The sequence below is a fragment of the Limnobacter humi genome (genome assembly GCF_024518835.1).
Lineage (GTDB): Bacteria > Pseudomonadota > Gammaproteobacteria > Burkholderiales > Burkholderiaceae_B > Limnobacter > Limnobacter humi.
Genome location: NZ_JANIGO010000001.1, coordinates 456,614 through 514,284 on the forward strand (window position 1 = coordinate 456,614; position 57,671 = coordinate 514,284).

At 57.7% G+C, this 57,671-nt stretch carries 46 protein-coding genes (2 of these 46 running past the window's edge); 17 read left to right on the forward strand and 29 right to left on the reverse strand.

Features of this window, described 5'->3' with window-relative positions; genetic code table 11:
• The 4 genes in view from NQT62_RS02215 to NQT62_RS02230 are tightly spaced (at most 36 nt apart) and all read right to left on the reverse strand, a layout consistent with a single transcriptional unit that may run on beyond the window.
• Positions 1-1,004: the 5' portion of an acetyl-CoA C-acyltransferase gene (locus NQT62_RS02215; protein WP_256762931.1), read on the reverse strand. 196 nt of this gene lie to the left of the window's left edge; 1,004 of the gene's 1,200 nt are visible here — the first part of the coding sequence; the start codon lies at positions 1,002-1,004; the stop codon falls past the left edge of the window.
• A 36-nt stretch (positions 1,005-1,040) separates the two neighbouring features.
• On the reverse strand, positions 1,041-3,446 hold the full coding sequence (locus NQT62_RS02220; RefSeq protein ID WP_256762932.1) for a 3-hydroxyacyl-CoA dehydrogenase/enoyl-CoA hydratase family protein: 2,406 nt from the start codon (positions 3,444-3,446) through the stop codon (positions 1,041-1,043).
• A 36-nt stretch (positions 3,447-3,482) separates the two neighbouring features.
• A complete protein-coding gene (locus tag NQT62_RS02225) occupies positions 3,483-5,273 on the reverse strand; it encodes an acyl-CoA dehydrogenase C-terminal domain-containing protein (protein WP_256762933.1) in 1,791 nt (596 codons plus the stop codon).
• A 22-nt stretch (positions 5,274-5,295) separates the two neighbouring features.
• Positions 5,296-5,919: a TetR/AcrR family transcriptional regulator gene (locus NQT62_RS02230; RefSeq protein ID WP_256762934.1), complete on the reverse strand. Its 624-nt coding sequence runs from the start codon at positions 5,917-5,919 to the stop codon at positions 5,296-5,298.
• 224 nt (positions 5,920-6,143) lie between these two features.
• Between NQT62_RS02230 and NQT62_RS02235 the strand changes: the two genes are divergently transcribed.
• Positions 6,144-6,581: a DoxX family protein gene (locus NQT62_RS02235; RefSeq protein WP_306173510.1), complete on the forward strand. Its 438-nt coding sequence runs from the start codon at positions 6,144-6,146 to the stop codon at positions 6,579-6,581.
• A gap of 99 nt (positions 6,582-6,680) precedes the next feature.
• On the opposite strand, the gene NQT62_RS02240 is transcribed toward NQT62_RS02235, so the two are convergent.
• The gene (locus NQT62_RS02240; RefSeq protein WP_256762935.1) at positions 6,681-6,851 is read right to left on the reverse strand and encodes a hypothetical protein; all 171 of its coding nucleotides are present in this window, start codon (positions 6,849-6,851) and stop codon (positions 6,681-6,683) included.
• On the opposite strand from NQT62_RS02240, the gene NQT62_RS02245 reads away from it, so the two are divergent.
• On the forward strand, positions 6,850-7,209 hold the full coding sequence (locus NQT62_RS02245) for a hypothetical protein (protein ID WP_256762936.1): 360 nt from the start codon (positions 6,850-6,852) through the stop codon (positions 7,207-7,209). The genes NQT62_RS02240 and NQT62_RS02245 overlap by 2 nt on opposite strands.
• 23 nt (positions 7,210-7,232) lie before the next feature.
• Here the strand turns inward: NQT62_RS02245 and pdeM are convergent, their stop codons facing one another.
• A complete protein-coding gene (gene pdeM / locus NQT62_RS02250; protein ID WP_256762937.1) occupies positions 7,233-7,883 on the reverse strand; it encodes a ligase-associated DNA damage response endonuclease PdeM in 651 nt (216 codons plus the stop codon).
• A gap of 120 nt (positions 7,884-8,003) precedes the next feature.
• Between pdeM and NQT62_RS02255 the strand changes: the two genes are divergently transcribed.
• Positions 8,004-8,549 carry a hypothetical protein gene (locus NQT62_RS02255; protein WP_256762938.1) on the forward strand — a complete coding sequence of 182 codons (546 nt, stop codon included), beginning with the start codon at positions 8,004-8,006 and terminating at the stop codon, positions 8,547-8,549.
• Here NQT62_RS02255 and NQT62_RS02260 read toward each other — a convergent pair whose 3' ends face one another.
• The 3 genes from NQT62_RS02260 to ocd are packed head-to-tail and all read right to left on the reverse strand — an operon-like array spanning position 8,550 to position 16,690.
• Positions 8,550-11,201, reverse strand: coding sequence for a ligase-associated DNA damage response DEXH box helicase (locus tag NQT62_RS02260; RefSeq protein WP_256762939.1), 2,652 nt, complete (start codon positions 11,199-11,201; stop codon positions 8,550-8,552). It abuts the gene before it with no gap.
• Positions 11,202-11,234: 33 nt separating this feature from the next.
• Entirely contained in the window at positions 11,235-15,644 is a 4,410-nt protein-coding gene (gene putA / locus NQT62_RS02265) for a bifunctional proline dehydrogenase/L-glutamate gamma-semialdehyde dehydrogenase PutA (RefSeq protein ID WP_256762940.1), read from the reverse strand.
• Positions 15,644-16,690: an ornithine cyclodeaminase gene (ocd, locus tag NQT62_RS02270; RefSeq protein WP_256762941.1), complete on the reverse strand. Its 1,047-nt coding sequence runs from the start codon at positions 16,688-16,690 to the stop codon at positions 15,644-15,646. The genes putA and ocd overlap by 1 nt, the downstream gene beginning before the upstream one ends.
• Positions 16,691-16,831: 141 nt before the next feature.
• Here ocd and NQT62_RS02275 point away from each other — a divergent pair, with 141 nt between their 5' ends.
• Positions 16,832-17,254 (forward strand): Lrp/AsnC family transcriptional regulator, encoded by a 423-nt coding sequence (locus NQT62_RS02275; protein ID WP_256763522.1) that lies wholly within the window; start codon positions 16,832-16,834, stop codon positions 17,252-17,254.
• A gap of 37 nt (positions 17,255-17,291) precedes the next feature.
• Here the strand turns inward: NQT62_RS02275 and mnmH are convergent, their stop codons facing one another.
• The 11 genes from mnmH to NQT62_RS02330 all read right to left on the reverse strand — a co-directional run bounded on the left by mnmH (position 17,292) and on the right by NQT62_RS02330 (position 28,891).
• Positions 17,292-18,380 carry a tRNA 2-selenouridine(34) synthase MnmH gene (gene mnmH, locus NQT62_RS02280; protein ID WP_256762942.1) on the reverse strand — a complete coding sequence of 363 codons (1,089 nt, stop codon included), beginning with the start codon at positions 18,378-18,380 and terminating at the stop codon, positions 17,292-17,294.
• Positions 18,381-18,387: 7 nt separating this feature from the next.
• Positions 18,388-19,290, reverse strand: coding sequence for a DUF429 domain-containing protein (locus NQT62_RS02285; protein WP_256762943.1), 903 nt, complete (start codon positions 19,288-19,290; stop codon positions 18,388-18,390).
• Positions 19,274-20,986, reverse strand: coding sequence for an ATP-dependent DNA ligase (locus NQT62_RS02290; protein ID WP_256762944.1), 1,713 nt, complete (start codon positions 20,984-20,986; stop codon positions 19,274-19,276). Before NQT62_RS02290 ends, NQT62_RS02285 begins: the two co-directional genes overlap by 17 nt.
• Positions 20,983-21,996 carry a ligase-associated DNA damage response exonuclease gene (locus tag NQT62_RS02295; protein WP_256762945.1) on the reverse strand — a complete coding sequence of 338 codons (1,014 nt, stop codon included), beginning with the start codon at positions 21,994-21,996 and terminating at the stop codon, positions 20,983-20,985. The genes NQT62_RS02290 and NQT62_RS02295 overlap by 4 nt, the downstream gene beginning before the upstream one ends.
• Positions 21,997-22,013: 17 nt before the next feature.
• The gene (locus tag NQT62_RS02300; RefSeq protein WP_256762947.1) at positions 22,014-23,384 is read right to left on the reverse strand and encodes a phospholipase D-like domain-containing protein; all 1,371 of its coding nucleotides are present in this window, start codon (positions 23,382-23,384) and stop codon (positions 22,014-22,016) included.
• The gene (locus NQT62_RS02305) at positions 23,381-24,175 is read right to left on the reverse strand and encodes an endonuclease/exonuclease/phosphatase family protein (protein ID WP_256762948.1); all 795 of its coding nucleotides are present in this window, start codon (positions 24,173-24,175) and stop codon (positions 23,381-23,383) included. The genes NQT62_RS02300 and NQT62_RS02305 overlap by 4 nt, the downstream gene beginning before the upstream one ends.
• A 210-nt stretch (positions 24,176-24,385) precedes the next feature.
• Positions 24,386-24,886: a dihydroneopterin triphosphate diphosphatase gene (nudB, locus tag NQT62_RS02310; RefSeq protein ID WP_256762949.1), complete on the reverse strand. Its 501-nt coding sequence runs from the start codon at positions 24,884-24,886 to the stop codon at positions 24,386-24,388.
• A gap of 22 nt (positions 24,887-24,908) precedes the next feature.
• Positions 24,909-26,714 carry an aspartate--tRNA ligase gene (gene aspS, locus NQT62_RS02315; RefSeq protein ID WP_256762950.1) on the reverse strand — a complete coding sequence of 602 codons (1,806 nt, stop codon included), beginning with the start codon at positions 26,712-26,714 and terminating at the stop codon, positions 24,909-24,911.
• Positions 26,715-26,741: 27 nt separating this feature from the next.
• On the reverse strand, positions 26,742-27,344 hold the full coding sequence (locus NQT62_RS02320) for a DUF502 domain-containing protein (RefSeq protein ID WP_256762951.1): 603 nt from the start codon (positions 27,342-27,344) through the stop codon (positions 26,742-26,744).
• The gene (locus NQT62_RS02325; RefSeq protein WP_256762952.1) at positions 27,341-27,616 is read right to left on the reverse strand and encodes an FmdB family zinc ribbon protein; all 276 of its coding nucleotides are present in this window, start codon (positions 27,614-27,616) and stop codon (positions 27,341-27,343) included. The genes NQT62_RS02320 and NQT62_RS02325 overlap by 4 nt, the downstream gene beginning before the upstream one ends.
• A gap of 150 nt (positions 27,617-27,766) precedes the next feature.
• Positions 27,767-28,891 carry a fatty acid desaturase gene (locus NQT62_RS02330; RefSeq protein ID WP_256762953.1) on the reverse strand — a complete coding sequence of 375 codons (1,125 nt, stop codon included), beginning with the start codon at positions 28,889-28,891 and terminating at the stop codon, positions 27,767-27,769.
• A gap of 61 nt (positions 28,892-28,952) precedes the next feature.
• Between NQT62_RS02330 and NQT62_RS02335 the strand changes: the two genes are divergently transcribed.
• A complete protein-coding gene (locus NQT62_RS02335; protein WP_256762954.1) occupies positions 28,953-30,011 on the forward strand; it encodes an AraC family transcriptional regulator in 1,059 nt (352 codons plus the stop codon).
• Between the two features lie 142 nt (positions 30,012-30,153).
• Positions 30,154-32,196 carry an alpha/beta hydrolase gene (locus NQT62_RS02340; RefSeq protein WP_256762955.1) on the forward strand — a complete coding sequence of 681 codons (2,043 nt, stop codon included), beginning with the start codon at positions 30,154-30,156 and terminating at the stop codon, positions 32,194-32,196.
• 32 nt (positions 32,197-32,228) lie between these two features.
• Here NQT62_RS02340 and NQT62_RS02345 read toward each other — a convergent pair whose 3' ends face one another.
• Positions 32,229-32,885 carry a fumarylacetoacetate hydrolase family protein gene (locus NQT62_RS02345; protein WP_256762956.1) on the reverse strand — a complete coding sequence of 219 codons (657 nt, stop codon included), beginning with the start codon at positions 32,883-32,885 and terminating at the stop codon, positions 32,229-32,231.
• A 324-nt stretch (positions 32,886-33,209) separates the two neighbouring features.
• Here NQT62_RS02345 and NQT62_RS02350 point away from each other — a divergent pair, with 324 nt between their 5' ends.
• The 7 genes from NQT62_RS02350 (at position 33,210) to NQT62_RS02380 (ending at position 41,293) form a co-directional block, all read left to right on the forward strand.
• The gene (locus NQT62_RS02350) at positions 33,210-34,187 is read left to right on the forward strand and encodes an acetamidase/formamidase family protein (protein ID WP_256762957.1); all 978 of its coding nucleotides are present in this window, start codon (positions 33,210-33,212) and stop codon (positions 34,185-34,187) included.
• Between the two features lie 26 nt (positions 34,188-34,213).
• Positions 34,214-34,972, forward strand: coding sequence for a metal ABC transporter substrate-binding protein (locus NQT62_RS02355; RefSeq protein ID WP_256762958.1), 759 nt, complete (start codon positions 34,214-34,216; stop codon positions 34,970-34,972).
• Positions 34,969-35,757 carry a metal ABC transporter permease gene (locus NQT62_RS02360; protein WP_256762959.1) on the forward strand — a complete coding sequence of 263 codons (789 nt, stop codon included), beginning with the start codon at positions 34,969-34,971 and terminating at the stop codon, positions 35,755-35,757. Before NQT62_RS02355 ends, NQT62_RS02360 begins: the two co-directional genes overlap by 4 nt.
• A 136-nt stretch (positions 35,758-35,893) precedes the next feature.
• Positions 35,894-36,511, forward strand: a complete 618-nt coding sequence (locus tag NQT62_RS02365) for a response regulator (protein WP_256762960.1) — start codon at positions 35,894-35,896, stop codon at positions 36,509-36,511.
• A complete protein-coding gene (locus tag NQT62_RS02370; RefSeq protein ID WP_256762961.1) occupies positions 36,508-38,262 on the forward strand; it encodes an ATP-binding response regulator in 1,755 nt (584 codons plus the stop codon). The genes NQT62_RS02365 and NQT62_RS02370 overlap by 4 nt, the downstream gene beginning before the upstream one ends.
• Positions 38,263-38,423: 161 nt before the next feature.
• A complete protein-coding gene (locus tag NQT62_RS02375) occupies positions 38,424-39,986 on the forward strand; it encodes a methyl-accepting chemotaxis protein (protein ID WP_256762962.1) in 1,563 nt (520 codons plus the stop codon).
• 92 nt (positions 39,987-40,078) lie between these two features.
• On the forward strand, positions 40,079-41,293 hold the full coding sequence (locus tag NQT62_RS02380; protein ID WP_256762963.1) for an MFS transporter: 1,215 nt from the start codon (positions 40,079-40,081) through the stop codon (positions 41,291-41,293).
• A gap of 323 nt (positions 41,294-41,616) precedes the next feature.
• Here NQT62_RS02380 and NQT62_RS02385 read toward each other — a convergent pair whose 3' ends face one another.
• The 8 genes from NQT62_RS02385 to NQT62_RS02420 form a co-directional block, all read right to left on the reverse strand.
• Positions 41,617-44,715, reverse strand: a complete 3,099-nt coding sequence (locus tag NQT62_RS02385) for a type I restriction endonuclease subunit R (RefSeq protein ID WP_256762964.1) — start codon at positions 44,713-44,715, stop codon at positions 41,617-41,619.
• 20 nt (positions 44,716-44,735) lie between these two features.
• Positions 44,736-45,338, reverse strand: coding sequence for a nucleotidyltransferase family protein (locus tag NQT62_RS02390; protein WP_256762965.1), 603 nt, complete (start codon positions 45,336-45,338; stop codon positions 44,736-44,738).
• Positions 45,338-46,576, reverse strand: coding sequence for an AAA family ATPase (locus NQT62_RS02395; protein WP_256762966.1), 1,239 nt, complete (start codon positions 46,574-46,576; stop codon positions 45,338-45,340). Before NQT62_RS02395 ends, NQT62_RS02390 begins: the two co-directional genes overlap by 1 nt.
• Position 46,577: 1 nt before the next feature.
• Positions 46,578-47,867, reverse strand: coding sequence for a restriction endonuclease subunit S (locus tag NQT62_RS02400; protein ID WP_256762967.1), 1,290 nt, complete (start codon positions 47,865-47,867; stop codon positions 46,578-46,580).
• Entirely contained in the window at positions 47,860-48,900 is a 1,041-nt protein-coding gene (locus NQT62_RS02405) for a virulence RhuM family protein (RefSeq protein ID WP_256762968.1), read from the reverse strand. Before NQT62_RS02405 ends, NQT62_RS02400 begins: the two co-directional genes overlap by 8 nt.
• Positions 48,893-50,461, reverse strand: coding sequence for a type I restriction-modification system subunit M (locus tag NQT62_RS02410; protein ID WP_256762969.1), 1,569 nt, complete (start codon positions 50,459-50,461; stop codon positions 48,893-48,895). The genes NQT62_RS02405 and NQT62_RS02410 overlap by 8 nt, the downstream gene beginning before the upstream one ends.
• 207 nt (positions 50,462-50,668) lie before the next feature.
• The gene (gene ssb / locus NQT62_RS02415; protein WP_256762970.1) at positions 50,669-51,154 is read right to left on the reverse strand and encodes a single-stranded DNA-binding protein; all 486 of its coding nucleotides are present in this window, start codon (positions 51,152-51,154) and stop codon (positions 50,669-50,671) included.
• Positions 51,155-51,216: 62 nt separating this feature from the next.
• The gene (locus tag NQT62_RS02420; RefSeq protein WP_256762972.1) at positions 51,217-52,452 is read right to left on the reverse strand and encodes an MFS transporter; all 1,236 of its coding nucleotides are present in this window, start codon (positions 52,450-52,452) and stop codon (positions 51,217-51,219) included.
• A 192-nt stretch (positions 52,453-52,644) separates the two neighbouring features.
• On the opposite strand from NQT62_RS02420, the gene NQT62_RS02425 reads away from it, so the two are divergent.
• The 4 genes in view from NQT62_RS02425 to NQT62_RS02440 are tightly spaced (at most 33 nt apart) and all read left to right on the forward strand, a layout consistent with a single transcriptional unit that may run on beyond the window.
• Positions 52,645-53,475 carry an alpha/beta hydrolase gene (locus NQT62_RS02425; protein ID WP_256762973.1) on the forward strand — a complete coding sequence of 277 codons (831 nt, stop codon included), beginning with the start codon at positions 52,645-52,647 and terminating at the stop codon, positions 53,473-53,475.
• Positions 53,475-53,993, forward strand: coding sequence for a DUF4118 domain-containing protein (locus NQT62_RS02430; RefSeq protein WP_256762974.1), 519 nt, complete (start codon positions 53,475-53,477; stop codon positions 53,991-53,993). The genes NQT62_RS02425 and NQT62_RS02430 overlap by 1 nt, the downstream gene beginning before the upstream one ends.
• A 33-nt stretch (positions 53,994-54,026) precedes the next feature.
• Positions 54,027-56,909 carry an excinuclease ABC subunit UvrA gene (uvrA, locus tag NQT62_RS02435; protein ID WP_256762975.1) on the forward strand — a complete coding sequence of 961 codons (2,883 nt, stop codon included), beginning with the start codon at positions 54,027-54,029 and terminating at the stop codon, positions 56,907-56,909.
• Positions 56,906-57,671 carry the 5' portion of a mechanosensitive ion channel family protein gene (locus tag NQT62_RS02440; RefSeq protein ID WP_256762976.1) on the forward strand. 89 nt of this gene lie beyond the right edge of the window, so the window shows 766 of its 855 coding nt (coding positions 1-766); it begins with the start codon at positions 56,906-56,908; its stop codon lies beyond the right edge, outside the window. The genes uvrA and NQT62_RS02440 overlap by 4 nt, the downstream gene beginning before the upstream one ends.

Genomic DNA, 57,671 nt, shown 5'->3' on the forward strand with positions numbered 1-57,671 from the left:
TTCATCACGGCCAGCGACTGTGCAGCAAACGCTTCGTTCAGCTCAAACCAGTCGATGTCGTCCTGCTTCAGGCCGGCGGTTTTCAGTACGGCGGGAATGGCTTCCTTGGGGCCAATGCCCATAATTTCCGGAGGCACACCGCGCACGGCGAAGCCGCGCCACTTGGCCAGGGGCACCAGGTTGAAGCGTTTCACGGCATCTTCAGACGCCAAAATCAGCGCGCCTGCGCCATCACTCATTTGCGAGCTGTTACCGGCAGTCACCGAGCCTTTGGCGGCAAACACAGGCTTCAGCTTGGTGAGGCCTTCAATGCTGGAGTCGGCGCGGGCGCCTTCGTCCAGGCTGACCACTTTGCTGCTGGTGGTAATTTCGCCAGTGGCCAAATCGGGCGCTGCCTTTACCACGGTGAATGGGCTGATTTCATCATTGAACTCGCCCTTTTGCTGGGCGGCAATGGCTTTCTTGTGGCTGTTCAGGGCGAACTCGTCTTGCTCGTCGCGGCTGATGCCCCATTGCTGGGCCACTTTTTCGGCGGTCATGCCCATGCCGTAGGCAATGCCCAGGTTTTCGTCTTTCTCGAAAATGGCCATGTTGAAGCTGGGCTTGTTGCCGCTCATGGGCACCATGCTCATGCTTTCGGCGCCGGCAGCAATCATGACTTCGGCTTCGCCGGTGGCAATGGCGTTGGCGGCCATGCTCACGGCAGTAATGCCCGACGCGCAGAAGCGGTTGATGGTGACGCCGCCCACGGTGTTGGGCAGACCAGCCAGCAGCACGGCAATGCGGGCCATGTTCATGCCCTGCTCGCCTTCGGGGAAGGCGCAACCCACGATGGCATCGTTGATGGCAGCGGGGTCGAGCGTGGGCACTTGGGCCATGGCTTTGGAAATGGCATGCACCAGCAGGTCGTCGGGGCGCACTTCCTTGAATACGCCACGGGGCGCTTTGCCGATCGGCGTGCGGGTGGCCGCGACGATATAGACATCTTTCATTTGGCGGGACATGTGTGTGTCTCCTCTTAGTTGCCGATGAGTGCCGTATTAGTTACGCACAGGCTTGCCGGTTTGCAGCATGCCCATGATTCGTTCTTGAGTTTTGGGGTTGTCCAGCAGCTTCACGAAGTGCTTGCGCTCCAGGTTGAGCAGCCACTCTTCGTCCACCAGTGAACCGGTTTCAATTTCGCCACCGCACACCACATCGGCAATGACGCAGCCCAGGTGGAAGTCGTAAGCGGAAATGAAGCCACCGTCGCGCATGTTGACCAGTTGTGCCTTGATGGTCGCAATGCCGCTTTTGCCTGCCACGGGCACGCCTTTCAGTTTGTGCGGTGGGCGGTAGCCCTGCTCAAACATGGCGCGGGCGCGGTTGATGGCCACGTACAGCAGCTCATGGCTGTTGAACACAATCGTGTCGCTGTCCTTGATGAAGCCCAGGTCACGGCATTCCATGGCCGATGTGCCCACCTTGGCCGTGGCCGCAGTCAGGAAGCCATCTTTCACGAAGGCCAGCACGTCGCTGGAGCCTGCTTTTTGTGCAGCCAAACCAGCGTTCACGGCAATTTCTTTCAAACCACCGCCACCGGGAATCAGGCCCACGCCCACTTCCACCAGGCCCATGTAGCTTTCGAGGTTGGCCACGCGTGCGGAACAGTGGATGGCGAATTCGCAACCACCGCCCAGTGCCAGGCCTGTTACGGCCGCAACAGTTGGAATTTGTGCGTATTTGAGGGCCATGGTGGCCTTCTGGAATTCAGCCACCATCGGTTCGATGGCTTTGCCACCACCTTGCATGAAGGCGGGCAGCATGGCTTGCAGGTCGGCACCGGCAGAGAATGGCTCGTCGGGCGACCAAATCACCAAACCTTTGTAGCTTTTCTCGGCCAGGGCAATGGCTTCGTGGGTGGCTTCGATGACACCGGGGCCAATGGCGTGCATTTTGGTTTTGATGGACAGAACCACCACGTCGTCGTGACCTGGGGCTGTCCAAATGCGCGCGGCATCGGTTTCTTTCAGGGTGGTGCCACCGTTGTGGCCAGTCACCGTGGTTTCGCCCAGTACCTTGGCGCGGAAAATTTGGCGCTGGTAAACGGGCAAGTCCTTACGGGCCACAAAGCTGTTGGACGCTGGGCTGAACGCACCGGCGGGCGAGTACACGCCACCGTTGGCAGCCACAGGGCCTTCAAACACCCAGGCGGGCAGCGGGGCTTTGCACAGGGCTTCGCCGGCGTCGATGTCGGCTTTCACCCACTCGGCGATCTGCTTCCAGCCAGCGGCTTGCCAGGTTTCGAATGGGCCTTCGGTCCAGCCGTAACCCCAGCGCAAGCTGAAGTCCACGTCGCGGGCGGTGTCGGCAATGTCATTGAGGTGCACGGCGATGTAGTGGAACGCGTCGCGGAAAATCGCCCACAGGAATTTGGCCTGGGGGTGGTCGCTGCCACGCAGTTGCGCCATGCGCTCGGCCACGTTTTTGTTCTTCAAAATTTTGAGAACGGCTTCGTCGGCCTTGCCTTCAGACGGTACATAGTCGCCCTTGGCTTCGTCGAACTGCATGATCTGCTTGCCGACTTTCTTGAAGAAACCGGCCTTGGCCTTTTGGCCCAGTGCGCCCAGTTCCACCAGCTTTTTCAGCACGGCGGGTGTTTCATAGCTGGGGGCAAACGGGTCGTTGGGCAGTGTGTTTTGCATGGTGGCAATCACGTGGCCCATGGTGTCCAGGCCAACCACATCCGCCGTGCGGAAGGTGGCGGACTTGGCGCGGCCCAGTTTGGAACCGGTCAGTTGGTCGACGATGTCGAACGCAATGCCGTACTTCTTGGCTTCGGCCATGGTGGCGAGCATGCCCGCAACACCCACGCGGTTGGCCACGAAGTTGGGCGTGTCTTTGGCGGTGATGATGCCCTTGCCCAGCGTGGTGGTCAGGAAGGTTTCCAGATTGTCCAGAATGTCCTGACGGGTGGTGCTCAAGGGAATGAGCTCGCACAGGTGCATGTAGCGGGGTGGGTTGAAGAAGTGCACGCCACAGAAACGGCTCTTCAGGTCGGCGTCAAAGCCTTCGCTCAGCTTGGAAATGCTGAGGCCCGAGGTGTTGGTTGCAAAAATGGCGGTGGGGTTGATGAACGGGGCAACCTTTTTGTACAGGTCGTGTTTCCAGTCCATGCGCTCGGCAATCGCTTCGATCACCAGGTCGCAACCCTTGAGCAGTTCCAGGTTTTCTTCGTAGTTGGCGGCCTGCACGTATTGGGCCACGTCCTTCGCGCCAAACGGCGCGGGCTTCAGTTTGGTCAGGTTGGCAATGGCCTTGTCCACGATGCCATTCTTGGGGCCTTCTTTGGCCGGCAGGTCGAACAGCACCACGGGCACTTTGGCGTTGGCGCAGTGTGCGGCAATTTGCGCACCCATGACGCCTGCGCCGAGCACGGCGACTTTGCGAACGATGAAATTGGACACGAGGGTCTCCTTATCGGGGGTTTTATCTGTTGTGGCTTAGAACAGTTCTTCTTCCATTTCCATGAGCACTGCAGAACCGGCGCGGGCCTTGCGGATCAGCATCGCGGTTTCGGGCAGCATTTTCTGGAAGTAGAAACGGGCAGTGATCAACTTGGCTTTGTAGAAGTTGTCGCCACTGTTCTGCTTTTCCAGCGCGATCTTGGCGGACAGCGCAAAGAAGTAAGCGTAGAACATGTGGCCCACCACGCGCAGGTAGTCCACCGCAGCGGCGCCCACTTCATCGGGGTTGGCCATGGCCTTGCCACCAATTTCCATGGTGAGCTTGGTCACTTTGTCGCCCAGGTCGGCCAGGGGCTCGATGAACTCTTTCATGGCGGGGTTGTTGGCCTCGGCTTCGCACAGGGCGCGCACGCGCTTGCCAAACTTCATCAACTTGGCACCACCGTCGGCCAGCACTTTGCGGCCCAGCAGGTCAAGCGATTGAATGGTGTTGGTGCCTTCGTAAATCATGTTGATGCGGCTGTCGCGCACATACTGTTCCATGCCCCACTCGGCGATGTAGCCGTGGCCGCCATACACCTGCAGGCAGTGTGAGGTGGCTTCCCAGGCGTTGTCGGTGATGAACGACTTCACGATGGGGGTTGTGAGGGCCACCATTTCAGCGGCTTCTTTGCGCACGGCTTCGTCGGGGTGGCTCAGTTCTTTGTCCAGCTCCAGCGAGGTCCACATGCACAGGGCGCGGCCACCTTCGGCATAGGCACGGGCGGTCAGCAGCATTTTGCGCACGTCGGGGTGCACAATGATTTTGTCGGCAGGCTTGTCGGCTTGCTTGGGGCCGGTCAGCGAACGGCTCTGAATGCGGTCCTTGGCGTACACCACCGCGTTTTGGTAGGCCACTTCGGTCAGGCCCAGGGACTGCATGCCCACGCCCAAGCGGGCGGCGTTCATCATCACGAACATGGCGTTCAGGCCCTTGTGCGGCTGACCAATAATCCAGCCGGTGGCGCCGTCCAGGTTCATCTGGCAGGTGGAGTTGCCGTGAATGCCCATTTTGTGTTCGATGGCACCGCAGTTGATGGGGTTGCGGGCGCCCAGTGAGCCGTCGGCATTGGGAATGAACTTGGGGACGAGGAACAGCGAAATGCCTTTGGTGCCAGCGGGTGCGTCGGGCAAGCGAGCCAACACCAGGTGAATGATGTTCTCGGCCATGTCGTGTTCACCACTGCTGATGAAAATTTTCGCGCCGGTGATTTTGTAGCTGCCATCGGCCTGGGGTTCGGCCTTGGAGCGCAGCATGCCCAGGTCGGTACCGCAGTGGGGTTCGGTCAGGCACATGGTGCCGGTCCATTCGCCGCTGGTCAGCTTGGGCAGGTAGGTGGCTTTTTGCTCGGGTGTGCCGTGTGCGTGCAGGCAGTCGTACGCGCCGTGGGTGAGGCCAGGGTACATGGTCCAGGCCTGGTTGGCGGCGTTCATCATTTCGTAGAAGGCTTGGTTCACGGTCACGGGCAAGCCCTGGCCGCCGAATTCAGGGTCGCAGCTGAGTGCGGGCCAACCGGCTTCCACATACTGCTTGTAGGCCTCTTTAAAGCCAGTGGGTGTTTTCACCGAGAAGTCGGTTTTGTTGTGGGTACAGCCTTCGGAGTCGCCCACGGCGTTCAGGGGTTGCAGCACCTCGGCGCAAAACTTGCCGCCCTCTTCCAGAATCTGGTTGATGGTGTCGGCGTCCATGTCCGCAAAGGCAGGAATTTCCTTGAAAGTGGCTTCGGCATTGAACAGTTCGTGCATCACGAATTGCATGTCGCGAATGGGGGGCGTGTATTGGCTCATGTCGTCGTCTCCTGGATACAGCTTAGGTCAAGATTACTGAAGAGGTGTTACTGGGTTTGTTCTGGTATTGGGCAATCATGCGGTCGAAAGCATGACGGGCACGTTGCAGGCACTGCGTGTCGCCCATGAGGCGGCCCTGTTGGTGTGCGGCCAAAATAATTCCGACCATTTCGAACACCAGTTGGTCAGCATCGGCCGAACCGGCGGGCAGGTGTTTTTCTTCAATGGCCTGTGATGCCGCACGGCGCATTTCTTTTTGCCAGTCACGGTGCATGTTCACCAACACATCGCGCACGGCACCCGGTCTGTCATCGTACTCGGTTGCGCCGGAAATGTAGATACAGCCGCTGTCGATCTCTTTGCCGATGCGGTCCAGCCAGCGCATGAAAATGGCGCGAAGGCGTGGAAAGCCGCGTGGTTCCTTGAGACAGGGAAACAGCACCGCATTGATAAATTGTGTTTCGTACTCTTTGAGCACAGCAATTTGAAGTTCTTCACGCGAGCCAAAGTGGGCAAACACACCGCTTTTGCTCATGGCCATTTTTTCGGCGATGGAGCCAATGGTGAGCCCTTCCAGCCCTTGGGTGGAAGCGATCTCGAGTGCTGCCTCAACGATGGCAGCGCGGGTTTGCTCGCCTTTGCGCATAAAAAATAGACCGAACGTTCGTTTTTTTATTAGTGTACATGCGAACGGTGGATTTGGGTCAATGGACTGCAAAAAAGGGCCTTGACGCAAAAAACAAGTTCATCGAATGTAGCGCACATCTTATATTCAAATAATTTGAATAATGCATTCAATGCCACGCACTGGATGAACCCATCTGTTCAGCGCAAAATTCAGCCATGTTCACAACCCACAAGGAGAACAACATGGTCAACTCAACAAACTCAAGCAATTTCATCAACAATATTTTTGAATCCGTTAAAAACCCATTGGCGGTGATTGCCCGCATTTTGCTGGCCCTGATGTTTGTGCTGGCCGGCTTTGACAAGCTGACGCATTTTTCGGGCACCGTGGGCTTCATCGGCTCGGCGGGCCTGCCCGTGCCGGAGGTGTTGGCGGCCATTACGCTGACGGTTGAGATCGTGGGCGGCTTGGCTTTGATCACCGGCATTCAAGCGCGTCTGGCGGGCTTTGTTCTGGCAGGCTTCACACTGCTGGCCTCCATCACCTTCCACAATTTTTGGGCAGTGCCTGCGGACCAGGCTTATGTGCAGCAACTGCTGTTCATGAAAAACATCAGCGTGGCCGGTGGATTGCTGCTGGTGGCTGCGCTGGGCGCAGGCCAGTGGAAGCTGGGCAAGTAATGCTGGACGTGCACGGTTGGCTGGTTGCTTAAACCACCGCCACCAGAATGGAGGCTCTGTGTTGCCATTCACCTCGACATCTTGAATATTGAAGACCCTTCAATGTTGGAGTTGAACACGAATGACCACCTTAGCAACATTTTCCACGGCATCACCAAAAAACTGGACCGCCGTTGACTTGGAGGCTGGGCAAACCAGACCCGAGGCCACTGTAAGACAGGCCAACACTTGGCGAACCGGTGCCAAGGTCATGGCCATGGGGTTGTGCATGACAGCCGCTGCCGGCACTTTGGCACTTTCGCTGTTAAACGACGCCACCGAAACAAACAGGGGTATGCGAAGGCTTCAAGACGACAATGACGGATGTGGGTCGGGCAAATACCGCTCAGAACTAACCGACAAGGATAAACAACATTACAAATGGGCGTTTGTTGGGGAAGGTGCTGCGGCTGGGCTGGGATTGGTGGTCGGTGGGGTAGGTATAGCCACTCAACTCACCCGATGCGGCGAAATTTTAATGGCCATCGGTGGCGCGTTTCTTCTTCCCGCCGTTGGGGCCTTGGCGCTCACCGGCCTCGCCTACGGCGTTCAGGCTGCCACGAACGGACAATGCCAATTGAAGACCTAAAGAGCCGCAGAATTCAAATCGAACTACACCACCACCACCAACTGCTGACCTGGCGTGACCTGCACCACATGTCCGCCAGTGAATTCGCCAAAAGCGGGCATGAGCAAGCTGTTGGCAGTTTGCACAAAACACGGCAGGCGGGCAGTGTCCCGCCCTTTGCCTTGAATGCGACACACCGGGTGCACATGCCCGGCAATGCTGAATGAACCTGCCGCAGCCTGTGGGTGGTGGCACAAAGCAAACCCGCCCAGCGCATGCGGCTCTGCATGCAGTTGAATGTTGAGCATGGCCGGTGGCATGCCGGCCTTGCTGTCGTGGTTGCCCACAATCAAATGCAATTCCAAAGTGGCATGTGCAGAGCGCCATTGCTGAAACTCGGCCAACAAGGCCGGGTTGAGAGCGGCCTTGGCGTGGAACAAGTCGCCCAGGATATAGACGTGTTGCGGGTTGAACTGCGCAACGGCTTCAGAAAGGTTTTGCAGGTTACCCGATGTAGTGCCTGCCGGGACCGGAACCCCCAGGCTTCGGAACGTGGCAGCCTTGCCCAAATGAACATCAGCCACCAGCAACGCCTGATACGCAGGCACATACACACTGCGAAGGCGTGACAACACAACGTCACCGGCTGGGGTGCTAATGCTCAGCGTACGTTGCGTGGCCGATAAAACCTGCATGAAAAATTGCCGGGGAGTAATGAAGCAGACCGGAGTTTAACAAAGCCAAATCCGCAAAAACATTGAACCGTGCCTTCGGGAAGTACACCCATGTTTTTCAACCCAATTGGGAGAATGACGATGGGATGGTTTTCAACCAAGATGGACAACAATCGAATGGCCACTTCAGCGGGCTTCATGGTGTGCAGCGCCATGCTCGGGGCCAACGCCGAAATACTTGAGAAAGCAGAAACATTCACCAACCAACAAATTTCGCGGGGCAATACGCTGGTGGGCCAAACCTATGCACTGCAAGGCACCGCGAGCAAGCTCGGTCGGGAACTGCTGCAAGCCATCGGAAATCTCCGGCAGTTGAACCACGATATTGGCGACCTGAAAGGGGATTTGCTGGAGCGCGCCCATCAAATGATTTTTCTGGCCAATGACTATGACAAACCTCGACTGTTACGACAGACTGGCATGTCCGGGAAAGACATGGTGGAATTTGTGGCTGAAATGACCGATGAGTCGATCGGAAATTTGCAGCTTTTGGCCAATCGAAACCCGAATTTCATCGCCGACATTCAGACCTTGGACCGGGCTGACTCCATCGTCAATGGAACTCGGGCTACCCGTGCAGCCAACAGCATTCCCATGCTGGAGTTTGAGGACCTGAACGACCGGTAATCAGTTGGCCTGCAGGGCAGCCTTTTCCAGTTCGGCCACCATGCGGGCCACGCGGTCGCTCAGTTTTTCCGTACTCACCATTTCGCGCAAGCGTTCAATCATCAGCGGAAATGCAAAGGGTGTGGGGCGTTCAATGGTGTTGAACACGAGCCGCTTGGCTTGCATGGATTTCAGTGCGGCTTCCATGCGGACAATGTCCAGCTCTTGCTCCAGGGCCTCGCGCTGGGCCTGGCTGAGTAACAAATTTCCGCGGTCATATTTTTGGAACACTTCAAAAAACAAACCGCTGGAGGCCTGCAGTTGCTTGGTGCTTTTGCCCGCACCCGGGTAGCCCTGGAATATCAGCCCGGCAATGCGGGCAATTTCGCGAAAGCGGCGTTGCGCCAGTTCCGACGCATTCAAGCACTCCAGCACATCGGCCAGCAAGCAGTCGGTGCTGAGCACCGCTTTGCTGCCACCCCACCACTGCTGCCAGTTCACGGGCTCGGCGCTCAACAGCTCAAAGCCGTAGTCGTTCATGGAAATGGAAAACGTACCGGGCCGATGCTGCGAGGCGCGCCAGGCGAACAAACTGGCCAAGCCAATGTGCACGGTGCGGCCTTCAAACGGATACACAAACAGGTGGTGCCCTTCCTTGCTGTGCAGTTGCTCCACCAGCAAGGTTTGCGTACCGGGCAATTCACTCCAGCGGCGTTGCAACGTGAGCAGGTCGGTTAAGGCGCGCAGCTCAGGCCAATCGGGCTGCTTGCCCTGCTCCATGGCGCTGCGGGCCACATCCAGCATGTGCAGCGAGGCGTGGGCCAACTCGCTGCTGAGCGGCATTTTGCCGCCCTGCCATTGCGGTACCGTGGCTTTTTTTCGGTCGGCTTTGCGAACGTAGGCGGTCATGTCACGCACCTTGACCAGCTCCAGCACACGGCCTGCAAAGCTGAAGCAGTCGCCGCTTTTCAGGCGGGCAATGAAACTTTCTTCAATGGTGCCCAAGCGACCACCGCTCATCCAAGCCACATGCATGGCCGAGTCGGACACAATGGTGCCCACCGACATGGCGTGGCGCCGGGCAATGTCGCGGCGAAGCACGCGGTATACACCAGTCTCATCACGCTGTATGCGTTGATAGTCGGGGTAGGCCTTCAGGCTTTCACCACCCTGCTCCACAAAAGTCAACGCCCAGTTGAAGGCCTCGCGCGATAGGCCGGAATAGGCCGCGGTGTTGCGCACCTCGGCATACAAATCGTCAGGCTCAAAGCCTGAGCCCATGGCAATGGTCACCAGGTGTTGCACCAGCACATCGAGTGGGGCTTGCGGGCTGTGACGGGATTCGATGTGACGCAATTCGGCGGCGTAGCGTGCAGCAGCGGCCTCCACCAGCTCCAACGCATGGGTGGGCACCACGGTAATGCGGGACGGCCGCCCCGGGGCATGGCCCGAGCGCCCGGCCCGCTGCAGCAGGCGGGCAACACCTTTGGGCGAACCGATTTGAATAACGCGGTCGACCGGCAAAAAATCAACACCCAGGTCGAGCGACGAGGTACACACCACGGCTTTGAGTTGACCCATCTTCAAACCGTTTTCCACCCAGTCGCGCACCGATTTGTCCAGCGAGCCATGGTGAAGTGCAATGGAGCCTGCCAACTCGGGCCGCGCATCCAGCAAGGCCTGGTACCAAATTTCGGCCTGCGACCGGGTGTTGGTGAACACCAGTGCGGATGCACTTTGTTCGATTTCACGCACCACGGCATCCAGTTGCTTGAGCCCCAAATGGCCGCCCCAGGGAAAGCGCTCAAAGCTGGGGGGCACCAGGCTGTCGATCACCAACTGTTTGGGCAGCTTGCCCTGCACCAGTGTGGCGCTGCTGTGCAGGCGCACTGGGTAGGTGAGTGTGCGCAATGCATCCTCGAGATTGCCCAGGGTGGCACTCATGCCCCATACCTGCAAGGCGGGGTTGAGCTTCACCAAGCGTGCAATGGCCAATTGCAGTTGTACGCCGCGCTTGTTGCCCAACAGTTCATGCCACTCGTCCACCACAATGGCATCCAGCTTTTGCAACTGTGCTTGCCCGGTGGCGCGGGTCAACATGAGGGTGAGGCTTTCCGGCGTGGTCACCAGGGCAAACGGTGGCTTTTTGAGGATACGGGTGCGGGTGGCGGCATCGGTGTCGCCAGTTTGCAGGGCGACTTCGCAATCGCTGGCCAAACCGGCACAGGCCTTTTGAAGGGATTTGCAACTGTCGGCCGCCAGGGCGCGCATGGGGGTAATCCACAACACCCGGGTGGTGGCTGCGCGCGGCTTGGGCAACTGCGCAAGGCGCAGCAACAGGCCCACCCACACGGCCAGTGTTTTACCAGCGCCCGTGGTGGCATGCAGCAAACCACTGTGGCCGGCCTGCACCGCGGCCCACACCTCGGATTGATAATCGAACGGTGCCCAGCCCTGTGCTGCAAACCAATGGTGAACACCGCTCGGGTTAAGTGCCATCAGCGGGGCATTGGCATTGGGTGTAAAGCCAGGGGCTGGATTGGGGGCAGCGGGTTCGGCGGGTGAATCTACCGTGCTTTCATCGGCACGCGCACGCGCTTTGGCTTTGCGCCGCAAGGCCTTGAGCTGGGTACCCACATTGGGCCCCGGTGGAATACCCCGATACTCGGTCATGAACTGCACACGCTGACATCACATTGCGATGGTTTATTTTGCCATGGCTTGCGGCGCTGGGCTGGACAACAAGTCCACATTCCCACCGGTGGCAGCGGTGTTGTTGCACACAGCCTGCTCATGAAACAGGCGATACAGGGGATAAACCCCGTCGCTGGTTTGAACAATGACCGGCACCAGGGCGGCACAGTGGTGCAGCAGTTGCCGACGCAAGGTGGATTGCAAGGCACTGTCATGCTCGCACAGCACACCGTCCAACCTGGTCCAGTCAATGGTGTGCACACCCTGTACCCGCTGCTGGATGGGCTCGGGCAAGCTGGCCAACCAGCGTGGCCAGTTCAGGGTGGCTGAATGCAGAATGCACGCCTGTGCGCCCGCATGGCACACCGCCATGACTTGCAGCAGCAGGGCATCGGCCTCCTGCGCGGTACACCACACCAGGCTGCGGGGCAGCAGGTGGTAGGTGTTGCGTTCACCAGTGGGGCCAGGCAACAACAAACCCGGTGGCGCGCTGGCCGCTTGCACCAGTGACCACTCAGCCCGGTGCATGAGGAACGGCAACATGAGGGGCCCGCCAGCCTTGGGGCCGGTACCGGAAAGCCCCCGTCCACCAAAGGGCTGGCTACCCACCACCGCGCCCACTTGGTTGCGGTTGATGTACAGATTGCCCACCCGGGCTCGCTGTTGAACCCAGGCCTGAAACGTACCCAAACGACTGTGCACACCGGCAGTAAGGCCGTAGCCCAGTGCATTGACAGCGGCCATGCGCTGCGACCACACCCCGGCCGGGCAACGCCACACATGCAGCACGGGCCCAAACACTTCTTCGGCCAGCAGATCAAGGCCATGGACTTCCACCAAGGCAGGGGCCAGGAAGTAACCCGGCTGCTGCGCCTGCTGACGGCGGTGTTGGGCGCATTGCCAAACCGTCATGCCCTGCGACTCCAGGCTCAATACATGAGCCTGAACCCGGTCACGCGCATGGCCATCAATCATTGGGCCCATGTCGGTTTGCGGGTGTATTGGGTTGCCCAATGTTCGGGTCGCCAATGCAGCCTTTAGTTTGTTCAGCAGGGTGTCTGCAATGCTGCTGTGCACGCACAGCAGGCGCAGTGCAGAACAGCGTTGCCCCGCACTGTCGAAGGCGGCATGCAGCACATCCTGAACCACTTGTTCCAGGTGGGCAGAAGAATCGACCCAGAGCGCATTTTGCCCACCGGTTTCAGCCACCAGTTGAGCAGGGCTGCGTGGGCCAGCTGCCTTGAGCAAGCTGGCTTCGATGAGACGAGCCACCGAGAGGGACCCAGTGAACATCACCAAGCGAACTGCCTGCGCTGCGCACAAGGCTTGCCCAACGGTGCCATCGCCGGGCAGGCACTGCACCACGGCGGTGGGTTGATGAACACGCGCCAAGGCCCGGTGAATACATTGCATGGCTTGGTGGGCAATCAAGGGGGTTTGTTCGGCGGGCTTGGCGATCACCGGATACCCTGCAGCCAGGGCTGCGGCAATTTGCCCCATGAAAATGGCCAGTGGAAAATTCCACGGGCTGATGCAAACGGCCACACCACCGGTGGCCTGGCCTGGGTTTTCTGGCAGGCGTTCCAGTTGCGCAGCATAGTAAAAACAGAAGTCGATGGCCTCACGCCATTCCGCCAGGGCATTGGCCCAGGTTTTCCCGGCCTCCAGCACCAACAAGGCCATCAAGTCTTCGGCATGGCGGCTTAACTCCACCGCCAACGCATTCATGCAGGCCACCCGCGTGGAATGGGCACTGCAGGACCATGCCGCCGCCCGTGCGGCAGCATCCCGCAAGGCTTGCTGGACATCGTCGGGAGTGGACCATTGCACCTGCCCGACCCGCTCGGTGGGGGCAGCGGGGTTGAAAACATCCCGCCAAGGGCCCTTGCTGGCATGGGGTGACGCCGGCAACACCGGATAAGCCAGCCAGGCATGCGCCTGACGATGCGCCAACGCCTGCGCCCAACGGTGCGCAGTGGCCGGGCAGTGAAGGTCGATGCCCGGGGAATTGGGGCGGTCATACACCTGTGCGGGCATGCGGCAAGCCGGGTTGGCCGTGGGCCGCTGTTGATGCAGCACCGTCCAGGGGTGTTGTGCCAGCGTGGTCGGGTCGATGTGGGGGTCGAGAAGCTGATTCACAAAGGAGGTGTTGGCGCCATTTTCGAGCAAGCGGCGAACCAAATAGGGCAGCAACTGGGCCTGTGCGCCAATGGGCGCATACACGCGCGTGGTGTGGGCACCGGTGTGCATGGATTCTGAATACAGACTTTCGCCCATGCCGAAAAGGCACTGCAATTCAAAGCGGGTGACGCCCTGCTGTTGCACCATGTGCTCCACCAGTGCGTAGGTGTGGGCATTGTGCGTGGCCAATTGCGGCAAGACCAGTTCGTGGTGTTGCAACAGGCGCCACGCACACAGGGCATAGGACAGGTCTGTGTGGACTTTTTGTGTAAAAACCGGAAAAGCCGACAAACCCTGCTGCTGGGCCTTTTTGATTTCACTGTCCCAATACGCCCCCTTGACCAGGCGAACGGGAATGTGGCGTCCACTGGTGCGGGCCAGCTGAATCACCCAGTCCACCACGGCTGGTGCGCGGGTTTGATAGGCCTGAATAACCCAACCCAACCCTTGCCAACCTTGCAAGGCAGGCTCCAGGGCCAGCCGTTCAAACAAGTCCATGGACAGCTCAAGCCGCTCGCTTTCCTCCGCATCCAGGTTCACCAGCAGGCCGGCAGACTTGCAAGCCAGGCACAAACTGAGCAGACGGGGATACAGGCTGGCGTGCACCTGTTCGCGCTGCGCGGTTTCATAGCGCGGGTGCAGGGCCGACAATTTGATGGACAGGCTGTGGGCCTGCCAATGAAAACCCTCGGCGGGCAACGGCCGGTGTTGCAGCGCGCGCTGCAGGCAGTCGATGGCCTGGTGGTAGCTGCGCAGGTAGCCTTGCGCCTCTGCATCGCTTTGCGCGGCCTCACCCAGCATGTCGAATGAACAGAACGGACCAGACTGCGCAGCCAGCAAACCCGCCTCAATGGTTTCGGCCATGACAAACTGTTTACCCATGATGCCTACGGCAAGTTCCACCGCCCTGCGCACGAGGCGCTCGCTGCCGTGTTTCAATTTGCTGGCCACCAACAAACCCCAGGTGGCCGCATTGACCAGGGTGGAATCACTGTGGCCCAAGTGGGCCTTCCAGTCAGCATGGCTTAGTTTGTCCTGAATCAGGGCTTCACGGGTGCGCGGATCTGGAATGCGCAGCAAGGCTTCCGCCAGGCTCATCAGGGCAACCCCTTCGTCGGTGGACAGACCAAATTCCTGCATCAGCACATCAACACCGATGGCGTGGCTGCGTTGCTGGCGCACCCGGTGGATGTGTTCAAGGGTTCGTCGTTCAATGGCTGCGTCATCCAGCCGGTCCGATGGAAAATTCTCCAGCATCAGGCTCACGGCTTGCGCCTCCTCCATGCGATGCAGGCGGCGCAGCCCATGGCGCTGGTCCAACAGCATGCGCAGCAAGGCCAGGGTGTGTTGAAGGGTTTGCCCGGTCAGGTCTGCCGACGGATTGAACTCCACCAAGTCGACCGACCCCACACAGCCGGTTTGTGCCAGCCGCAGCATGCACTGCTGCATTTGCTGCAGGCTGGGACCACCGGCAACCGGGGTACCCACACCCGGCGCATCTTGAGGGTCCAGACAGTCCACATCGAAGCTGACATGGACATGGGTGCCGGGTTCCACACCCTGCAATGCGCGTTGCATCACCGCGTCCATGCCCAGCTCGCGAATGTGCTGCATGGTGAACACCTGAACCTGCGATTCATCCAATAGACCTTGCTCGCCAGGGTCGACGGACCGGACGCCGATTTGGGTAATTTGACCCGACTGCAGACAAGGCGCAGCATGGCCAGGGTTCAGGACCTCGAGCAGCTCGGCTGGACCCCAGCCGCACAAAGCCGCCAATGGCATGCCATGCAAATTGCCCGATGGCGAGGTTTTTGCCGTGTTGATGTCGGCATGGGCATCCACCCAGACCACGCGCAGCGGCCGGTTGTGGGTTTTACAGTGGGCAGCAACCGCAGCAATGGAGCCCATGGCCAGGCTGTGGTCGCCACCCAGCAACAGTGGTACCTCACCCCGGTGCAAGGCTTGGGCCACTGCATCGCGAATGTGCGTTACCCACGCCATGGCCTCGGGCAGATTTCGGTAACCATCCACCCGGTGCCGGTGCTGAACCGCTGGGCCTTGAAGGTCACCAACATCCTGAACGGCCCAGCCCAAGTGGGTTAGCTGTGCGACCAAGCCCCCACAGCGCAAGGCCGCCGGGCCACCGGCACAGCCGGTGTAGGTGGTGCCCACATCGGTGGGGGCGCCAACCACACACAGCGCATTCTTGATTGCAGCGGGTGTGTTGGCGGGGTTCATCACACCGCCGCCTCGGGTTGCGGGGCCATTGCGCCGTGCAGCACCCCATACAGGTTTTTGGGGTCACTGAGGTTGGGAACAATGTCGAGGCTCTCGCCAATGTGGTGTTCCAATGCCAGGTGGTGCAACACGGTGAGTGCAGAAAAATCCTCCAACGCAAAACCAACCGAGTCGAACACGGTGATGTCGGCATCGGTTTGACGGCCAGGTGCAGTACCGGTGAGCACGGTCCACAATTCGGTGACCGGAAAGTCGGCAGGCAGCTGCTGAATGTCGCCCTCCAGCCGTGTTTGTGGTTCGTATTCCACAAACACGCGGGCCTTGCGCAACACATCGGGATGAAGTTCGGTTTTGCCGGGGCAGTCGCCGCCCACCGCATTGATGTGAACACCGCAGCCGACCTGCTCAACGGTCAAAATGGTGGCGCGGGTTTTGTCGGCAGTCAGCGTTGTGATCACATCCACTCCTGAAACGGCATGAGACACGCTGGCACCCAGCATAACCTTGAATCCGCATTCCTTCAAATGTTGGGCCAGGCGAAGGCTGGCCGCGGGGTCAATGTCGAACAGGTGAAACTGGTCGATACCCAGCAGCGCATGAAAGCCCACGGCCTGAAATTCACTTTGGGCCCCGTTGCCGATGATGGCCATGCAGCGGGCATTTCGTCGAGCGAGGTGGCGGGCGGCCAACGCCGAGGTGGCCGCAGTGCGCAAGGCTGTGGTCAGGGTGAGTTCCGACACCAGGAGGGGAAAGCCGGTGTGCACATCGGCCAGCACCCCCAAGGCCATGACGGTGGACAAACCCCGGGACGGATTGCCCGGGTGGCCGTTCACGTATTTGAAGGCATAGCGTTCGGCATTGCTGACCGGCATGAGCTCGATCACACCAAGTGTGGAGTGGCTGGCCAGGCGGGCACTTTTTTCAAAGCAGTGCCAGTGGGTGAAGTCGTGCTCAATCTGCCGGGCAATGCGGGTGATGAGGTTTTCAAGGCCGACCCGGTGAGCCAGGCGGGCCACATGCTGAACACTGAGGTACCGGGTGTGCATGGTAGCCTCCTGCGCGAAACGGGTCAGACCATGGATTGATTGTGCAAGCCATTGAACCCAACAAAAAGCCACTTTTTGCTTGCAAAACGGCAAATAGCGCTCAAAATGACCAAACCTGCTGTCGATATGCAAGGTTTGACCATGGATGCGCTGGACCGTGAACTGATTGCCCGATTGCGGGCCAATGCCCGAACCCCAGTGGCCGACCTGGCCCATGCATTGAAGGTAAGCCGCAGCACGGTGAGCAACCGCATGGCCAAACTGGAGCGCGAGGGCGTGGTGACAGGCTACACCGTGCTGTTAAAACCCGACAGCCATGCCCACCGGATTGTAGCGTGGATGAGCATTCAGATTGAGGGCAATGACAGCCGGCGCGTGATGCTGAGCTTGCTGGGTGAGCCTGGTGTGACCGCCCTGCATGGCACCAATGGCCGGTGGGATGCGCTGGCCGAGTTGCAGGCTGACAGCCTGGCAGAATTGTCCAATGTGCTGGAGCGGATACGCCTCATCAAGGGCATCCAAAACACCGAGACCAGTATTCACCTGTCGAATTTTCGGGGGTGATTGAACAGGCTCACAGCGTGAGCCTGTTCAATCCGTATCAACCCCTGGCCAACACCTGCACGGCCAATGTGCGCAGGGCTGCATCATCCAGCGCATCCACTGCAAACACGGTGGCTTGGTCGTAGCCTTTGAGGTTGTGTGCGGTGGATTTGCGATAGGCAGGGTCGTAGTGGTTGACCAACAAGTCAGTCACCAAGTCAGGCCAGGCGGCGGCATCCACCCAGGCATTCCATTGGGCCAGCACAGCCTGCCCATGCAGGCTGTACAAAAAGCCCAATTGGGTTTTCAGCAGCTCGGGTTGGCTCAGAAAATAATCGTAGTCGCGCAGCAGGTAATCCACCCGCGCGGCCACAGGCGCTTCAATGCGCAGCACCGTGCCTTGCTCGCGCATGCACTCGATCAAGGTCTCGGGCACGCGCAAGCTGCCAATCTTTTTGCTTTCTGCTTCGATGTACACGGGCTTTTCGGGGTTGAGTGTGCGCAGCACATTCCACACCCGGGTTTCGAACAGCTTTTGCGAAGGCTGGCTTTGCCCGGGCAACACACCCAGTACCGAGCCCTTGTGACAGGCCAATGTTTCCAGGTCCAGCACCTGCCCGCCCTGCCGGGCAATTTCCTCCAGCAGCCGGGTTTTGGCGCTGCCGGTTTCGCCACACACCACGCGGTATTGAAACCGGGTTGGCCATTGCGCGAGGTCGCTCAGCACCTGGGTGCGAAACACCTTGTAGCCACCCTTGAGTTGTGCAGCAGGCCAACCCACTTGCCGCAACACCGTGGTCATGGCGCCAGACCGGCTGCCACCGCGCCAACAGTAAATGAGGGGCTTCCACTGTTTGTCGTGGTGAATGAATTGTTCTTCCAGGTGGCGGGCAATGTTTTTGGACACCAGGGCCGCCCCCACCTTCTTGGCCTCGAAGGGCGACACCTGTTTGTACAGCGTGCCCACGCGAATGCGTTCCTCATCATCCAGCACCGGGCAATTGATGGCCCCGGGCATGTGGTCGAGTGCGTATTCGGCGGGCGAACGCACGTCGATGATGACGGTGTAGTCATCCAACTGACTGAGATCAACCTGGTCGGGATGTTTGGAAGAACGCGGGGCGTTGCTGGGGGTGGTGGGTTCCATGCGCGGATTATACCGGCCTTGTGGCGGGTATTCCGGCAATCCAGCCTTCCACCGGGTCGATGCGCTGGGGCAAGCCGAATTGCTGGTCGGCCCGCTTGGCGCACCACGCAGCCACCAGGCAGCACAACACCGCGTCCAGGTGGTCGGCCTTGGCGTCTTCCAGCAGGCGGGCACGCAGGTAAGGCCGCACCTGCACACGGATGCCGAGCAACATGCCCTCCTCCAGCGCGCACAGCAATTCCGAGCGGGCCATGCGGCGGTCGGGCGTATCCTTTTTGGGGTCGTCGGATTTGTAGCTTTGCCGCCCCAGCACCTGCCGTGCCCAGTAGCCCGGGTAGCCTTCCAGCGCAATGCGTTGGGGGTCGCCAGCCTGCATGCCGGGAATGAACACACCCGCTTTTTTCAACAACGGTGCGCCCGCATGCAGCATGTAGGCCACTGGCGGGTTGACCCACTTCATGGAGGGCGATGAGCCGGCGGGTTTGTCGCAAGCCCGATGGGCAAATTTTTGACCGGCAGGCCGGGCGTCGCACCAGGCCTTGAAAATGCTGCGGATGTCGTCACGCCCCAGGCTGGCGTAAAAATCGATGAGGTCGCCCCAGGCGCGTTTGTCGGTGCGCTGCGCGCCGGGCCAGTTGAGTTTGTCCACCAACTCGCGGGACAAACCAAACGGCATGTCGATCACCGCCAGGTATGGTGCCGGGCCGGCTTCACCAGCCACGGTGGGCCCGTGCTGCAACAATGTCTCAAAGCCTTCCAGATGGGTGAATGAATGCAATTCGCCCACTTTCAGCACGCCCTCCACCCACTGCCCCTGCGCCACAGCCACCGGCTTGGCCTTGGTGGGGCTGCTGGAAAAGTCGATGCCCAGCAGGGTGTATTCGTCAATCGATTCAAGCAGTAAAGGCATGCAGCAACTCGGTCAGGGTTTGAAGCGTGTCGGCTTCGTGAAGGGGTTTGTCATGGCGGATGCGCAGCATGCGCGGAAAACGCACGGCCACGCCACTTTTGTGACGGGTGGATGGCGCGATGGCCTCGAACCCCAATTCAAACACCAAGGTGGGGGCCACGGTGCGCACTGGGCCAAATTTGTCGACGGTGTATTTGCGGATTTCGCGGTCCACCAGTTTGAATTCGTCGTCCGTGAGGCCCGAATACGCCTTGGCAAACGGCACCAGGCGGGGCAAACCCCGGGCCACGGTGTCGTCCACTTTTTCGCCTTGGGCAATGGCTTGCACCACCGCCTGCGCCTCGTCGGCCGAGGTGGGCGTTCGGTCCCACACGGCGAAGGTGTAGTCGGTGTACAAACTGGCACGGCGGCCATGGCCCCGTTGGGCATACACCAGCACACAGTCCACGCTCATGGGGTCGATTTTCCATTTCCACCACACGCCATCGGTTTTGCTACGCCCCACCCCGTAGCGGGAATCCCGGTGCTTCAACATGAAGCCCTCGACACCGCGGGCACGGCTTTCAGCGCGCAAGGCCTGAAGCGCGGCCCAACTGGGTTGCTTAACCAATTCCGACAACAAGAAGTGCGGCGTGTTGAGGGCTGCAATCTGCTCCAGCTGTGTACGGCGTTCATGCTGAGGGCGGTCCACCCACCGCACACCCTGCAGCCGCAACAGGTCGTAGGCCATGAACACCACCGGGGCGTCTTGCTGCAACTTTTTGCTCACGGTTTTGCGGTTGAGCCGGGCTTGTAACGCGTTGAATGGCGCGGGTGAGCCATTAAGCCAAACCAATATCTCGCCATCCAGCGTGAGCCCATCGGGCAGGTTGGCAAACGCCGCCGTCAATTCCGGAAACTGCTCACTGACCAACTCTTCACCGCGAGACCAAATCCACACCTGTCCGGCATCTTTCACCACCTGGGCGCGAATGCCGTCAAACTTCCATTCCACCAGCCACTGCGACACATCGCCCAAGGTCTCGGGTGCGTCTTGCAGTGGGTGGGCCAAAAAAAACGGCAGGGGCTGGCCAGGGCGGTGGTCGCTGTCAGCCTGGGCTTCATCAGCCAGCAAGGCGCGGTAGCTTTCTGCCGTGGGTTGGTGGTCGGCATCGGCATACCCCATGAGGCGGGTGGCGAGCAGCTTGGCATCCAGCCCACTGGTTTGGGCCAAAGCACGCAACACCAAAAGCTTGGACACCCCCACCCGGAAACCACCACCGACCAGTTTCACAAACAGGAAGCGGCCAGCCGTGTCGAGGTCCATCCAGCAGCGCAACACCGCCTCCAGCCGGGCCGTGTCGTCCAGGTTGCGCAGTGGCAAGATGCGTTGTTCCACCCAATGGGCCAGGCCCTGTTCGGGCAAGGGTTCGGCTTCTGCCAGCGGCAGCACCTGGGCAATGGTTTCTGCCAGGTCGCCCACGGCCTGGTAGCTTTCTTCAAACAGCCAGTCGGGCAGACCACTGACCTGCAATGCGGCCTCACGCAACTGGCGGGTGGGCACCGTGCGGCGGGGTTTTCCACCCACCAAAAAATACACGGCCCAGGCGGCATCGGCCGGGCTGGCCTGCCGAAAATAATCGGCCATGGCCTGCACCTTGTGCAGGGTGGAGGTGGAGGCATCCAGCGCATTGAACAGGACCGCAAATTCTTTCATGCTGCGGGCACCTCGTCGTCTGCCCCTTGCTCGCCACCATATTCCGTTTGGAATGCGCGGGCATTGAGCCCTTGCTCCTGCAGCCAGCGCACCATCACCGGCACATAACCATGGGTCACAATCACGTTTTCGGCACCGGTGGCACCAATGGCTTTCATGAGGCCAGGCCAGTCGGCATGGTCGGACAGCACAAAGCCGCGGTCCACATTGCCACGCCGGCGTGCGCCACGCAACTGCATCCAGCCAGAGGCCAGGGCATCGGAATAGTCCGAACCAAACCGCTTCATCCAACTGGCGCCTTGGGCAGCAGGCGGTGCAATGGCCAGGCAGTTTTTATAGATGGCTTTGTCGGTGACTTCGCTCACCAGCAACGTGGGCGGCAAGGCAATGCCCGATTCCCGGTAAGCGGTGTTCAAGGCCTGCGCTGCGCTGTGGCACACAATGGGGCCGATCGAGGAATCCACTCCCGCCACAATGCGCTGAGCTTTGCCAAACGAGTAGCCGTACAGCACGCTGGCTTTGCCCTGCGCGGCATTGGCAGCCCACCAGGCATTGATGTCGGCGAACACATCGGCCTGCGGTCGCCAGCGGTAAACGGGCAAACCAAAGGTGGACTCGGTGATGAAGGTGTGGCACTTCACCGGTTCAAAAGGTGTGCAGGTGGCGTCGGGTTGCACTTTGTAGTCGCCACTGGCCACCCAAATTTCACCCTGGTATTCCAGCCGAACCTGGGCCGAGCCCAACACATGCCCCGCCGGGTGAAAAGAGATGCGAACGCCCCGGTGTTCAACAGCCGTGCCGTAGGGCAAGGTGTCCAGGTGGATGTTGCCCAAGCGTGTGCGCAACACTTGCGCGCCAGCCTCAGCACACAGATAGTGGTTGTGGCCATAGCGGGCATGGTCTGCGTGGGCATGGGTGATGACAGCGCGGTCCACTTTGCGCCAGGGGTCGATGTAAAAATCACCGGGCGGGCAATACAAACCCTCCGGGCGGCTAACAACCAATTCCATGCTGAACACCGACTGCCTTAATATCGACTACCGAATGCGGTGACAAACACCGCCAACTGCGTGAGTTTATAACACACCCAACTGAATGCCCGGCTGCGCCAGGGGCGGCGGCGGTGCAGCTCCGGGTCGACGCGATGGCTGTGGTGCGCAATGGCGTGCAACAATTCCGCTTTTAATTGTTGGGCAAATGCCCGGTTGTGAACCACCATGTTGGCCTCGCGGGCAAACAGGGTGCTCAACGGGTCGAGGTTGGAGGACCCCACCGTGGCCCAGAAGGAGTCGACCACGCCCACCTTGGCGTGCAAAAAGCTGGGCGTGTACTCGTACACCTCCACACCGTGTTGCAGAAGCTCGTCGTACAGGTGCAGGGTGGCATAGTGTTGAAACGCATATTCCACGCGCCCCTGCAGCAGCAGCTTGACCACCACACCACGGCTGCGTGCAGCCAGAATGGCGCGCCGCATGCGTCGGCTGGGCAAGAAGTAGGCATTGGCCAACACCACCGAGGTGTGGGCTCGGCTCATGGCCTGAATGTAGCTGCGCTCAATGCGACGGCGAAACCGGAAATTGTCCCGCAATACCAGTTGGGCTTTCACCGAGCCTTGGTGGGCAATTGGACCTTGGCGGGCCTCTTCCGCCAGAACATTGGCCAGGCGCTGTTTGCGCTTGGCCCACCACCGGGCAGTTAAGGTGTCGGTGACGGTGCCTCGCGGCCCAACCTGCCACCACAGCCATTCCATGCTGTGCCACACATCGCCCACCACTGGGCCTTCCAATTGGATGGCAAAGTCATAGCGCGGGCCGAGCATGTCGCCCCGCAGTTGGCGGTTGGTGTTCAAGGGTTGGCGGTGCCCGGACAACAGGTGCACGTAAGACTGCTGCTCGCGCAGTTCAGCCATGCGCAGTTCATGTTGTTCGTCGGCGTGGTTGAGGTCATCAATCAAATTGATGCCGCCGACAAATGCCACCCGGCGATCGACCGCGATGATTTTGCGGTGCATGCGGCGCAAACGCGTGGGTGTGAGCTTCAGCGGCGAACCTTCTGGCCGGAAGATGCGCACGTCCACACCCGCTTGCTGGAGGCGGGGCACATGGTGCTCAACACCTTCCTTTCCCCCAAAGCCATCCAGCACCAGGCGAACCTGCACACCCCGCAGGGCTGCATGGCACAGGGCCAGGCAAAAAGCCTCACCCACGGCATCGTTGGCAAATATATAGGTTTCAATACGGACTGCATGGGTCGCATTGGCAATCGCTGCCAAAGCACGCGGAAACAAGGCCTCCCCACCAGTGAGCAAGGCCACCTGGTTTCCGTTGCGTTCAGGTGGAACCGGTTGCAACAGGGTTTCCAAGCGGGATTCCAGCAGCCCCTCGATGCGATGTTTCATGGCGTCATGGTCTTTAAATGCAAATCGGCCACCATGGGCGCATGGTCTGACAACTTGCCCCAGGCCGCGCCATGACAGACCTCCGCATGGAGCACATCAAACCCCCGAGCAAACACGCGGTCCAGCCCCAAGAGGGGCAATCGGCTGGGGAAGCTGGCCACTTTGGCCAAACGACGGCTGCGTTCAAAAGGGATGACTTCCTCGGCGCCCAAGCCAGCCTTGAGCACCGGGCCCAGGCGGCGTTGCCAGTCGTTGAAATCGCCGGCGACCAGCACCGGTGACTGGGGCTGAACATGGCGGCGGACATGGTCTACCAGCTTGTCGGCCTGGCGGTTTCGGCTGCGTGCAAACAGGCCAAAATGCGCCACCAGCGCATGCACTGGTCCACTGGGGGTCAAGACGCGACAATGCAACAGCCCGCGCTGCTCCAGCCGATGGTCGGACACATCCTCATTGAGCACCCATTCAATGGGATACCGGGACAACAAGGCATTGCCGTGGTGACCATGTGGGTAGACTGCATTCATGCCGTAGGCTGTGAAATAGCGGGGGCTGCTGGCATGGCCCAGCACCTCGTCCACGCCAGAGGCCAAAAATTCATGCTGACCGGCCTGCGGCCAGTGCTCAAAGCGCTCGGCATGGCGGTCATGGCGGCCCTGCACTTCTTGCAGAAACACCAGGTCAGCATCCAGCGCGTGAATGCTGTCCCGCAGGGCATGAATGGTGAGCGCGGGTTTGCGCAGGCCCATCACGCCTTTGTGGATGTTGTAGGTGGCCATTCTCAAGCGCATGACACGCCCCTTCCCCTTGCTGAACAGGTCCGTAAATTACGGGCAGATTGAACGTGGTTTCAAGGTTTTGTCACAGACTCCGGGTATTGTGACACCTAGGGTATCCCCCTACCATCTCATCGTAAATATTTAGTTCTGGCTAACGAAGTCTTTTGATCTTCTCTTCTTTTGAACTAATTTCATATCGCAAAGGGGCCTATCGGCCCCTTTTTATTTTTGGGTATTCAAACGGGCGGCCAGGTCCAGAATGGCCTGCGCGTTGTTGGGTGAAAAACACCGCTTTGCCGCTTCCTGGGCATTCAACCATTCAAAGGCCACATGCTCTTTGGCGGCCAAGGTGGGCTTTGCGTCGCTGGGCAAACACACCATGAACCAATGCTCGGTATTGTGGGTGACACCGGGCCCGTACCGGTGGCGCCAATGCTCAAAAATTTCATATTGAATGTGGTGTGGCCAGGGCCGCAATACGCCTGGTTGTTTGAGTTCTGCGGCCGTGCAGTGCAACACGGGTTTGTTGTCCAGACGAGCAATGAAACCGGTTTCTTCCTGCAACTCCCGCAGGGCGGCTTGGGCAGGGTCTTCGTCCAACGCATCCAGACTGCCGGTGACAGACTGCCAATACCCCGCCTTGTCGGCCCGCTCGATCAATAAAAAATCCCCGGAAGGACGGGTCATGACGACCAGCACCGACACGGGGATTTTGAATGCCATGAACGGCTGAACCAGCGGGCGTTTAAGCCACGTTTTTGGGTTCGGCCTGGCGCAGGCGAATGTGCAATTCGCGCAACTGCTTTTCGTCCACTGGGCTTGGGGCTTGCGTGAGCAAACACTGGGCGCGCTGTGTTTTGGGGAAAGCAATCACGTCGCGAATGCTTTCGGCACCGCTCATCATGGTCACAATGCGATCCAGACCAAAGGCCAAACCACCGTGGGGTGGCGCACCGTACTGAAGGGCATCCAGCAGGAAGCCAAACTTTTGCTGGGCTTCTTCTTCGCCAATGTTGAGTGCGCGGAACACCTTGCTTTGCACGTTTTCTTTGTGAATACGCACCGAGCCACCGCCCAATTCCCAGCCGTTCAACACCATGTCGTAGGCCTTGGCCAGACACTTGCCAGGGTCGGTGGCCAGGTAATCTTCGTGACCGTCCTTGGGGCTGGTGAAGGGGTGGTGACAGGCCACCCAGCGGCCGCCTTCGTCGTCGAATTCGAACATCGGGAAATCCACCACCCAGAGGGGTTCCCACTGGCCTTGCACCAAACCGGCCTTCTGGCCGAATTCGCTGTGGCCCACTTTCAACCGCAATGCGCCGATGGCATCGTTGACCACTTTGGCTTTGTCGGCACCAAAGAAGATGAGGTCGCCATTCTGGGCACCGGTGCGCTTGAGCAGCTCGTTCAGGGCGGTGTCGTGAATGTTTTTCACAATGGGCGACTGCAGGCCGTCACGGCCTTTGGAGAGGTCGTTGACCTTGATCCAGGCCAGGCCCTTGGCGCCATAAATGGCCACGAATTTGGTGTAGGCATCGATTTCAGAACGGGGCATGTCGCCACCGCCAGGCACACGCAGTGCAACCACGCGGCCACCGTCCATGTTGGCGGGGCCGGAGAACACCTTGAAGTCGACGTCTTTCATGAGGTCGGTCAGCTCGGTGAATTCCATTTTGACGCGCAGGTCGGGCTTGTCGGAACCAAAGCGGGCCATGGCCTCGCTATAAGGCATGACCGGGAAGGGGTTGGCCAGTTGCACATCCATGGTTTCGGCAAACACCTTGCGGATCATGTGCTCAAACAGGTCACGAATTTCCTGTTCGGTCAGGAAGGAGGTTTCGATGTCCACCTGGGTAAATTCGGGCTGACGGTCAGCACGCAGGTCTTCGTCACGGAAGCACTTGGTGATTTGGTAATACCGGTCAAAGCCCGCCACCATCAGCATTTGCTTGAACAACTGGGGCGACTGGGGCAGCGCGAAAAATTCGCCGGCATGCACGCGGGAGGGCACCAGGTAGTCGCGCGCGCCTTCGGGCGTGCTCTTGGTCAGCATGGGGGTTTCAATGTCGATGAAGCCTTGGTCGTCCAGGTACTTGCGGATGGCCATGGCCACCTTGTAACGCAGCATCAGGTTTTTCTGCATTTGCGGGCGGCGCAGGTCCAGCACGCGGTGGGTCAGGCGGGTGGTCTCGGAGAGGTTTTCATCGTCGAGCTGGAACGGCGGCGTGACCGACGCGTTTAGCACTTCCAGGCCCTTGCACAGCACTTCGACAGCACCGCTTTTCAAGTTGCTGTTTTCGGTACCCGCCGGGCGGGAACGCACCAGGCCTTCCACGCGCACGCAGAACTCGTTGCGCAGGGTTTCGGCCAGGGCAAACATCTCGGGCAAATCGGGGTCGCACACCACTTGCACCAGGCCTTCACGGTCGCGCAGGTCGATGAAGATCACCCCACCGTGGTCACGGCGGCGTTGTACCCAGCCACACAGGGAGACGGTTTGGCCCAGGTGGGCTTGTGACACGTTGCCACAATAATCGGTGCGCATTTTCATGTTGTTGGTGTGTAGTCGAAGTTCAAGTTAAAGGGCAGCTTCACCGGGCGGTGTGACCACCCCCAGTGACACAATGTATTTCAAGGCTTCGTCCACGGTCATGCCCGAGGGGCGAAGCGAATTTTCCGGCACGATGATGACATACCCGGAGGCTGGACTGGGCGCTGTGGGCACATACACAGCCACCATGCGGTCTTCAAATGAGCTCGCCAGGTTGTCGGGCGGATTGCCGGTGACAAAACCCAACGCCCACACGCCAGGGTGCGGGTAAGGCACCAGCACAGACTCGCGAAAGGCTTTACCCGACGAGGTGAGCAAGGTGTCCGAAATTTGCTTGACGCTGGTGTACACCACCTTGAGCAGCGGAATGCCCGACAAAATGCGGTCGCCAAGCCGGAACAACCAGGCACCAATGAAATTGGTATACAGCAAACCCGTGACCAGCAGCACCAAAAAGGTGAGTACAAATCCCAAGCCCGGTACATAAAAACCGAACAGGCTTTCCGGCTGCAAGGCAGCTGGCAGCAGCAACAGGGTTTTGTCGACCAGGCCCACCACAGTGAGCAGCACCCAAGCGGTGATCAGCAGGGGTACCCACACCAACAGACCGGCCAAAAGAAGTTTTTTCATGCGGCGTCAGACGACGGGGTGGACGACGATGCAGCGGGTGCTGCAGGTGCTGGCGCGCCGGCGCCAGCCGCTGCACTGGAACCGCTGGACCCGCCACGGAAATCGGTGACATACCAACCCGAACCCTTGAGTTGAAAGCCGGGCGCAGTGACCTGCTTGGCAAAATGCTCCTGCCCGCACGTGGGGCAGCGGGTCAACGGGGCATCACTGATTTTCTGCAAGACGTCTTTTTCAAAGCCACAGGACTGGCAGCGATACGCATAAATTGGCATTTTGGAAACACCTGGAAAAGCAACGACAAACCCCTGATTATACGTTGCGCTGGGGTGGTTCTCCAAGCGTCTGTTTTTGAAAGGAAATAAAAAAACGCGCCGGGTTCTTCAGAAACCCGGCGCGTGGTGTGTACCGAATCGACTCGCGCCTTACTGGGCGCTCACCGGCACCATGGCTTTGGGGTCGTTGCCCCAGCGGTTGGCCCGCGTGAAGGAACCCAGGTCATTGAAGCGGACACCGTTGGCGCGCATGACTTCATGGGCCTTTTTGGCTGTCATCTGGCGAATGTAAAACGGATCACGAACCACGAAGTGATGAATGCCGTGTGTGGAACCGAAGTTGAAGCAGAACAGGTGAGGGATCACGAACCATTTGCTGTTCAACACCTGGCACTGCTGCACGAAGTTACCGTCTTCGATGTCGCCAAAATAGTGCATGTTCGAGCTGATGAAGTTGATCGAAAATGACCGCAGCAGGTTGGGAGCCAGCACCAGCACAGCCACGGTGTTGGCCAAGTCCACGTGATTGGTCACCACGGCAGGCCAAGGCACGCTGTAACCCACTAGCCAGGCCGCTGCTTCAATGGCCCAGTAGGCCACGTAGGCATGGTAAACGGTGTAGAAAATGGTGGCCAACGGGAAGTTGCCAATGGCGCCGCGCATCAAGGCTTTGAAACGCAGGTGTTTGGGCACTTTCAGAATGCGCAGCACAACCGACAATTCCAGGTCCAGCATCATCAGCACGCGCAGGGGGGTGAAACGCTCGCCGTTGGTGATGGCGCGCTCTTCCAGGTCGGTGGCAGTGCCGGAATGCTTGTGGTGGTGAAGGTGCAAGTGGCGGCGCAACCAAGGGTTGATGGTGCTGGGGCGGCAAATCCACACCAGGGCCATCATCAGGTTGTGCATGAACTTGTTTTTGCGGAAGTACATGTAATGAATGAGGTCGTGCTCCAGCTCATGGGTGAACGAGAGGAAAACCGCAATCACGGGAATGGTGATGTACCAGGCCAGCACACCTTCCAGGTAGGCCCAGCCGGTCAACAATGCACCGGCCATGCTCAGCAACAGAATGCCCATGCCAATGGCGTCCTGATGAGCCAGCACGGGGTACTTGGCGCGAATGCGGTCACCTTCGGCCAAAATCGCGGTTTTGATGGTGGCAATGCGTTTCTGGTCCACCGCATTGATGTGGTTCTGCTTGATGCGCGATGCAGGGGCAGCTGCTGCAGTCTGGCTTGGGGTGCCATTCATCAGCTTGTCGCTCAAACTTGCCATGGTCTTGCCTCACTCGGATTTGTTATTGAAGTGCATGCAGTATGCTTGGGCTACTGATTGATTGCATGTTCCAGAACGACAAGCCCATGACTTTGCGCGCCACACCATGACGCCCTTGCATTCCGACACCCCCACCGCCCTGACCAGCTGGATGCGCGGCCTTGCCCGTGAACTGGAGCTGCGGGGCCTGTCTTCGAGCGCACTGTTCGCCGAAGTCGGACTGGACCACAGCCTGCTGGACAACCCGGAGGCCCGTTACCCAGTGGTTGACACCACCCGCCTGTGGCTGCGGGCTGTTGAATTGACCGGTGACGAGGCCTTGGGTCTGAAAGCCATCCGCCACATCACGCCGGCCACATTCCATGCCGTGGGCTTGAGTGTGATGGCCAGCGAAACGCTGGAGCAGGCCTTTGGCCGCATGAGCCGCTTTGCCGACCTGGTGACCGACGCCAGCCAGATCGTGATTTCAACCCGGGAATCCACGTTTGAAGTGGAGTTGCGCATTCGGGATGCATCCAGGCCTGCACACCAGTCGGTGGATGGCTTTATGGCTTTGCTGGCCAATGCCGGCAAAGGCCTGGGTTCGCCCGAATTGATCCCCTTGCGGGTGGAGTTGAGTCGACCAGAACCCCAGGGGGAGGCCCTGGACCTCTTCAACAAGCTGTTTGTAGCCCCAGTGAGCTTTGGCCAGCCGCGAATTGCGCTGGTGTATGCGCTGCACACGGTTCAAACCCGACTAAAGGGCGCCAACCCCTTGGTGGCTGAACACCTGGACCAGGCGAGCCTGGCAGCCATGGAACGCCTGAAACCGGCCACCAGTTTGAGCCGCATGCTGAAAAACTGGGCCAGGGAACGCCTGCCCCACGGCACGCCCACGATTGAAGAGGCGGCACAACAGGTAAACATGAGCGCGCGCAACCTGCAGCGCAAACTGGCCGAAGAAGGCACCAGCCTGGCTGCACTGATTGACGACATTCGTCAAACCGAATGTTTGCGACGCTTGAAACACACCCAGGACCCACTGACAGCCATCGCGCTGGACCTTGGGTTTTCAGACTCATCCGCATTCAGCAGGGCTTGCAAACGCTGGTATGGCAAAAGCCCCAGCGAACTTCGCTAAGCCCCACCCCGCCACGAATCAATACCATTTAGACACAGCCCTCTAGCTGGAGGGAACAACTCTTGCAACGAACCCTGCAGCGGCACGGCGTGTTTTGCAAAACACGTCAGCAAAGTGATGAGATCTGTATGGAGATGGTGCAATGAAACGTGTGTTTTCCAATCAAACAATGCTGACCCTTGCACTGAGTGCAGGCGCTTTGGTCTTCGGGCTGGGCGCAATTGGTGCAAGCATGCGACCCATTGATTTGCAGCCGAGCGCCCCCAGTGTGCGCTCACTGGAAGGCGCTTCGCGGGTGTCAGAACCCATCGAATACCGGTCTGCACAAATTGTGGTGGACGACCCCCAAGGCGTTAAATACAACGCGGACGTCAACGCCCTGGTGCGCTATCCGCTGGACGGCGACGGTCCCTTTCCAGTGGTTCTGTATTTGCACGGGCGCCATGTCACCTGTAGCTACCTGGGTCAGGAATTTTTAAGCACGGGTGAATGCGACCTGGAACTGCCCGGTGTATTGGGCCAGCCCATACAGGTGGTGAAAACAGTCGACAGCTACAAAGGCTACGACTACATGGCCAGGAACCTGGCGGCGCATGGGTATGTGGTGATTTCCATCAATGCCAATGACGTGAACGACAAGGACCTGGTCGGAGACGCCGGTGTGAATGCCCGCTCTCAACTTATCTTGCACCACCTGGACATTTTGAGAGAGATCAACAAAAACGGCAGTTATTCCGCCATGAACAAGCCCTACGCGCTGGCCAGCTTGCGCGGCAAAATTGACATGGACCACATTGGCGTGATGGGCCACTCCCGGGGTGGCCAGGCCGTCACGCATGTGGTGGGCGTGAACAAGGCACGGGGTGCAACGCTGGAAGTGGGCAATGTTTACCCGGCGGGCAGTGAATTCAACAAACCGCACAACATCACATCCGTGTTTGCCTTGGCACCCACCAACTTTGGCTACATTGCGGCGCCGGATGTGAACTTTGCGGTGTTGTTGCCCTACTGCGACGGGGATGTCTCGAACCTTCAAGGGGCTTTCATGTTCGACAAGAGCCGCTACGTCACCGAGCAAACCCCAAAACCGAAATTCCAGATCGTGACCATGGGAGCCAACCACAACTTTTACAACACCACCTGGACTGGCGACGACTATTCGAATACAGACAGCTTCTGCGAGCTGGGCAAGGCCGGCAACGGGCGTGACAACCCGCTGGACCAGCGGCGCCATGGCGAATTTTTGATGTCGTCGTTTTTCCGGTATTTCTTGGGCAATGAGCAGCAGTTTGCAGGTTACTGGACTGGGCAAGCCAGCCTGCCGCTGGATGCCTGCCCCCAAGCCACAGCGAAAAACGGACAACGGTGTGAAGACCGGGTGCACCTGAGCATTCAGAAACCCGTCGACCAGCGACTGGTGATCGACGACACACTGGACAATCAGTCCCTGATGACCAACAACCTGAATGCCGCCAACACGGCGGTGAATCTGGACAAGTTTGAGTTCTGCAATACCACCTCGGCCACTGGCACTGCTGCACCTGCAGCCTGCCCCAGCGCCAGAACACAGGCCACTGCCGGGCAGTTGGTGGTGGAGTCAGACAACCAGCAATCCAGCGTGGTGTTTAACCTGGGCAACCTGAACAGCAAGGCCTATGACGCCGTGACCTTCCGGGTTGGCTTGCCAGTGCCCACGGGCACCACACCGGCACTGACAGATGCGCCCAAATTGTCGGTGACCTTGACCGACACCAAGGGCCAATCCAAAACCCTGCGGGTGGCGGATTACAGCACGGCGGTGTATGTACCACCTGGCGATGCCACCAACACCGAGGGGGCCAAAACGCTGCTGAACATGGTGCGCCTGCCGTTAAAAGACTTCGCCGGCATTGACTTTGAACACCTGAAAAGCCTGGCCCTGGAAGCCGAAGGGTTGGTAAAACTTCAGCTGACCGATGTTCAACTGCAGGCATTGGCTGGCCCATTGCCCAATATTCCGGTCAGTGACGCAGGGGGCGGAACACCCACATCACCCACCGAAACAGGCACTGGCAGCACTGGCGGCACTGGCGCAACCAGCGCCGGCAACACCAGCACCACGGGTGGTGGCGGTTCGATGGGTTGGGCTGGCTTGCTGATGCTCACGGCGGCCTTGGCGGCATACCGACGCAAAACAATCCGCTAAAAAAGTTGAACAGGCTCACTGCGTGAGCCTGTTCATTTCACCCACACGGTGTGAGACAACAACGTTGCCAACTGCACATCGATTTGATCTCCAGCAGACAAGGCCCCGACACCCTCCGGTGTGCCGGTGAACACCAGGTCACCCGCCTGCAGCGTAAACACCTGGCTGAGGTGGGCAATGATGACAGGCAGGCTGTAGAGCATCTGGCGGACATCCCCTTGTTGCCGCGTTTGGCCATTGAGCGCCATGCGAAAGGTCAACTGGCTCCAGTCCCCGACCGACGTTGCGGGAATAAATTCGGACACCGTGGCCGAGTCATCAAACCCCTTGGCCACGGCCCACGGCAAGCCGGCTGATTTGGCTTTGCCTTGAATGTCGCGGGCGGTCAGGTCCAGACCGATGCCAAAGCCTGCAATGTGCTGCAAGGCATCAGCCTGCGGAATGTTCTTCCCACCCCGCCCCATCAACAGCACCAACTCAGTCTCATAGTGTACATCGCTCGAATGGCTAGGCAGGCGCAGGGTATTGGTGGTGTTCAAGGCCGACGTGGGTTTGAGAAACACCACGGGGTCGTCGGCCGGCTTGTTGCCCAGCTCGGCAATGTGGGCGGCGTAATTGCGGCCAATACAGAAAATGTTTTGAACAGCGATGGACTGCGGTGGGTTGCTGAGCAGGTTAACGTGCGGCATGAATGCTCCGGGGTTGACTGGTGTATGGCCCATTTTATCCACGTGCCTTGTGGTGGTGCACATGCCCCAACAGCGCCTACTGGAAAACCCGCAAAGCTTGGTGTAAACCCCAAGCGCCACTGCACCAGCGCGGTGTGCCGATGCACTGGGAGCGTACACCCGGACCGGGAAACTGGCATGGCACAGACGTTGCGTAAAGCGCTGGCTGGGTAGCCCTGCTGCCCACGTGCATTTGAAGCAACCCCCAGGAGTACCCATGATCAAGATGACACGCACGCGCTGGGCCATTGCTGCAGCGTTTTCCGGGGCCGCGGCCCCCACACATTGACCGGCCCCATTTACGTGAACGGCGCCGAGCCCGGTGATGTGCTGAAAGTGAAAATCAACCGGATTGTGCCCCGCGCTTATGGCACCAACTTCAATATTCCCGGCATGTTTGGCCAGTTCCCGAAAGACTTCCAGGACGGCCAGGTGAAATACCTGTACCTGGACATGGAACGCAAGGTGGCGGAATTTTTGCCAGGTATTGAAATTCCGTTGAAACCCTTCCCCGGCACCATTGGTGTGGCACGCGCCGAGCCTGGCCGCTATTCCAGCGTACCTCCCGGTGAGTACGGCGGCAACATGGACATCCGCGAACTGCAGGCCGGTGCAACCTTGTACGTGCCAGTGTGGGTGAAAGGTGGCTTGCTGTGGTCAGGCGACTCACACGCCGCACAAGGCAATGGTGAAGTCAACCTCACCGCGATTGAAACCGCCTACAAGGAGTTGAATGTGACGGTGGAAGTGGTGAAGACCATGAAGCTGGACATGCCCCGCATCGAAACCCCCACCCACTGGGTGACCATGGGCTTTGACAAAGATTTGAACCTTGCTTGGGACAATGCCAAGGCACAAACCGTGAAGTATCTCGCCGAGCAGCGCAAAATCACGCCGGACGCAGCCGCCAAGCTGATGCCCACTGTGTCGGACTGCCGGGTGTCACAAGTCGTGAACATCAAGAAGGGCATTCACTGCACCAACCCCAAAAACCTGAAGGCCAAAGGCATTGAGCCAAGGCCGCTGACCGAAACCAAAGACCTGTTTGTGTCGGTGGGCACTGACGCCGATGCCAACAAGGCGATGGACATGGCGTCCATGGGCATGATTGAGCAACTGCAAGCCAAAAAAGGGCTGAGTCGTCTGGATGCCTACGGTTTGGTATCCGTGGGCATGGACTGCCGCGTGGGTGAGATGACGGATGCGAAGAAGTCCATTCACTGCGTGGTGCCCAAAAACCTGTGGGTGAACAAGAAGGCATGATGATAAACCGCGCAAGGTGTTGCCTGATGATTGGCCTGCTGGGTCTGCTACTGCCCAGCCTGAGCCGCCTGAAAAACACGCGACTGTTGGTTCGGGTTGGCCTGGACTATGACGTGTGGTTAAACCGGCTGATCAAGCAAAGTGGACGCACCGACCTGACACGTGGTGGTGAAGCGGTGGTGGATGCATCCCGCAATGTGTTGCTGCTGGAAGTCAAACAGGGTGGGTTTCAATCGGACGGCCATGCCCATGGTGCTGGAAACCCCCACTACTGGTTAGACCCAGACAATGCGGCGGTGATCACGGGCAACATTGCGGAGGCGCTGGCCCGCCTGGACCCAACCCATGCCCGGCAATATGTGCAACAGCGCAATGCCTTTTTGGCTTTGCTGAAAGAAAAAACGCTGGCCTGGCAAGACCAATTGAAACCCTGGGCCGGCGTGCCCTTGCTGGTGTACCACAACAATTGGCCCTACCTGGCCCGTCGGTTCAAGCTCAACATGGCAGCCACTGTGGAAACCCGTCCTGGTGTTGCGCCCAGCCCCAAAGCACTGGCCACGCTGGTTCAAACCGTACAAACCCGGAATATCCGCTGGCTGATCCGCCAACCGTCAGAACCAACCCGTGATCTGGAGTTCATCGCCCGGAAAACCGGGGCTCACATTGTGAGCCTGGCTGCGTCTGTGGGGGATGCACCAGGCATCAACAACTACGTGGATTTGTTTGAATACAACGTGCAAGTGCTTCAAAAAGCCTTGAGCGCAACACCTGGAAGCCAACCATGAATGCACTGGATTTTTTGACCCTGCCGCTATTGGCCTGCTTGTTGCTGATTGTGGTGCACTGTCAGTTTGGGCTGCATGTCATCCAGCGCAATGTGATTTTTGTAGACCTCGCCTTGGCACAATGCGCGGCACTTGGGGCCACGGTGGCCTTTATGCAAGGCCACATGCCGGGCACATTGGGCGCCTATGCATGGTCACTGGGTTTGGCTTGGGCGGGTGCATTGGTTTTGTCCCTGATTCGGTTTGCACCCAACACCGTCCCCCATGAGGCTTTGGTGGGTGTGTTGTATGTGGCCTGTTCAGCAGGCGGTGTTCTACTGATTGACTCTGCGCCCCAAGGGGCTGAGCACTTGAAGCAGATGCTGACCGGCAGCATTTTGACAGTCACGCCCGACGAGGTGTTGAAAGCCGCACTGGTCTACACCCCGATTGTTGGGCTGCTGCACCTGGCCACCGACCGGGGGTGGATGCAGGGCAACGGCGGGCGAGCCTGGCTGGTCGACCTGCTGTTTTACGCCGCATTCGGTGTGGTCGTAACATCCTCAGTGGCCATGGCTGGCGTGTTGCTGGTCTTCTCATTTCTGATTATTCCGGCGCTGTGCGGCGTGCTGCTGGCCAAACGCCAAAGCCAACAATGGGCTTGGGGCATCGGCCTGGGTGGTCAGCCTAGTGTGGCTGGCTGCGCAACCACGGGCCGACCAGCCCTTGCTGGATGCCGCAGAAAAAGCGCTGCCCGCCCTGCAAGCGCTCTACCTTCGCCCGGTGGAGCGGCAAGCCCTCGGTGAGTCACAGGCGTACAGCAAGCTTGCTGGGTTTGTGGCTGTGGCGTCGCGCACAGACCTCATCCAAATAGACGAGCCCTGCTGTATTGCCACGCCCGCCGGGTTTTGACATGATGCAAGACCAAAGGGGCGGGATGCGATGAATCTGCTGGTGATTGATGACCATTTGTTGTTCAGGGAAGGCCTGCGCCATATTTTGCAGCGGCTGGATGACACCGTCACCATTCATGAATTTGGCGCCCTGCAGCCAGCCTTGCGATTTGCAGACGAGATGTCTGACTTCGATCTCATCCTGATGGACATGCAATTGCCGGACTCTGCCGGGCTGCAAGGTCTTCAAGCATTGCGGCGCGCCTTCCCCGGAAGCCCCATCGCCCTGATTTCCGGTGTCGCAGATACGATCCAGATTCAACAAGGTCTGCGTCAGGGTGCGCAAGGTTTCATCTCAAAATCGGGCAGTGCCGACGATTTGCTCAACGCCATTGAACGCATTCTGGCGGGCCATGTGGAGTCGCCATCCCCACAGCGACCGATCGCCTTGAGCACCCAGCCCAGCCGAAGTGCCTTTCACCTCACTCCCCGTCAGGTTGAGGTGTTGTCACAACTGTGTGAAGGCCATTCCAACAAGGAAATCGGCCGAATGCTGAACATGAGCGAGAACACTGTGCGCTGCCATGTGGCCAGCGTATTCCGAGCCCTGGGCGCCAAATCACGAACCGAAGCGGTGGTGCTGGCAAAGCGCCGGGGGGTTGTGTGACGACCCCGGTGCCGGACGGTAACGCTTATGCCGCCGATATTCGCCGTGAACAATGCCGACTGCTGTTTGATCACTTGCCCTTTGTGCTGATCGGCAGCCTGGTCTCTGCATCGGGCGTGGGGGCGATTTTCTGGAATATCCGCCCGCATGGCACGGTGGTTGGCTGGATGGCTGCCATTTACCTGTTGTGCGCCATCCGCTGGTGGGTACGGCGTCGTTTTATTGCACTGGGCTCAACATTTGAGCCTGATCGGTGGATTCGAATTGCCACAGCGCAAACCCTGACAGCAGGCTGCCTGTGGGGGTTGCTGGGTATTCTGTTTTTTGGCGATGAGCCGATTGTCATGATGACCCTGGTGATTGTGTTGGGGGGCATGACAGCCGGTGCCGTCTCGTCCCACAGCTGCCATGTACCGGCTTATGCAGCGTATGCCATCCCGACCGTGCTCCCCTTTGCCCTGCGCTGTTTGGTGGAAGGCTCACAATTCCACGCGGTGGTGGCAGCCTTGTCGCTCACCTTCCTAATGGTGAACATCAACTACGGAAAAAACCTGCAACGCATGTTGCTTGAAACCCTGGAATTGCGTTTTCGCAACGCTGACCTGGTGAAAGCCCTGCGCCACCAGAAAGACGTGGCGGAACGCGCCAGCCTGGCCAAAACACGGTTTTTGGCCGCAGCCAGCCACGATTTGCGCCAACCGGTGCAAGCCATTGAATTGTTTGTGGACGTGCTAAGCCAGGAACTTCAAAACCGACCGCAGGCCAGCATGCTGGGCCGCATCCGGGCAGCTGGTCGTGGCCTGGAAAGCCTGCTGAACGCACTGCTGGATTTTTCAAGGATTGATGCCGCCAGCATCACGCCGGACATTCACAGCTTTCCCCTCCAGCCGCTGCTGGACAGCCTGAAAAACACGTTTGCAGCCCAGGCCGAGGTGAAAGGCCTTGAACTGCATATTCACCCAACCCGATTGCTGGTGCGCAGCGACCCCAACCTGCTGGAACGCATTCTTCGCAATTTTGTGGCCAATGCTTTGAAATACACACCGACCGGGCGTGTGGTGGTGGGCTGCAGGCGCCAGGGCCCGCAGTTGCGCATTGATGTGATTGACACGGGTGTTGGTATTCCGGAATCGGCCCACCAACAGGTGTTCAATGAGTTTTTTCAGCTCGACAACCCCGAACGGGACCGCGAGAAAGGGCTGGGCCTGGGTCTGTTCATTGCGAACGGACTGGCCGATCTGCTGGGCCATCGGATCGCCATTGATTCCAGGGTGGGCCACGGCGCACGGTTTTCCGTTGAGGTGGAACGGGGGCAACTGGCCGACTTGCGGGCCAATGAATCTGCGTTGGCAGACCAGGGTATGGCGCTGCAGGGCAAGGCCATCCTGATCATCGATGACGACCCGGACATTCGGACTGGCCTGGCGGAAATGCTGGAGCGGTGGGAGTGTGCCACCACCACGGCCGAGTCGGCTGAAGAAGCACTGGAATTGATCCAGATCAGCGGCTTCATGCCGGATGCCATCTTGGCGGACTACCGACTTCGGCACGACACCACCGGCACCCAAGCCATTGCCGATATTCGGGCCCGCTGGGGCCCCATTCCCGCGGCCATTCTCACCGGAGACACCGACCCCATGAGAATCCGCGAAGCGAGGGCATCCGGGCTGCCCTTGCTGCACAAACCCTTAAGCGCTGCGAAGTTGCGGGCAGCGCTTAGCCACCTGTTGGCGCAAAACCCGCCAGCGTAGCCCCTCGGCCGAGTTCTGCCGGTTGAGGGGGTGCGCGAAGTGGGTATGGTTACACCCTGTTCAAAAGCGGTACTGTCAGCCATCGCCTCGCCGTCTAAGGCACTGTTGGCTGCGGGTTGTTCAACGCAGGCACCCCTCGACCCCTTGCAACTGGACATTCCGTGAACACATTCGCCAATCTCACCATTCGCACCAAACTCACCCTGATGATGGGCATCGCCATTGTCGCCCTGTTGGCCAGCAGCCTGACCGGCTTTTTGGGCATTCGGACCGTGACAGGCTCCATGAATGAAATTGGTCAGGTTCGACTGCCGTCCGTTCTGGGTCTGGAAATCGTGATGAATGCCAGAACAGCCATTCAAGCGACCAACCGGCGCGTGGCGTTTTATGAAAACAACCATCAAGCCCAGGCAGAATTTGACAGCATTTTGAAATCACTGGACAAACGTTGGGCGCGCCTGCAGGAAGGCTGGAAGCTTTACGAACCTCTGCCCCAAACCGCTGAGGAAGCCGCACTGTGGAAGCAGTTTGAAGCCAAACAGAGCGAGTGGAAAACCGGGGCAGACCAGATTCGGCAAACCATTGAAGCGCTTAGCCGCACGCGGTCAGAGATCGAGCAGAAACAACTGTTTGCGCAGTACTACCAGCAAATGAAAGACTTGCTGCCGGTGTACAACACCTCGGAAGATTTGCTCAAACAGATTGTCGATTTGAATGTGAACATCGGCAATGCGGCTGTGGTGGAGGGCGCTGCGGCTGCAGACAAAGCCAATGTGGTGATGTTAACGGTGGCCTTGATTGCCTTGGGCGGCTTGTTGGCCATGGGCATCCTGATTGTACGCAGCACACTGAAACAACTGGGTGGCGAGCCCAACCTGGTGAACAACATCGTGGGCCGGGTGGCCAACGGCGACCTGTCGGTGAGCATTCCACTGCAAGCGGGCGACTCCACCAGCATGCTGGCTTCGATCAAGACCATGGTCGAGAAACTCTCCGGCATCATTCTGGAAGTGCGCAGCGCCACCGACAATATTTCCAGTGCGTCGGTGCAGGTGTCCTCCACCGCGCAGAACCTGAGCCATGCCACCAGTGAGCAGGCGGCCTCGGTGGAGGAAACCAGTGCGGCCATGGAAGAAATGTCCACCTCGGTGGCCCAGAACACCGACAATGCCAAGGTGACTGAAGGCATGGCCTCCACTGCCGCCCAACAAGCCCGGGAAGGCGGGAATGCTGTGGCGTCCACCGTGTCTGCCATGCGTGACATTGCCGAGAAAATCGGCATCATCGACGACATTGCCTACCAAACCAACATGCTGGCCCTGAACGCCGCCATTGAAGCAGCACGCGCCGGTGAACATGGCAAAGGGTTTGCCGTGGTCGCCACCGAGGTGCGCAAACTGGCTGAACGCAGCCAGGTGGCCGCAGCAGAAATTGGACAGGTGGCAACCAACAGCGTCGAACTGGCTGAACGGGCTGGCGAGCTGTTGGGCCAAATGGTGCCAGCCATTACACGGACCGCTGACCTGGTGCAGGAAATCACCTGTGCATCGCAGGAGCAAACCGTGGGGGTGGAACAGATCAACAGCGCCATGCAACAGATGAGCCAGATCACCCAGCAAAACGCTTCGGCCTCCGAGGAGTTGGCTGCCACAGCAGAACAGATGTCGGCCCAGGCCAGCCAATTGGCCGACGTGATGTCTTTTTTCAAGACCCACACCGCCTGATCACTCGAAAACCCTGAGACTGCAAACGCCACAAAAGCGTTTGCATTCTCGCAGTTGCAACGCGAGAATCCAATCTCCCCCGGAGATTGATCATGTTTGCAAACATCCGCCGCCCTGAAGTGCTTCCCATCGTGCTGGCTGCGGCTGGCATTCTCATGGTCACCATGGGCATTCGCCAGTCCATGGGCCTGTTCATCAGCCCCATCAACCAAAGCACAGGCCTGGGCATTGCCACCATCAGTTTTGCCTTGGCCATTGGTCAGTTTGCCTGGGGTGCCATTCAACCGGTTGCAGGCGCAGTGGCCGACCGCTATGGGCCCAAGCCCGTGTTGCAAGGTGGCCTGGTGCTGCTGGGCCTGGGTTGCCTGCTGACCGCCTTTGTGAACAGTGCATGGATGCTGGTGCTGTCAGCCGGTTTGCTGGCCGCCATCGGCTCCGGGGCTGGCAGTTTTTCGGTGTTGATTGGCGCTGCAGCCCAACGCCTGCCTGCCGATGCGCGGGGCACTGCATCCGGCATCATCAACGCAGGCGGATCGTTTGGGCAATTTGTGTTTGCACCCCTGCTGCAGAAATTGATCCAATGGCTGGGCTGGATGGGTGCCATCGGGTCCATGCTGTTGGTGGCGCTGGCCACCCTGCCCCTGGTGAACAAGGTAACCGGCCAAGGTGTGATTGCTGACAGCGCCAACCAGGCGACCGATGGCGGGCTGAAACAGGCGGTGTCGCACAGCCTGAAAGACCCCAGCTACCTGCTGCTGCATGCCGGTTTTTTTACCTGCGGATTTCACATTGCATTTTTGGTGACGCACCTGCCTGGCGAGGTGGCCCTGTGCGGCCTGCCCGCCAACGTGGCCAGTTGGTCGTTGGCCATCATCGGATTGGCCAATATTGCAGGCAGTTTGCTGGTGGGCCAACTGATTTCCAAACACCGCAGCAAAATGATCCTGGCCGTGATGTACGGCTCACGCAGCCTGTTGATCATTGCCTACCTGCTGCTGCCCAAAACCGACTGGACCTTTTACGCCTTTGCGGCAGGGCTTGGGTTTACCTGGTTGGCCACGGTGCCCCCCACGGCCTCGCTGGTGGGCAAACTGTTTGGCACGCGCTACCTGGGCACGCTGTTTGGGCTGACCTTGCTGTCGCACCAGGTGGGCGGCTTTTTGGGGGCCTGGCTGGGTGGCTTGGCCATGGTGGAATTTGGCAATTACCAGTGGATGTGGATGGCCGATATTGCCCTGGCAGCGATGGCCGCTGTGGCGAACTTGCCGATTCGGGAAGCGCAGATGCGGGTTTCAGTGGCGGGGTGAGTTCGGCACTGCACAGTTACCTCGCGCTTGACTGCAGCGCTGCGCGTACACCTCGCCCAGAAAAGCGTCCCGCGCATTCCCTCCCCTTTGCGACGGTCCATTTGTATTTCCCTCCCTGAGCCTCACGATCGCTGAGGTCGACCCTCCAAAAAGCGAGTCGGGATCGACCTCTGGTCCAGCCTGAAGGCTTGGCCCACCGCGCCTGTTTGGCACGCTCGGGCCAATGGCCCTGACTGTCGCTGCAGGGAAGGGAACAGCGCATGCCGCTTAGCCGGTGCGGTAAAAGCCGGGGAAATACCACACTGAAAATAATCTAAATTCAATCAAATCGCTCCACCCACCCCCTTGAACTTTTCCACAAAGGCCGCAATTTTCCGGAAAACACCTTGCTTTTTAGTCAAGTATTGCGGATTGAGCGGGCTCATTTTAGGCAGTACAGCATTAAGCTCTGTACCGCTTTCACTGGCAAATTCCCGCTTGAGCGAGGCAGCAATATAGCGTTTGGCCGCCTCGGCGTTGAGGCCCTCAGTGCTGATCAATTCCTGCGCTTCACGCTGCTGTTCGGCTTGGGCAAAGGTGAAGAACGCATCAATCACACTGGCTTTGTCGTTGATTTGGTCTAGATCCGTCTGGTTGATGAAGTCCACCAGCAAGCTCTCTTTGGCGCGGTTGCCCAAGCTCGCTCGTATGACTCGGCGTACTTCATCCACCAGCTCAGACTTGCTCTTAATTTTCTTGTTGTGCTCAAAAATCAGCTCCAGGATGTAATCCAGATTGATTTCCTGTGATTTGAGCAGATCCACCTCAAAGACCACATCATCCCAATCGATCGTGGATTTTTCTTTCTCGGCCCCCGCCCTCTCTCGGCGTAGCCAGTCGCGTACATCGTTGTAGGTCGAGCGGTAGTCCTGCACCTTCCGTTCGGCTGGGAGTGTGATGGCTTGGATCGCGGTCAGGTCTTCATCACTCAGATAGTGCTTGGCCTTAAACGCCTCCACTGCGGCAGGGTCGGCAAGATCGACGCTTTGCAAGGCTTTCAAACTGGCAAATTCGTCATAATTCTGAAGGATATTCTCTGCGCGCAGATATTCACCGAACAGCTTGGCGAAAGCTTTTTTATCGGACTCCTTTTCAATGGCCGAGGGGTCGGGAAAGCGTGCTTCCAGTTCCCGCACCACATCCATAAAGCCCCGCCGCGCCTCACCAGTGGCCGCATCGGTGAAGCCTTCCATGTACTCTTTGTAGCTCTTCTCCAGCACCACGTTCTTGGTGTTTTTGTCGCCAAACAGGGTGATGGCATCAATGGTCGCCTGCTCCAGGTCGCGGAAGGTAACAATATTTCCGAAGGTTTTGGTGGCATCAAAAATGCGGTTGGTGCGCGAGTACGCCTGCATCAGCCCATGGAAGCGCAGGTTTTTATCCACAAACAAAGTGTTCAGTGTGGGGGCATCGAAGCCGGTCAGGAACATACCCACCACAATCAACAAGTCGATTTCTTTGGCTTTTACCTGCTTGGCCAGATCACGGTAGTAGTTCTGGAAGCCATTGCTGTCCACGCTAAAATTGGTTTTGAATAGTGCGTTGTAATCTGCAATGGCTGCGCTCAAGAACTCCTTGGCGCTGCTGTTCATGGCAGACACATCAAAGCTTTCGTCCTGAATGTCGCCAATCGCATCCTGCTCCTCGTTGGCAGCGAACGAGAAGATGGTGGCCACCTTTAATCGCCTGTCGCCGCCCTTCTGCAACTCCCTGAAAGACTCGTAATACAGCTTTGCAGCGTCCACGCTGCTGACGGCAAACATGGCGTTGAAGCCCTTGTTGCCCGCTTGCAGGCGGTGGGTTTTTTGCCGAAAGTTGTTCAGGATGTACTGCGTGATTTCGCGTATGCGGTCAGGGTGAAGCAGGGCCTCCTTGTTTTCTGCGGCACTCAGTTTTTTCTCATCCTGCTCGGTCTCGATGGCCTTGAACTGCGGGCGTACGGCGTTGTAGTCCACCTTGAACTTCAATACCTTTTCATCGCGGATTGCGTCGGTGATGACGTAGGAGTGCAGCTCCCGCCCAAACACACTGGCGGTGGTCTCTGCACCCAGTGCGTTATCCGTGAATATCGGCGTGCCAGTGAAACCAAACTGGCAGAACCGTTTAAACTTCTTCCTCAAATTCTTCTGCGCTTCACCAAACTGGCTGCGGTGGCACTCATCAAAAATAAACACCACCTGCTTACGGTAAACGGGCAGGTCAGCCTCGCTCTTCATCAGGTTGTTCAGCTTCTGGATGGTGGTGACAATAATCTTGTTGTCGTCTTTCTCCAGGTTACGCTTCAACCCCGCCGTGCTGTCCGAGCCATTCACGCTGTCCGGCGAAAAGCGCTGATATTCCTTCATGGTCTGGTAATCCAAATCCTTGCGGTCTACCACGAAAAATACTTTGTCGATGAATTCAAGCTCGGTGGCCAAGCGCGCGGCCTTAAAGCTGGTCAATGTCTTGCCTGAGCCCGTGGTGTGCCAGATAAAGCCGCCGCTTTCCGTGTTGCTCCAGTTTTTGGTCTGATGACTGCTCTTGATCTTCCACAGAATGCGTTCCGTGGCGGCAATTTGGTACGGCCGCATTACCAGCAAGGTGTCGCTGGTGTCAAACACGGAGTAACGCAGCAGCACACTGAGCAATGTGTGTTTTTGAAAGAAGGTGGCTGTGAAGTCTTTCAGGTCCTTGATGAGCGTGTTGTCCGCCCTGGCCCAGTTCATGGTGAAGTCGAAGCTATTCTTGTTGCGCTGCGTGGTGTTGGCAAAGTAACGGCTGTCGGTGCCGTTGGAAATTACAAACAGCTGCAAATACTTGAACAGGGAGTGATTGCTGTTAAAGCTTTCTTTGCTGTAGCGGTGCACCTGGTTAAAAGCTTCGCGAATGGCCACACCGCGCTTCTTCAGCTCCACCTGCACCAGTGGCAGGCCATTGACCAGAATCGTGACGTCATAACGGTTGGCATGCGTGCCGGTCTGCTCAAACTGCTTGATCACCTGTACCTTGTTGCGGGCAATATTTTTTTTGTCCAGCAGGTAGATATTCTGTATACGCCCATCGTCAAACACAAAGTCGAAAATATAGTTGTCGTGAATCTTTCGGGTTTTTTCGACAATGCCATCACTGGGCTTGTCCAACCAAGTTTCCACAAACCGTTGCCACTCGCCGTCAGCAAACTGCACGTTATTCAGTGTTTGCAGTTGCTCACGCACATTGGCCAGCAGGGCCTCGGGGGTGTTCAGTGCGGGCAGGTATTCATAGCCTTGATGTTGCAAATCCCGAATAAACTCACGCTCCAGATCCCCCTCACTTTGGTAGCTTTCGGCGACCATCCATTCCCGGGTGTAGCTGTCCAGCACGATAAAGTTTTTGGATTCGGCGATGGTTTTGTAATCTGCCACTGGATTCCCCCTGTGCGCTCTCAAACAAAATTGCGCTTGAATTTTTCGTGATTTTGAATGTTACTTTGAATGTCCGCTGCGTCCCAAATTTGCAATTCCCACGGAAAGTAAAAATTGCTTTTGTTCTTGAAATAAACATGCAAACCGCGATAGCCTTCCTTGTCGCGCAAATACCAGTTTTTCAGCTCTAGTTCGTTTTCCCAATCATCCAGGCAATCCATCACGGTTTTTACGTCTGCTGCGCCTAGGATAATGCGTGCACCAAAAATATCGTTCAGCCAGTTATTGACCGGGTATTGATCCTCACGGCTTGAAAAGCGTGCAATCTTGTCATCAATGCTTTCACGGGTTTTCACACGGTAAAAATATTTGATGTCGATGTTCGCCGTCATCAGATAATCATTGATGCTTTCGTGCAAAGCGAGGCGGTACGTGTAAATATGGGGCGCGGGCACATGCGCGATGGTGCGGGAGAGGTTGATTTTTTGAATTCGACCGGTCTCAAAATAATTACTTGAGAATTCATGGTGTACGCGATTTATTTCGCTGACCAGCTGCTTGGTCTGATTAATTTTATCCATATTTGCGACCCTTATTGGCTCATGATTTTTTGATTTGCCCATTACACATGCGCCTCTCCATTGGCATCGGGCTGACAAAATCGATGTTGTTCAATCAAGCCCTTCACCAGCTTTTCCAGAACCTGCTTCTCTTCGGGCTTCAGTGGTGCCACCTCCTCGGCGGCATGCTTGGAATGACTTGAGTAGTTCACAATCCGCTTTGCAAACGGATTGGGCAAGCCATCCTCAGTTTTCGGTAATAGATATTCCCACCTTTTGTAGCCAAGGAATGTCGCTGTTTTTTCCAGAACATTCCGAAGCAGATTGAAGTGATACTTCTCGATCTGCCCGTTTTTGATGACTTCCTGAAGCTGTGATAGCAGATGCAGATGATATGCAAAAGGGGAGTCGTTTTGCTGCTGCACCAAGTGAAGACTACCATCCTGGTTTTTTTCTAACCGTGACTTGCTGAACCATTTGGATTTCCAGCTGTAGAGGTCGGTTTTTTCGTCGCTGCCGAACTCGTTGCACAGAACATTGAAGAACAGTGGGTTGTGCGTTGTAATAATAAACTTGACAGTGGACTTGTTTGATTTAACCAGCTGCGCCAAATCCACAGCCAACTGAATCACGTGGTTATCGTCCAAAGAACTAACGGGATCATCAATGAACACATACTCCAAGTCATCAAATGGAGTGGGTTCGGGATAGTCCGGTTGAACATCGTTCAGCGTGAGAACAGCCTGCTCAAGCAAACTGTAGAAAACACTCCAAATGAAGATGCTTTCTTCTCCCTTGGAAATTTTAAGTTTCTCCGAGTGTGTTGTATCACCGCTCTGAATCGAAAACGTGACTTCTGAGAAGGCTTGAATGGTTATTTCTACTTCTTCACCGCTTTTGTTTTTAGACTTTTCCTTTCGCTCTGCGTTGAAGCGTGGCGTTAGCTTGTCGTTGGTGTAACGCTGAAACGTCGTGATGACGTTCATGTCTTGGCCTTGATCCTTCAGCACCCAATCCGTAAATGTGTTGGGCTGAATTTTGAGCTTGGGCTCAGCATTTTCTTCCAGATCATTGTCCCAATAGAACAGGTCTTCGGTGAAGGCGTTGTAGTAGAGAATCTTGTTGCGTGATAACTCGGGTGTGTCGCTTTCGTCACCGCCGGTAGTTTCAGGTACGATCAGTTGCTTGAATTCTCTCGACAAACGCGTTTTGCCCGTACCGTTGAAGGCGTAGATTAGTTGAACCTTCGGGGTATTTGGTGTGCTCAGTTGCTGAGCAATTTCCGTCAGCGTTTTACCCATGCTATGCCGCTACGTCTTCGGGCTTGGGAAAACTCAGCAGCAAATCGCGATAATACGCGTATTGCTTCTGGCGCAGTTCGATTTCGCGGGGCAAGCCTTCAGTGAGGGAGTTGGTGAGGGCGTCGAATTTATCGAGGATGGCGGCGATGCGGGCTTGTTCGGCGAGTGATTTTTCAGGGTCGTCAGCGTAGGGAATTGGAAGTTTGAAGCCTTTGATAATGCTTGAATTCAGATCACCTCTAGCACCCTGGCCTAACGCCTTAATATTTTCATAGTTGAAGCTTACCCAGTGAAAGACGTAGCGGTACAAAGCCTTGGCACTATCAATCGCCAAACAGCCGCAGTGCTGATTAGTTGTCAAAGGTATCTTATTGATCGCGGACCTACCCGCGGTTGCTCCGGATATGGCAATGATTACGCAATTTGCTGGAATCCACTTTGCCGCGGAATTTTCTAAAGCCTTCTGCGTAATCTTGACATCAGTGCTCTCGATGTCAGAAAACTTGACTTCTTGAGTTCTTAGCCAAGGAATATCTCCACCATCGTAATACTCTGGTTTGCCAGCTGTTGGCGTGCCACCTGAGTACCATTTTTTCGTAACATCCCCCAACGTCTTCCACTCCACCTCCCCGTCTTCAAAACTCAACAACTTGTCACGATAGTAGTTGTATTGCTTCTTGCGGGCTGTAAGCTCGGCTGTAAGCTCGGCTGTAAGCTCGGCTGTAAGCTCGGTGAATGCGTCCAGAATGCGGACGATTTCGGCTTGAATTTCAAGCGATTTTTTGGGGTTTTCTGGGCAGGGGATGGGGATCTTAATTTTCGCCATGTCTGTGGCTGAAACATCAATCACTTTTGTTCCTTTTGCATATTTCCGTTTTGCTCCAGAAAACTCTTCTGTTTGCGTGAAGTACGCGAAGTATTTTCCGAGCAAACATCTCCCCGGCTTTAGCACAGTGGCATGCCCGCCCGTTACGGCTTGGTGCTCTCCTAAATAAACAAGCGATTTGCCAACATCTTCAAAGTTTTCACTTGTATTTGTAATGACAACATCACCCTTATCCACCTTCCTTAACTGCTTGGCCAAATCGGGGGAGACGAAGGATTTTGTTTGCTTGGTGGATAAGCCGTAATAGGTGTAAATCTGACCGTAGTGTATGGCGGGAACACCTGTGTCGGTGAAGTCTTTCTTTTGTAGCCCGTTGCCACGAAGCAACTCACCAAGCGCCCCCAGCGCCTTCCACTCCACCGCAACCCCATCCAGCAGCCTGTCCAAATAATTCGTATCACTCATCGCGCCGTCCTTGCTTGCCGCCTCGGCCAGGTTTTGTTTTTCCTTCGATTTTTTTCTGCACCTGTTTCACGGTCTCCAAAAACACTGCTTCCACATCAGAAGGCTGCGCAGCCTGTTGAGCGCGGAATTTGGCGTATTCGGTTTCGGCGTGGGCCAGCGCATCTTGGTGGCTGACCGAGCCCGCGCCTTGCAGGGTTTTGCCGCCCATGGCGGTGATAAGCTGCGTCAGGTGCGCCAGCCAGTCTTTCATGTAGGTGGGTTCGTGGTTCATGGCGCGGAATTCGGCGGCATCGAAGTAGGCCGACACCAAGGTGTTCAAACGCTTGAGCTCGTTGGCATCCAAATAGTTTTTGGCATTGCCTACTTCAGCCTTGGTGGGCTGGCTGCCCGAGAAAGACAGCAAACCCATGAAAGGCTTACCCGCATCGGCGCGCTGAGCAATCACTTCGGCTGCCGTTTGGCCATGGGCGGCGTAATGCAGTTTGTTTTGCACGGTCTTGAAGAACAGCAGGCTGGCTTCGGCCTTGGGATCGTAATCGACGCTGGTGGCATACAAGTCGAGCACTTGGCGGTACAGCACCTTTTCGCTGGAGCGGATGTCGCGAATGCGGTCCAGCAGCTCTTTCCAGTAGGTGCCCCCACCTAGGTTCTTTAGACGGGCATCGTCCATGGCAAAGCCCTTGACGAGGTACTCACGCAGGCGCTCGGTGGCCCATATGCGGAACTGCGTGCCTTGCCGGGACTTGACCCGGTAGCCGACAGAGATGATCACATCAAGGTTGAAGTGCTCCACGCGGTAGGTTTTGCCGTCGGCGGCAGTTGTTGCAATTTCTGCAACAACTGCCTCTCGCTGCAACTCGCCATCGGCAAATACGTTGGTAATGTGCCGGGAGATGGTGGATTTGTCACGCCCCAAGAGATCAGCCATCTGGTTCAGCGACAGCCAGACTGTGTCACCGTCAAGCCGGACATCAATGGCCGGTGCGTCACCACGTTGGTACAAGACGATTTCGCCGCCCGCTTGCTTACTCATCCTGCGCTCCTTCAATCTCCGCCACAATGGCATCAATGTCCTTGCGCAATTGGTCAATTTTAGCGACGGTGGTTTTCAGCTCGGCATTGAGCTGTGCAATGTTCACCACCTCGCGGTTGTCCTTGGCCTCCACATAGCTGCTGACTGACAGGTTATAGCCGTTGGCGGCAATCTGCTCAAACGGCACAGACTTGGCAAAATGATCGATGTTCGCTTTGCTGTCGAACACCGCCATAATCTGGTCGATGTGCGTATCCAGCAAAGCGTTGTTGTTGGTCTCTTTCTTGAACAGGCCACTGGCATCAATAAACTGGGTGGTGGTGTCTGTTTTGTGCTTGGACAGCACCAAAATGGTAACGGCGATGGTGGTGCCATAGAACAGATTGGGCGCCAGCGATATCACTGTTTCCACATGGTTGTTATCCACCAGGTATTGGCGAATTTTTTGTTCGGCCCCACCCCGGTAGAAAATGCCGGGGAAGCAGACGATGGCAGCCCGCCCCCTGGCCGAAAGGTAACTCAGCGCGTGCAGCACAAAGGCAAAATCAGCCTTCGATTTGGGTGCCAGCACGCCGGCCGGGGCAAAACGGTCGTCGTTGATGAGGGTGGGGTCGTCGCTGCCTATCCACTTGACGGAATATGGTGGATTGGACACGATGGCATCGAAGGGTTTGTCATCGCCAAAATGCGGCTGGGTAAGGGTGTCGCCCAGCTGGATGTTGAATTTGTCGTAGTTGACGTTGTGCAGGAACATGTTCATCCGCGCCAGGTTATAGGTGGTGTGGTTCAGTTCCTGGCCGAAAAAGCCGTCTTCGATGATGTGGGCGTCAAACTGTTTTTTGGCTTGCAGCAGCAGCGAGCCAGAGCCGCAGGCGGGGTCGTAAATCTTGTTGATGCTGCTTTGCCCGTGCATGGCCAGCCGGGCGATTAGCTTGGATACCTGCTGAGGTGTAAAGAACTCGCCCCCCGACTTGCCTGCATTGGCGGCGTAGTTGGAGATCAGAAACTCGTAAGCATCGCCAAACAGGTCGATTTGGTTTTCTTCAAAATCACCCGCTTTGGAATCGCCGAAATCCAGTTCAGCCACCCCTTTAAGCACAGCGGCCAGGCGGGCGTTTTTGTCTTTAACGGTGTTGCCCAGGCGGTTGCTGGTGGTGTCAAAGTCAGCAAACAGGCCACGGATATCGCGCTCGGAAGGGTAACCCAGGGCAGACGCTTCAATGGCTGCAAAGATGGCGGCCAAGTCCGTGTTCAGGCTTTCGTTGGTGTTGGCACCAGCGACCACATTGGCAAATAGCTGGCTGGGGTAGATGAAGTAACCCTTGGTTTTGATGGCGTCGTCTTTGATGTCTGGCGTAATAACATGGTCGGAAAGCTCTGCGTAGTGAATGCTTTCGTCACCACCTTCGATATAGGCCGCAAAATTTTCGCTGATGAAGCGGTAAAAAAGCGCTCCCAGTACGTACTGTTTGAAATCCCAACCGTCTACGGCGCCGCGCACGTCGTTGGCAATTTGCCAAATGCGGCGTTGAAGTTCGGCTCGTTGTTGGATACTTGTCATATATTGTTCCCGCTACAGTGCGTGTTACATATTGTTCGCCGCATTCTCCATGACTTTCTTCCACTCCGCAATTTGAACTAATACCCACTGCTTCAACGCTAAGTCCATACAGTGATGCGTATGGATAAACACAAAAACGGCAAACAAAAAATCCCGATAGACAGATCGTCCACCGGGATTTCATACACAGAATCTTCTGGATATGACTTAGAACGGAATGTCGTCGTCCAGATCCGCCACGCTTTGGGGCGCACTGCGCTGGGGTGCAGAGCGCATGCCACCGCCACTGGAACGGCTGGGTGCTGGTGCTGAGTCAAAATCACCGCCACCGCCCATGGACGCGCCACCACCACCGCCGTCACGGCCACCGAGCAACTGCATCTGGTCAGCCACAATTTCAGTGGTGTATTTGTCTTGGCCCGACTGGTCTTGCCACTTGCGGGTTTTCAGACGGCCTTCAATGTACACCGAGCGGCCTTTTTTGCAATATTCACCAGCAATTTCAGCCAAACGGCCGTAAATCACCACACGGTGCCATTCGGTTTCTTCTTTCTTTTCGCCTGAATTTTTGTCTTTCCAGCTGGATGTGGTGGCCAACGACATATTGACCACGGCGCCGCCATCGGGCAGGTAACGCACATCGGGGTCCTTGCCGAGGTTACCGACCAGGATGACTTTGTTGACTGAGGCCATGTGTGAATTGCTCCAAGAATGGTAGTGTTCAAATGCGGGAAAACGGATGCGACGACAACGGCTCAGGCCGAAGCCACCGCCTGGGGTGCAGCACGGGCAGGCAGCGCGCGGATACCAGCGGCTAGCAACAGCCACACCACCACACACGCCAAGATGCCCTCAAACACGCCATGGGCCCCCACATGCCTGTAGGCCAAACCGCCCAGTGCGCCACCGGCAAACAGGCCCAACGCCTGAGATGTATTATATACACCCAGGGCCAACCCCCTGTGACTGAGTGGTGCCACCCGTGACACCCAGGCGGGTAACGTGGCCTCGAGCAAATTGAAGCTGATGAAGTAGGCCAACAACAGTGCCACCAGCACCCAGCCATGTTCGGCCAACACGACAAAGCCCAGTTGAACCGCAGCCATCAGGCCAATCGCACCCAGTTTGATCACCTTGTTTTTGGCCTTTTTTTCAGACCACACCATGAGCGGCACCATCAACAGGAACGAGCCCACCACCACGGGCAAATACACCTTCCAGTGCTGGGCCAGGGGAAGGTCCAAACCACTGACCAGCAAACCGGGCACCACGACGAACATGGCCATTTGCGTGAGGTGCAGCATGAAAATGCCCAGGTTCAGGCGCAGCAAGTCGGGCTGGGTGAGTACACGAAATGACTCGCCCCAACTGCCGGCCAACTTGCGGGTTTGTTCTTCCAGGGTGACGTGGGGCAACTGCCACACAACCACGGCAATGGCCAGCAGGCTGAGCACCCCGGTCAGGCCAAACAACCCGTCCAGACCGAAAAACTTGTACAACACCGGCGACAACACCAGCGACAATGCAAAGGTAACCCCGATGGACGCGCCAATCATGGCCATGCCTTTGGAGCGGACTTCATCGCGGGTGACATCGGCCAGCAAAGCGGACAAAGCCGCTGAAATGGCACCGGCCCCTTGCAAGGCCCTGGCCCACACCAGCTGCTCAACCGTGTGGGCTTTGAAACCCAAAAAGCAACCGGCTGCAAACACCAACAAGCCCGCAACAATGACAGGCCTGCGCCCCACCCGGTCAGACGCCCAACCCAGCGGAATTTGCATGCAAGCCTGCGCCAGCCCATAAATACCCATGGCCAAGCCCACCAGGCTGGTGTTGTTACCACCGGGAAGCCCTTTGGCATGCAGGGCAAAGACGGGAAGAATCATGAACATGCCAAACATGCGCAAGGCATAGATGCTGGACAGCCAGACGGCGGCTTTGCGCTCGGTGGGCAACATCGTGAAAGCGTCGGGGGTGGTGCTGCGGCTCATGAAAACACTGTGGGCGGTGGGTGGACTGGTGCCAGCAAACATTCTTCAAACGGCACTGACCGACAATCCCATATGGTATCAGGAATAAAGATCGACTTAATTTTTCGGGCTTACTGTCACCAGTGTTGTTGACCAACCCACGATTGTCCGATGATTGATTGTTTGAATCTGCCAGCGGGACCGCACTGTGTCGTGCTGGTTCACGGCCTGGGGGCCAACCAGCTTGAATTGAGCAAACTGGCCCAGGCGTTGCACCGTGAGGGGTTTTCGGTGGTGGTGCCCTGCATACCCGGTTACACCATGAACACTGGCGAGGCCGATTATGTGGCCTGGCAGCACACACTGGAACAACGGTTGCGCCAGTTGAAAGCGCGTTTCAACACCGTGTCCCTGGTCGGCTTGTCCATGGGCGCCACGCTGAGCCTGCAAGTGGCTGCACGGGTGAAGGTGGATGCGCTGGTATTGCTGTCCATCTGCCTGGCCTACGATGGCTGGAGCATGCCCTGGTACAGCGGCCTGATGCGCTGGGCCCGCTATATTCCGTTTGCGCGTCGATTCAAATTGCTGGAAAAAGAGCCATATGGTGTCAAGAACACCGACCTGCGCGCCATCATCAAAAAATCCATGCAAACCCACCATGTGTCGGAGTCGGGTGTGGAAGCACTTGAATTCCGCTTGATTCTCAATGGCTTTGAATTGATTCGGGCCACTCGGCGCCTGTTACACACCGTTGAATCGCCCACCCTGTTCATCCACGCGGTGGACGATGAAGTGGCCCACATTCGCACCCCGGAATGGGCATTTAAACACATCGCCGCCGCCACCAAGGAATTCATTTACCTGGGTGACTGTTACCACATGATCACGGTTGACAATGAACGGGAGCAGGTCAAACACGCCGTGTCACGCTTTCTCAAAGAACGGATGAATGCAACAGTGGGAGCCCCGGTGTTTGATGTGCCGGACATTGTGTCACCGGAATTGCGCCGCAGCCTGCGCCGCCAAGCCAGGGAGCGTGTGTGATGGACATTCGAAATGCCAGTGACTGGTCGGCCTACAGCAGCGACCAAAAACTCGTGGGCTCATTGGGCCTGATCTTGCTGTCAGTTGTGCTGCACTGGTTGTTAAACCCGTGGGCCGATGGTGTGGATTTTTTTTACCTGTTTGCCACGGTGGGGCTGGTCAGCACCTACGGATTTGGCTACCGCTGGGGCCTGTTCACAGCCCTGGCCGGCTTCATGGCCTGTCAATGGTTGCTCAAGCCGTCGGTGTATGTGTTCGACGGTATTTCACCCCATGAGTGGTGGGCGCTGGGCGACTTTGCCCTGGTCGGGCTAAGTGCCATTGTGCTGATTGAGCGCTTGCAGCGGCTTCGCTACCACCAGAGCCTGGTCATGAAAGTGATGAACTCCCGTCACCAGGCCATGCTCTACATGGATAACCTGCGTCAACACCAGGCCCGGGAACATCAACGCATCAAGGCGGATATGGACGCTCTGCGGATGACGGTGGGACAGGGAGAGAAAACCCAATTACACTAATGGGTTGGCCTCCAAGTCCTTTTGCTGTATTGCATGAATTCCATCCGCATTCGGGGTGCCCGCACCCACAACCTGAAAAACATTTCGCTGGACTTGCCGCGCGACTCGCTGGTGGTGCTCACCGGCCTGTCGGGCTCGGGCAAAAGTTCACTGGCCTTTGACACCCTGTATGCCGAGGGCCAGCGCCGCTATGTGGAAAGCCTGTCGGCCTATGCCCGGCAATTTCTGCAACTCATGGAAAAACCGGATGTGGACCTGATTGAGGGTTTGTCTCCAGCGATTTCCATTGAGCAAAAGGCCACCAGCCACAACCCGCGTTCCACCGTGGGCACCGTCACTGAAATTCACGACTACCTTCGCCTGCTGTTTGCCCGTGCCGGCACGCCCCGCTGCCCCGAGCACGACCTGGAACTGAGCGTGCAAACCGTGAGCGAAATGGTGGACACGGTGCTGGGTTGGCCGGAAGACACCAAGGTGATGATTCTGGCCCCGGTACTGAACCAGCGCAAAGGCGAACACAGCGAACTGATGAACGACCTGCGGGCGCAAGGCTTTGTGCGGGTGCGGCTGAAAGCGGGGCCCAACGCCCAGGCCGAGGTGGTGGAACTGGACCGCCTGCCAGCGCTGGACAAGCACCACAAACACGATTTGGACGTGGTAGTGGACCGGTTGAAAGTGCGCATGGATGCCCGCCAGCGCCTGGCAGAAAGTTTTGAAACCGCACTGCGGCTGACCGATGGCAAAGCGATTGCGCTGAATTTGGACAGCCAACAGGAAACCCTGTTTTCCAGCAAGTTTGCCTGCCCGGTGTGTGACTACAGCCTGACAGAACTGGAACCCCGGCTGTTTTCATTCAACAACCCGGCGGGTGCCTGCCCGGTGTGTGACGGCCTGGGCCATGAAACCTTTTTCGATCCGCTGCGCGTGGTGGCCCACCCCGAGGTGTCGCTGGCTGCGGGTGCCGTGAGCGGCTGGGACCGGCGCAATGCCCTGTATTACCAAATGATGCAAAGCCTGGCCGCCCATTACGGCTTCGATCTGGAAACCCCCTGGAATGAGCTGCCCGATGATGTTCAGCAGGTGGTGTTGTACGGCTCGGGCAGCGATGAGATTACCTTCACCTACCTGAGTGAACGCAGCAAGCCGGTGTGCAAAACACACGCCTTTGAAGGCATTGTGACCAACCTGGCGCGGCGGCACCGCGACACCGATTCCTCCGCCGTGCGGGACGAACTGGGCAAGCTGATGGCGGTGCGGTCTTGCCAGGCCTGTGGTGGATCGCGCCTGAAAACTGGCGCACGCCACGTGTTTATTGGCGATGCTGAACAGCGCAAAGCCCTGCATGAAGTGACCGAGCTACCCATCCAGAAATGCCTGGACTATTTCAGCAGCCTGCAGATGCGCGGGGCCAAAGGCCAAATCGGCGAGAAAGTCATTTCCGAAATTAAAGCCCGTCTGCAGTTTTTGAATGATGTGGGCTTGAACTACCTCACGCTGAACCGCAGTGCCGACACCTTGAGTGGGGGCGAAAGCCAGCGCATTCGCTTGGCGAGCCAAATTGGTTCAGGCCTGACCGGCGTGATGTATGTGCTGGATGAACCCTCGATTGGCCTGCACCAGCGGGACAATGACCGCCTGATTCAAACCTTGCTGCGCTTAAAGAACCTGGGCAACACGGTGCTGGTGGTGGAGCATGATGAAGATGCCATTCGCTGCGCCGACTATGTGGTGGACATGGGCCCTGGCGCTGGCGAACACGGTGGCCATGTGGTGGCCGCAGGCACGCCTCAGGAAATATTGGACCACCCGGATTCGCTGACGGGCAAATACCTGGGCGGTGTGTTGAGAATTGACCGCCTGTCGCCCCTGCGCAAGGTTGACCCAGCGCGCAAACTCACTGTGCACGGTGCCCGTGGCAACAACCTGAAAAACGTCACCGTGGACATTCCCGTGGGGCTGTTTGTGTGCGTCACCGGGGTATCCGGCTCGGGCAAATCCACCCTGATCAACGACACCCTGCTGGCCGAAGCAGCGCGACAACTGAACCGTGCCCATTCCGAAGCGGCCCCACATGACCACATCGCCGGGCTGGAACATTTCGACAAAGTGATTGCTGTGGACCAAAGCCCGATTGGCCGCACACCCCGCAGCAACCCAGCCACCTACACCGGCCTGTTCACGCCCATTCGGGAGTTGTTTGCTGGCGTACCCGCCGCCCGCGAACGGGGCTACGATGTGGGCCGCTTTTCGTTCAACGTGAAAGGCGGGCGCTGCGAAGCCTGCCAGGGCGACGGTGTGGTGAAGGTGGAAATGCATTTTCTGCCCGACATGTACGTGCCCTGCGATGTGTGCCATGGCAAACGCTACAACCGCGAAACCCTGGAAATTCTCTACCGGGGCAAAAACATTTCCGAAATTCTGGACCTCACCGTAGAACAGGCGCTGGAGGTGTTTGCCGCTGTACCCACCATCTCCCGCAAGCTGCACACCTTGATGGAAGTTGGCCTGGGTTATATTCGCTTGGGCCAATCGGCCACCACGTTGTCGGGCGGTGAAGCACAACGGGTGAAGCTGTCGCTGGAGCTGTCCAAACGTGACACTGGCAAAACCCTTTACATTCTGGATGAACCGACCACGGGCCTGCACTTCCACGACATCGCCTTGTTGCTGAAGGTGCTCAACCCTCTGGTGGAACAGGGCAACACCGTGCTCGTGATTGAGCACAACCTGGATGTGATTCGCTGTGCAGACTGGATCATCGACATGGGCCCGGAGGGCGGCGATGGCGGCGGCACCGTGGTGGCTGAAGGCACACCGGCGGATGTGGCCAAAAACAAAGCCAGCCACACCGGGCGCTTTTTGAGCAAGATGATGAAACACATGGAACAGCAACGCGAGGGAGGACACACCGCATGACGTTCAATTGGCATCAATGGATGGACCGGATTGAGGATTCCAAATGGGTGGAATGGACCACGCTGGGCATCAAGTTTGTGCTCATTCTGGTACTCGCCGCCGTGGTGTTGAAAGTGGTGAAAGTGTTTATTGGCCGGGTGGGAAAACGCCTGCAAGCCAAAGCGGCCACGCGGGGTGAACGCAAGCGCATCGAGACCTTGATGCGGGTGTTCAAGTATGTGGCCAACATCGTGATCATGATCATGGGTGTGCTGGCCGCACTCAATACCATCGGCATTTCAATTGCACCCATGCTGGCTGCAGCCGGTGTGGTGGGCATTGCCGTGGGCTTTGGTGCGCAAAGCCTGGTGAAGGATTACTTCACTGGCATTGTGTTGCTCATTGAAAACCAGATCCGTGTTGGTGATGTGGTGACACTGGACAACCGCACCGGCACCGTGGAAGAAGTGACGCTGCGCTACGTGCGCCTGCGCGACGCAGAGGGCAATGTGCACTTTGTGCCCAATGGGGTGGTGAGCTCGGTCACCAACATGTCCATGGGCTTTTCGTATGCGGTGATTGATGTGGGCATTGCCTACAAAGAAAATGTGCAGCGTGCCATGGCATTGATGGATGAAGTGGGCCAAAGCATGTTGAACGAGGAGCCATGGAAAAACCAGCTGATGGGCGAATTCATGGTGATGGGTGTGCAGATGCTGGGCGACTCATCCGTGGTGATCCGCTGCCGGTTTAAAACAGTGGGTGGTGAACAGTGGGCCATCC

Coding starts and splice junctions, on each gene's coding strand:
- NQT62_RS02225 (WP_256762933.1), bottom strand. CDS start 5,273: ATGAGCCAATACACGCCCCCCATTCGCGACATGCAATTCGTGATGCAC.
- NQT62_RS02230 (WP_256762934.1), bottom strand. CDS start 5,919: ATGCGCAAAGGCGAGCAAACCCGCGCTGCCATCGTTGAGGCAGCACTC.
- NQT62_RS02235 (WP_306173510.1), top strand. CDS start 6,144: ATGGTCAACTCAACAAACTCAAGCAATTTCATCAACAATATTTTTGAA.
- NQT62_RS02245 (WP_256762936.1), top strand. CDS start 6,850: ATGACAGCCGCTGCCGGCACTTTGGCACTTTCGCTGTTAAACGACGCC.
- NQT62_RS02240 (WP_256762935.1), bottom strand. CDS start 6,851: ATGCACAACCCCATGGCCATGACCTTGGCACCGGTTCGCCAAGTGTTG.
- pdeM (WP_256762937.1), bottom strand. CDS start 7,883: ATGCAGGTTTTATCGGCCACGCAACGTACGCTGAGCATTAGCACCCCA.
- NQT62_RS02255 (WP_256762938.1), top strand. CDS start 8,004: ATGGGATGGTTTTCAACCAAGATGGACAACAATCGAATGGCCACTTCA.
- NQT62_RS02260 (WP_256762939.1), bottom strand. CDS start 11,201: ATGACCGAGTATCGGGGTATTCCACCGGGGCCCAATGTGGGTACCCAG.
- putA (WP_256762940.1), bottom strand. CDS start 15,644: ATGAACCCCGCCAACACACCCGCTGCAATCAAGAATGCGCTGTGTGTG.
- ocd (WP_256762941.1), bottom strand. CDS start 16,690: ATGCACACCCGGTACCTCAGTGTTCAGCATGTGGCCCGCCTGGCTCAC.
- NQT62_RS02275 (WP_256763522.1), top strand. CDS start 16,832: ATGGATGCGCTGGACCGTGAACTGATTGCCCGATTGCGGGCCAATGCC.
- mnmH (WP_256762942.1), bottom strand. CDS start 18,380: ATGGAACCCACCACCCCCAGCAACGCCCCGCGTTCTTCCAAACATCCC.
- NQT62_RS02285 (WP_256762943.1), bottom strand. CDS start 19,290: ATGCCTTTACTGCTTGAATCGATTGACGAATACACCCTGCTGGGCATC.
- NQT62_RS02290 (WP_256762944.1), bottom strand. CDS start 20,986: ATGAAAGAATTTGCGGTCCTGTTCAATGCGCTGGATGCCTCCACCTCC.
- NQT62_RS02295 (WP_256762945.1), bottom strand. CDS start 21,996: ATGGAATTGGTTGTTAGCCGCCCGGAGGGTTTGTATTGCCCGCCCGGT.
- NQT62_RS02300 (WP_256762947.1), bottom strand. CDS start 23,384: ATGAAACATCGCATCGAGGGGCTGCTGGAATCCCGCTTGGAAACCCTG.
- NQT62_RS02305 (WP_256762948.1), bottom strand. CDS start 24,175: ATGCGCTTGAGAATGGCCACCTACAACATCCACAAAGGCGTGATGGGC.
- nudB (WP_256762949.1), bottom strand. CDS start 24,886: ATGGCATTCAAAATCCCCGTGTCGGTGCTGGTCGTCATGACCCGTCCT.
- aspS (WP_256762950.1), bottom strand. CDS start 26,714: ATGAAAATGCGCACCGATTATTGTGGCAACGTGTCACAAGCCCACCTG.
- NQT62_RS02320 (WP_256762951.1), bottom strand. CDS start 27,344: ATGAAAAAACTTCTTTTGGCCGGTCTGTTGGTGTGGGTACCCCTGCTG.
- NQT62_RS02325 (WP_256762952.1), bottom strand. CDS start 27,616: ATGCCAATTTATGCGTATCGCTGCCAGTCCTGTGGCTTTGAAAAAGAC.
- NQT62_RS02330 (WP_256762953.1), bottom strand. CDS start 28,891: ATGGCAAGTTTGAGCGACAAGCTGATGAATGGCACCCCAAGCCAGACT.
- NQT62_RS02340 (WP_256762955.1), top strand. CDS start 30,154: ATGAAACGTGTGTTTTCCAATCAAACAATGCTGACCCTTGCACTGAGT.
- NQT62_RS02345 (WP_256762956.1), bottom strand. CDS start 32,885: ATGCCGCACGTTAACCTGCTCAGCAACCCACCGCAGTCCATCGCTGTT.
- NQT62_RS02355 (WP_256762958.1), top strand. CDS start 34,214: ATGATTGGCCTGCTGGGTCTGCTACTGCCCAGCCTGAGCCGCCTGAAA.
- NQT62_RS02360 (WP_256762959.1), top strand. CDS start 34,969: ATGAATGCACTGGATTTTTTGACCCTGCCGCTATTGGCCTGCTTGTTG.
- NQT62_RS02365 (WP_256762960.1), top strand. CDS start 35,894: ATGAATCTGCTGGTGATTGATGACCATTTGTTGTTCAGGGAAGGCCTG.
- NQT62_RS02380 (WP_256762963.1), top strand. CDS start 40,079: ATGTTTGCAAACATCCGCCGCCCTGAAGTGCTTCCCATCGTGCTGGCT.
- NQT62_RS02390 (WP_256762965.1), bottom strand. CDS start 45,338: ATGGGCAAATCAAAAAATCATGAGCCAATAAGGGTCGCAAATATGGAT.
- NQT62_RS02395 (WP_256762966.1), bottom strand. CDS start 46,576: ATGGGTAAAACGCTGACGGAAATTGCTCAGCAACTGAGCACACCAAAT.
- NQT62_RS02400 (WP_256762967.1), bottom strand. CDS start 47,867: ATGAGTGATACGAATTATTTGGACAGGCTGCTGGATGGGGTTGCGGTG.
- NQT62_RS02405 (WP_256762968.1), bottom strand. CDS start 48,900: ATGAGTAAGCAAGCGGGCGGCGAAATCGTCTTGTACCAACGTGGTGAC.
- NQT62_RS02410 (WP_256762969.1), bottom strand. CDS start 50,461: ATGACAAGTATCCAACAACGAGCCGAACTTCAACGCCGCATTTGGCAA.
- ssb (WP_256762970.1), bottom strand. CDS start 51,154: ATGGCCTCAGTCAACAAAGTCATCCTGGTCGGTAACCTCGGCAAGGAC.
- NQT62_RS02420 (WP_256762972.1), bottom strand. CDS start 52,452: ATGAGCCGCAGCACCACCCCCGACGCTTTCACGATGTTGCCCACCGAG.
- NQT62_RS02430 (WP_256762974.1), top strand. CDS start 53,475: ATGGACATTCGAAATGCCAGTGACTGGTCGGCCTACAGCAGCGACCAA.
- uvrA (WP_256762975.1), top strand. CDS start 54,027: ATGAATTCCATCCGCATTCGGGGTGCCCGCACCCACAACCTGAAAAAC.